The following is a 56,743-nucleotide window of genomic DNA, read 5'->3' as shown; positions in this document are numbered from 1 at the left end:
CCAATGCCAGTCAGGACGCCATCACCCGGGACAACGTGCTGGTACAGATCGATACTTCGGTGTTTTACCGCATTCTGGAACCCGAAAAGACAGTGTACCGGATCCGGGACGTGGACGGGGCCATCGCCACGACGGTGGCCGGCATTGTGCGGGCAGAGATCGGCAAGATGGACCTGGACGAGGTACAATCCAACCGCTCGCAACTGATCGGTCAGATCCAGCACAGCGTTGAAAGCGCCGTGGACGACTGGGGGATCGAAGTCACCCGCGCCGAAATCCTGGATGTGAACCTGGATCAGGCCACCCGCGATGCCATGTTGCAGCAGCTGAATGCGGAGCGCGCCCGTCGCGCACATGTGACGGAAGCCGAAGGCAAGAAACGCGCCGTTGAACTGTCTGCCGATGCAGAACTCTATGCCGCCGAGCAAACCGCCAAAGCGCGCCGCATCCAAGCCGAGGCAGAGGCTTTTGCGACTGAGGTCGTTGCCAAGGCCATCGCAGAAAACGGTCTTGCCGCCGCCCAGTATCAGGTCGCACTGAAACAGGTGGAAGCGCTGAATGCGCTTGGGAATGGCAGTGGCAAGCAGACCATCATCGTGCCGGCCCAGGCGATCGAGGCCTTTGGCGATGCGTTCAAAATGCTGAAAGGCAAACCCTGATGGCGGCGATCTGGACCTTTTGGTGGGCTTGGTTGGCGCTGGCGCTGGTCCTTGCCATGATTGAAATCCTGCTGCCCGGTTTCATCTTTCTCGGTTTCGCGATTGGCGCGGTCGGCGTTGCTGTCATCGTCTGGCTGGCCAGCGGCCTCGGCCTGCCCTTGCTCCTGCTGATCTTTGCCGCTCTGTCACTCGCGGCCTGGCTTGGCCTCAGACGCAAATTTCGCCTCGGCGACGGCCAGGTCAAAACCTTCCAACATGACATAAATGATTGAACGCCCGCGAAAGACGTCCGATCCCGGTCGCAATTGGCCTGTGTCATAGAGGATATGCGCATCGTGGACTGGACCCCGGCGGACAGGTTTCCTATATAAATACTCAGATAACCAGACCGAGAGCCACATGACCAACGCATCCGAACCACTCGAAGGCGCCCCCCTGATCGCGCCCTCCTCTGTGTCCCACCCGCTGTACGAACCGGTGGTCGAGGCCTGCCGGACTGTCTATGACCCGGAAATTCCGGTGAATATCTATGAGCTTGGCCTGATCTACACCGTTGATATCTCGTCCGAAAACGACGTGAAGATCATCATGACCCTGACCGCGCCCGGATGCCCCGTCGCGGGTGAAATGCCGGGCTGGATTGTCGATGCCATTTCCCCCGTCGATGGCGTCAAAAGCGTCGACGTGGAACTGATCTGGGAACCCCCATGGGGCATGGATATGATGTCCGACGAAGCCCGGCTTGAACTTGGCTTCATGTAAGCACAAAACCCTGTGATCGCCCGCCCCCCTTGTGGGGCGCCTTTCCACCCCCTACGTTACGTTTAGAACGAAACGGAGCCTACAATGTTCGGTATTCCCGGCAAACAAGCCGTCACCATGACCCCGCGCGCCGCCACGCAGATTTCCAAGCTGATGGAAAGCGCGGGCCACGCAGGCCTGCGGATCGGCGTCAAGAAAGGCGGCTGTGCGGGCATGGAATACACTATGGACTATGTCGAAGAGGCTGATCCCAACGACGAAGTGGTGGAACAGGGCGGCGCACGGATCCTGATCGCGCCGATGGCGCAGATGTTTCTGTTCGGGACCGAAATCGACTATGAAGTCTCGCTTCTGGAGTCCAGCTTCAAGTTCAACAACCCGAATGTGGCAGAGGCCTGCGGCTGCGGCGAGTCGATCAGCTTCAAGGTGGGCGAGGAATAGACCGCGGGCAGGCCTTTCAGACATCGACCCAAGGGTGGCCCCGCGCCACCCTTTTTTGCATCCGCCAAGGGCTTTGATTGCTCCGCCCTGTCCGCGGTGCTACCAAATCGGTCAACGACACAACCAGATAGATAGGGGGGCGACATGGCGCGCAAACTGGCGGCAGGCAACTGGAAAATGAACGGCACCGGCGGCAATCTGACGGAGCTGCAGGCCCTGGCAGGTCAGGATCTGCCCAACTCCGTCGACATCTTGATCTGCCCACCGGCGACCTTGCTGTCGCGTGCTGCCGCTCTGGCCGGTGGGATCGCCATTGGCGGCCAGGACTGCCATGCCGTGGCCAGCGGCGCCCACACCGGTGATATCAGCGCCGACATGCTGCGCGATGCGGGTGCAACCTATGTGATCCTCGGTCATTCGGAGCGCCGGACCGACCACGGTGAAACCAGCGAGACGGTTCGCGCCAAGGCCGAAGCGGCGATTGCTGCCGGTCTTTGTGCGGTGATCTGCATCGGTGAAACCCTCGAGGAACGTGAAACCGGCCAGACCCTGAGCGTGGTCGAACGCCAGCTTGCAGGCTCGCTTCCGGATGTGACCACAGCCGCCAATACCGTGGTGGCCTATGAACCGGTCTGGGCCATCGGAACCGGCAAGGTCCCGACCCTGGAGCAGATTGGCGAGGTCCACACCGCCCTGCGCCGCGCCGTGGAGCACCGGTTCGGCGCGGCGGGGTCCGACATTCCGCTGCTTTATGGCGGATCCGTCAAACCATCCAACGCCGCCGAAATTTTCGCGGTGCCAAACGTTGATGGTGCGTTGGTCGGCGGTGCCAGCCTCAAGGCGGCGGATTTCGGCGCCATCATTGCGGCCCTTGCGGCCAGCTGAGGCCCTGCCCCGTTTCCGAAAAGCCAAAACGCCCAGAGCTGTCGCTCCGGGCGTTTTGCATTTCAATCAACTCTGGTCCCCGATCAGTTCGTAATGATCTCCGGCCCCATAATCGCATTGGGCAGCACCGTCGACAGCCACGGAATATAGGTGATCAGGATCAGGAACACGAAGAGTACGGCGAGGAAGGGCAATGCGGCCCGCACAACCGCCATCATCGGCATGCCCGCCACACCCGAGGTGACAAACAGGTTCAGACCAACTGGCGGTGTGATCATGCCGATCTCCATGTTTACCACCATGATGATGCCGAGATGGATCGGGTCGATCCCCAGTTCAATCGCAATCGGAAACACCAGCGGCGCCACGATCACCAACAGCCCGGAGGGTTCCATGAATTGCCCGCCGATCAACAGGATCACATTCACCACAATCAAGAACATCACTGGCCCGAAGCCCGCCGACAACATCGCATTGGCGATATGCTGCGGTATTTGTTCGTCGGTCAGCACATGTTTCAGGATCAAAGCATTGGCGATCACAAAGAGCAGCGTGACCGTCAGTTTACCCGCCTCAAACAGTGTTTTCTTGGTATCCGGGTGGAAAAACGCCGTCAGCAAGGCATGAGGTTTCCGCAGCAGCGGCGTCTTGGCCAGTCCTTCGCCGTTCGACAGCGGGCCCATGTCCTTGTACACAAAACAGGCGATGAAAAAGGCGTAGATCGCCGCCACCGCTGCCGCCTCTGTCGGGGTGAAAATGCCGCCATAAATACCGCCGAGAATGATGACGATCAGGAACAAGCCCCACCCGGCGTCCCGCGCGGACTGAAAGACTTCGCCCCAACCATGCCACTCGCCCTTGGGCAGGTTTTTGACCTTGGCCATCACGAAGATGGTCACCATCAGCATGATGCCGGCCATCAGCCCCGGAATCACACCGGCCAGGAACATCCGACCGACCGAAACCTCGACTGCAGCGGCATAGACCACCATCACAATGGAGGGCGGGATCAGGATGCCCAGCGTGCCCGCATTACAGATCACACCGGCCGCGAATTCCTTGGAGTAGCCAACCTGGCGCATCCCGGCGATCACAATCGAACCGATTGCAACCACAGTCGCCGGAGACGACCCTGACAGAGCCGCAAACAGCATACAGGCAAAGACACCGGCAATCGCCAGCCCGCCCGGAAGATGCCCCACACAAGCGATGGAGAACCGGATAATCCGGCGGGCAACGCCGCCCGTGGTCATGAAACTCGACGCGAGGATAAAGAAGGGGATCGCCAGCAGGGTAAAGTGCCCTTCAAAGGCCTGGAACAACGTCCCCGCCACAGAGGCCAACGAACTGTCTGAAAAGAACAACAGAAACAGGGTTGAGCTGAGCCCGAGCGATACCGCGATCGGAACCCCGATCAGCAACAGGCCGATGACAAGCGAAAATAGCAGGACAACTTCCATCAGTTGGAGCCCTCATTCTGTGCGCGAACCGCTTCGAGTTCGTCTTCAACTTCATGACTTGCGACCAGACGGTCCGTGTCACCGCGTAGAATTTGCACAGCAGCCTGAACAAAGCGCCCAACCAACAACAGCATCGACAAGGGCAGCACCACATAAGGCACCACCTTTGGCAGTTTCTCATAGGAATCGCCGTAGTTGATAAGATCCTCGAGGAAGCGCAGCGGCGCGATCATCGGCACGTCCTGAACTTCGTAGAAACTCTGGCTGCGGGCCTTGAGATCAAAACCGGTCGGAAACCATCGCCCTGTTGTCGGGGGCAAATCGGCAAAGACCGACCAATAATCATAGGCACCTTTCAGCATCAGCAAAGAGAAGGCGAGACAGGCAGAGGCGGCAATCAGGCCGACAATACGGCGTGGCCCAGCCGGAAGCAGATTGATGATCGCATCGACGCCAAGGTGGGCGTGCACTTTGACTGCATAGGCTGCACCCAACAACACAAGCCAGGCAAACAGGAACACTGTCAGCTCCAGCGCCCAAAGGATATTGGAATTGAAGATATAGCGCGCGATGACATTGGCGAATGTCAAAATCGTCATGCAGCCGATCAGAAACGCGATCATGGTTTCTTCAAGCGTATGAATAAACCCCGACGGGTTGGCTTTTGCCCCCGACATAGTCGTCTCCCCAGTTTTTAAGGATAGGATGTGGCGACCGCACCATGGGGACGCCGAGGTGTCGGAGCGCACAGCTGTGGCGCGCTCCGCACAAGATTTGGATTACAGACCGGCGTTGATGGCCTGAGCCGCGTCGATCATGTCCTGGCCGACGTCACCGGAGAACTGTTCCCAGACCGGTTTCATCGCATCGACCCATGCTTGACGCTGTTCAGGTGTCAGCTGACGCACGGTGCCACCTGCAGCGATGATGGCCTCTTTGGCTTCGTTGTTGACCTTGGTGGATTCAGAGTTCCGCGCGTCGGTCACTTCGCTCATGATGGTGAGGAACTGATCGCGCACGTCGGCATCCAGGCTGTCGAGCCAATCAACGGAAGCCACGACGAGATAGTCCAGCGCGCCGTGGTTGGTTTCGGTCACGCCATCCTGAACTTCAAAGAACTTGCGGCCGTAGATGTTGGACCAAGTGTTTTCCTGACCGTCCACAACCCCTTGCTGCAGGGCACCGTAAACTTCGGAAAAGGCCATTTTCTGCGGGCTGCCGCCGATTGCTTCCATCTGGGCCACAAGCACGTCAGAGGATTGAACGCGGAACTTCAGACCATTGGCGTCTTCGGGCATCAGCAGCGGCTTATTGGCCGACATCTGCTTCATGCCGTTGTGCCAGTAACCCAGCCCCTGAAGACCACGGCGCTGCATGCTGTCCAGCATGGCCTGACCGTTGTCCGACGCCTGGAACGCATCGACGGCGTCGATGTTCTTGAACATGAACGGCAGATCGAACAGACGGAACTGTTTGGTAAATTTCTCGAACTTCGACAGGGACGGCGCGGCCAGTTGCACGTCGCCCTGCAACATCGCTTCGAGCACTTTGTTGTCATCATACAGCGTCGAGTTCGGATAGACGACCATGCACATCGTGCCGTTCATCTCGTCGTTGACACGCTGCTCAAGCAGGGACGCGGCAATCCCCTTGGGGTGCTTGTCGGTGTTGGTGACATGGCTGAATTTTACAACAATTTCCCCATCGTCGCAGGCATCGGCGGAGGCGGCGCCCGCAGTCACGGTCAGAGCCAGCGCGGTGGCGGCTGCAGTCAAAAATTTCATGTGATCCTCCCAAGAATCTGTTTTCTGCCTAGCCGAGGCAGCACCTCAGGCTAGGGCGCCAGAATTGGTTAAGGCGGCGATCCGCTCAAGACGCGTTTTCCTCCGCCTGAATTTCTCTTGAAAATCGTTTTCTTTCAGATGCCTAGATTAATTTCCAACCTCGAAAATAAGCGGCGGGGCAGTATCCGTGCGGAAACCCGCACAGTCTTCACCCCCGTTTGTGCGGATTTTCGCACATGTCAACGGCGATAGTCCTCGGGACGAATCCCGTATTTCGCCAGCTTGTCATAAAACGTCTTGCGCGGCAGCTTCAGCGCCTGCGCTGCCGCCGAGGCGCGACCGTTCTGTCGGCCCAGGGCCGCGATCAACAAGGAACGTTCGACCTGTGCCATCTGCTCCCCCAGCCCAAGATCGCCTGCTTCCGTGACCTCGTCCGGCATGCCCAGCACAAACCGCATCGCCGCCGACATCAGCGAGCGCGCATTTCCGGGCCAATCCTGCGCCATCAGGCCGGCCAGGAAATCCGGACTGATGTCCGGTGCATCAATCCCGGCCTGTTCTGCCGCCTGGCTGACGTAGTGCTGAAACAGAACCGGAATATCGTCGCGCCGTTCCGCAAGCGAGGGAATGCGGACCCGCATTACATCAAGTCGATAGAACAGCTCTGCATTGAATTTTCCCGACGCAACCGGCGCAGCAAGATCAGTGGACGATCCGCCAATGATCCGGACCGCCCCACCCTGTTCCAGCTGCTCAAGCACCGCGAACTGCGTCTCTTCCGGCATCGCGGACAACTCATCCAGAAACAGGGATCCGCCCTCAGCGCTTTGGCAGAGGGCCTCGAATGCGTCAGGCGTCAAGCCGGCGCAGGGCCGTTTGACAAAGGCACGCTGCCCGCGCCGCGACATCAGATGCACGACTTCAGCCACCTTTGGGATACCGCTGCCGGGCGGCCCGCTGACCAGCACCTCGGCATCCGTGGGCGCAACCGAGCGCACCCGCGCCCGCAGCTCGTGCGCCTGCGGCGAGGTGCCATAAAGCATCCGCGCCGCAGGGTCGCCGCGTTCCAGTTGCGTCTTCAGCTGGCGGTTTTCCAGCACCAGCGCCCGCGTGCGCAGGGCCCGTTCCAGAACCGCCTTCAACGTGACTGTGGCACAAGGCTTTTCCAGAAAATCAAAGGCCCCTTCCGACATCGCTCGGACCGCCATGGGGATGTCACCTTCGCCGGTCAGCAGCACGACCGGCAGTTCCGCATCGACCTGCTGCGCGTAGGCCAGCAGGTGAAACCCATCACGGCCCGGCATCCGCATGTCCGACAGGATCACCCCCCTGAACTCCGGGGTGATCTGATCCTTGGCCGCAACAAAGGACCCCGCAGTGAGGGCCTCCAGATCGTAGAGGTCAAGCGTCTGGCTCAGGGCCTCCCGGACGGCGGCATCGTCATCAACCAACAGGATCTTGCGTATGTCACCGGCGCTCATGCGGCGTTTTCCTCTTTCCAGTAGTCCAGCTCGACCGTGAATTCCGCGCCCGTTTCAGCGTTGGCGCCGCGGATATTGCCGCCGAAACTCTGCACCAGCCCGTAGGAGATCGACAAGCCCAACCCCATGCCCTCGGAGCTGCCGACAGCCTTGGTCGAATAAAAGGGTTCAAACACTTTTTCGGGCTCTTTCAGGCCGGGACCAATGTCGCGCACCGTAACGTTCAACCGCGCGCCAGTGTTGATCGCAATGCAAATGCGTCGCTCGTTTTGCTCCAGCATCGCATCGGCTGCATTGTTGATAAGGTTGACAAAAACCTGTGTCAGCCGTACATCTCCGCCCCGTGCGAAAACCGGCCCCACCGCATCCGGGCGCCAATCCAGGACAACGCCCTGGTCGCGCAACCGGGACTCCGTCAGCTCCACCGCCGCATTGATGACCTGCACCAGGTCCACCCGACCAACCGGTTCGCTTTCGTTGCGGGCAAAGGCGCGCAAGTTCTTGATGATCCGCGCCATCCGGGCGGACATCTGCGCAATGCGGGTCAGGTTTTCGGCCGCCTTGTCCGTCCGGTTGCGGGCCAGAAATGCCTGGCCGTTTTCGGCAAACTGCTGAATCGCCATCAACGGCTGGTTCAGCTCATGGCTGATCCCCGCCGACATCTGACCGAGGGCCGACAGTTTGTCCGCCTGCACCAGGTCCGCCTGCGCCCGTTTCAGCGCCGCCTCGGCGTCTTGGCGTTCCCGGACCTCGCGGCGCAGCTGCTGGTTTGCCTCGGACAGCGCGCGGGTGCGGCCCTCCACCCGCAATTCCAGCGCGGCATTGGCCTCGGCCAGGGTTCGGCGCCGCTCCGCCGCGAGAAAGAGAATGGTTCCGAACGCAAGGCAAACAGCCGCCATCGCCATCGCCTGTAGCGTCGCAATGCGCCGGGCCGGGGCCACATCGACCAGGATCTCGCCCTGCATCTCGATGGCCGGAAGCGCGATGCTCAGATGCAGCGCCTCTCCCGGCAGGTAAGGGCTCCACCCCAATTGCCAGATCTCGTGAACGCCAATCTGGCGCACCTGCAACGGCAACGCATCGCCGCCAACAGGCAACAGGCCCGGCCTGTCGCCGTTGCGCTGCCAGAACAAAAGCTCTGACCGGTTGGACATGAACACACGACCGTCCTCGATGGTGAAATAGACCGCCGGCAAGGATCCGCGCCAGGTCTGTTCGACCTCTTCGATGTTTGCCACCACCACCAGCGTGCCGCTGACCCGACCGTCGGGACCGAAATCCGGGGCGGCAAAGAAATAGGCCCGCTGGTCGCTGCCGCCCGGCAGCACCATCGGCTCTGCCCCCAATGCCCCTTGCATGGCGCGTCTGAAGTATCCCCGCCCCGCCACATTGTCGCCAGCGACCCCCTGCGCGGCGGCAAGCACCTGTCCACTGGCGTCGGCATAGAAAACATCCAACGCCCCGGTCTTGTCAGCCTGCTCCCGCAGCATCTGCGTCGCCAGACGTCGGCCGACCCGGTTGTCCAACGTCTGAAACACCGGATGGTCCACAGTCAGAACCGCCTGCTCGCGGTAGATCTGCAACTGGGTGCTGACGCGATCAGAGGCCAGGGCCAAATCCGATGCGCTGCGGTCCCCCAATGCGGTCAGGGCCTGACGATAGCCGGACCACCAGACCGCAACAGACAGGCCCACGATTGCGAAGGCGACGCCCAAAACCAGGGCCAGACGGGGATAACGTGCGTCAATCATTCGCGCACAATAGCAAAGCCCCCCTTGCCAAGACCAGTGACCTCGGCAAAAAGCTTGTCTTATGAAGACAGTGTTCCAATCCCCGACCGAGCCGGACTTTGTCCAGATGCCCTATCCGTTCTATGACGCCGCGCGCGCTCAGGCAAAGCTGGTCTACTGGCAAGACTACAAGATGATGGCCGCCTTTGGGCATGATACCGTTCACATGCTGCTGCGCGACCGCCGGTTCGGACGTGAAATTCCCCAGGAAATGGTGACAGAAGGCCCCGCCCACCTGGCGCCATTCCTCCACGTCGAAGCCCATTCGCTGCTGGATGCCGAACCGCCGCGCCACACCCGGTTGCGCAAGCTGGTGCTGCGTGCCTTCACCAGCCGTGAAATCAAGGCTCTGTCGCCGGGACTGAAAACGCTCTGCCACGGATTGATCGACGCTTTCCCCGCGTCTGAGCCCTTCGATCTGCTGACCGCCTATTGCACACAGGTGCCGGTGGTTGCGATCTGCCGTCTTCTGGGTGTGCCGGAAACGATGTCAACGCAGCTTCTGGATTGGTCGCACAAGATGGTGGCGATGTATCAGGCCTCCAAAACAACCGAGACCGAGCATGCCGCCGCCAAGGCCAGTCAGGAATTCACCGAGTTCCTCACCAATTATGTCGAAGAACGCCGCAAGACACCGGGCGAAGACCTGATCACCCGCCTGATCCAGGCCGAAGAAGATGGCGAAAGCCTGTCTACGGACGAGCTGATCGGCACCTGCATCCTGCTGCTGAACGCCGGGCACGAGGCCACTGTGCATTCACTGGGGAACGGCGTCAAAACCATGCTGGAACAGGGCTGGGATACGAATTGGCTGACGCCCGACGGCATCTCCGGCCTGGTCGAAGAGATTTTGCGCTTTGATCCGCCGCTGCATATGTTCACCCGCTATGCCTATGAGGAGGTCGAGGTCTTTGGCCATACCTTCCAGCGCGGTGATCAGGTGGCGTTGATGTTGGCGGCGGCGAACCGCGATCCCGACGCCCTGGACACCCCGCATCTGTTTGATCCCTCCCGGCCCGCCAAGGTGAACAAGAGCTTCGGTGGCGGTCTCCATTTCTGTGTCGGCGCCCCCTTGGCCCGGCTCGAGATGGAAATCGCTTTGCCGATCTTGTTTGCCCGCTGTCCGAACCTCGCCTTGGCCGCGGCGCCGGAATTTTCCAACACCTATCATTTTCACGGCCTGACCCAGCTGATGGTCACCCAGTCCTAGAGACCGCGATGGACCACCCTGGGGCGGGGCGCTCAGAGGCGCATGGGCCAGGCGGCCTTGCGAGGGGTCAATCGACCCGGATCTGTTCCAGCGGCAGATGAGTGGTCGATTTGATCTCTTCCATCGACAAAAGCGCGGTGACATTGTGCACCCGCACCTCGGAGATCAAGGCCTGATAGAACTTGTCATAGGCGCGGGCGTTCTTGACCCGCACCTTCAGAATATAGTCGATGTCGCCTGCCAGCCTGTGGGCTTCCTGTACCTCGGGGCGTTCCTGCAACGCCTTGAGAAACTTCGCCTGCCAGTCGGCCTCATGCTCTGAAGTGCGGATCAGCACGAAGAAGCAAGCCTCAAAGCCAAGCGCCTCGGCATCAAGGATCATGGTCTGGGTTCCGACCACGCCCGCCTCGCGCAATTTCCGGATGCGATTCCACACTGGGGTCTTGGAACTGCCAACCTGACGCGCGATTTCGTCCAAAGATTGGCCTGCATCGCGCTGCAGTTCCGCCAGGATTTTCCGATCCGTGCCGTCGATCCGCACTGCCATTCCAAAATTCTCCCAAGCTGAGGACGTCCGGTCTTTTGCATTCGCTACGCCGGGACGCATGTCCTTTTTCACCGACGCATATAGCAGTCACATGGGAATATTTCCTATATCTAGTCACAAGTCAAACACCAGAAACGGATCCGCCAATGCCACGCGACATCAGCCATATCCCTGCTTCCCTGCCGTCCCTCACCGGGGCGACGGCTGTGATGTGCCCGGGCGTCGTCGCATTTGCCGGCTCCGGCCCGGGGGATCCCGATCTCCTGACGCTCAAGGTGGCCAAGGCGCTGCTGGAGGCGGATGTGATCCTCTACGACCGCTTGGTCAGTGACGAGATCATGGCGATGGCAAACGGCGATGCGATCCTTGAGGACGTCGGCAAAGAAGGTTTCGGCCCCTCCATGGCGCAGGACGACATTTGCGACCGTCTGGTGCATCACGCCAAGGCGGGCCGCAAGGTGCTGCGTCTCAAATCGGGCGACCCGACCCTGTTCGGCCGTCTGGACGAGGAACTGAGCGCCTGCGAGGCGGCCGACATCGGCACTCAGATCCTTCCGGGCATCACCGCCGCATCGGCCGCTGTCGCCGCCATCGGTCAGAGCCTGACCCAACGGAGGCGCAATTCCTCGGTGCGGTTCCTTACCGGGCACGACATGAAGGGGTTCGCGGACCACGACTGGGCACAGCTTGCGCGTCCGGGCGAGGTTGCCGCCGTCTACATGGGCAAGAAGTCCGCGCGGTTCGTGCAGGGACGCCTGTTGATGCATGGCGCCGACCGGACCACGCCTGTCACCGTGGTGGAGAATGCCTCCCGCGCCGATCAGCGCATCCTCGCCACCACCCTTGATCGCTTGCCGACCGACCTGGCTGATGCTGCCTTTGCCGGTCCCGCACTGACATTCCTCGGGCTGGCGCCGCGCGCTGCCGCTGCCGCCCCAAAACACATTCAGATGGAGCTTGCCTGATGGCCCGTGCCTTTACCCCCAAAGTGGTGACCGCGAATGACCTTCTTGAAGGGGACGTCATCTATCTCACCGCCGACAACAGCTGGACCCGCAGCCTGAGCGCCGCCGAGTTGATCACCGACGAAGCCGACGCCCAGCTGCGCCTGCTCGAAGCGCAAAGCCAGCCGAAAATCGCGGTTGGCCCCTATCTCGCTGACGCCAAGGCCGGCGCAAACGGTCCAGAACCGACCCATTTCCGCGAGGAGTTCCGTCGCACCGGACCCTCGAACTATGACCATGGCAAACAGGAGGCCACCGCAGATGTATAAGTATAACGACTTCGACGCCGCCTTCCTCGCCGAGCGGAACCGCCAGTTCCGGGCCCAGGTCGAGCGCCGTATCGACGGCGCCCTCACCGAGGACGAGTTCAAGCCGCTGCGCCTGATGAATGGCCTCTATCTCCAGCTGCACGCCTATATGCTGCGGGTCGCGATCCCCTATGGTACGCTGAACCCGGATCAAATGCGCGCGCTGGCGCTGCTGGCCCAGAAATGGGACAAGGGCTATGGCCATTTCACCACCCGCCAGAACATCCAGTACAACTGGCCCAAACTGCGCGACGTGCCGGATATGCTCGACGCGCTGGCAGAGGTGAACCTGCACGCCATCCAGACCTCCGGCAACACCATCCGCAACGTGACCGCCGACCATTTCGCCGGCGCTGCCGCCGATGAGATCGAAGACCCGCGCCCCATTGCGGAGCTGATCCGCCAATGGTCCACCGACCACCCCGAGTTCCAGTTCATGGGCCGCAAGTTCAAGATCGCCGTCTCTGGCGCATCCAACGACCGCGCGGTGCTGAAGGCGCATGACCTCGCCGTGCAGATCGTCAAGAACGAAGAAGGCGAAGTCGGCTATCAGGTGCTGGTCGGCGGTGGCCTGGGCCGGACACCGATGATCGGCAAGGTGCTGAATGACTTTGTCGCCGCAGACGATCTGCTGCCCTATATCGAGAGCGTGATTTCGGTCTGGAACCAGTTGGGCCGACGCGACAACAAATATAAGGCGCGCATCAAGATCACCGTGCACGAGCTGGGTCTGGACAAGATCCGCGAACTGACCGAAGAGCGCTTTGCCCAGGTCCGCCCGACCTTCGGCGGTGCCGATCAGGCACTGTTCGAGGACATCAAGCGCCACTTTGCCGCGCCAGCCTTCCGCGATGGCGGCACCGAGGCCTTTGACGCGGCCTATGATGCTGACCCGGTGTTCCGCGCCTGGGCCGATACCAACCTCGCCGCACACAAGGCGCCGGGTCATGCCATCGCGACCATCTCGATCAAGAAACACGGCGCGACTCCCGGTGACGCGACGGCCGAACAAATGCGCGCCATGGCGGATATCGCCGAAGAATTCGCCTATGGCGAGTTGCGCATCAGCCACGAACAGAACGTCATTCTGCCGCATGTGCACAAGAACGACCTGCCCGCGATCCACGCGCGCCTGAAGGCGGCCGATCTGGCCACCGCCAACATCGGTCTGATCTCGGACATCATCGCCTGCCCCGGCATGGATTACTGCGCGCTGGCCACGGCCCGCTCTATCCCCGTCGCACAGGAGATCGCCACCCGGTTCGAGGATCTGAAGATGGAGCACGACGTGGGCCACCTGCAGATCAAGATCTCTGGCTGCATCAACGCCTGCGGACACCACCATGTTGGCCATATCGGCATCCTTGGTCTGGATCGCGCTGGTGTCGAGAACTACCAGATCACCCTTGGTGGTGATGCGACCGAAACGGCAGCCATCGGCACCCGCACCGGGCCCGGTTTTGCCTATGACGAGATCGTCCCCGCGGTGGAACGCATCGTGGAGACCTACCTTGCACAGCGTGATGGTGCGGAGGAGACCTTCCTTCAGACCTTCCGCCGGGTCGGCATGGAGCCCTTCAAGACGGCGCTCTATCCGGCCTCTGAAAAAAAGGTGGCCTGAGCCATGACCCGTATCGACCAGGACATTCAGGGTCTTCCCGCCGCCACGCGCGGCGGGGATGACCTGGCAGAAAAGGTGGCCGCGCTGAACGCGCGGTTCAAACACCACTCTGCCACCTCCGTGATGGAGGGCGCCCTTCGCGATGCTGGCAACGTCGCCCTGGTCTCCTCCTTCGGGGCGGAATCTATTGTACTGCTGCATATGGCGGCGGTGATCGACCCGATGGTCCCGGTGCTGTTTGTCGACACTGAACTGCTGTTCACCGAAACACTGGTCTATCAGCAGGACGTCAGCGAACGGCTGGGCCTGAAGAACGTGCATGTCATCAAGGCCGATGATATCGCCGAAAAAGATCCCTATGGCGCCTTGCGGTTTTCGGACACCGATGCCTGCTGCGCGCTGCGCAAGACCGTCCCGTTGCAAAAGGCGCTGGCCGGCTACGACGGCTGGATCACCGGTCGCAAGCGGTTCCAGTCCGGCACCCGCGCTGCGCTCGATTTCTTTGAGGTCGAGGACGGGACCGGTCGGATCAAGATCAACCCGCTGGCCCATTGGGCGCCCGAAGACGTGCGCGCCTATATGGATGAAAACCGCCTGCCCCGTCACCCGCTGGTGGCGAAGGGTTATCCCTCGATCGGCTGTGCCCCCTGCACCAGCCCGGTGAAGGAAGGCGAAGACCCCCGCGCCGGCCGCTGGCGCGATCAGAACAAGGAAGAATGCGGCATCCACGTGGTGGATGGCAAATTCGTCCGTACAGGAGCTTGAGTAACATGAGCGTTATCGTAACCGACACGGGCTTTGCCCACGACGACTGGACCGGCGGCTTTGAGGGGGCAAATGTGCTCGACCTGACCTCCGACACCGACCCGGCCAGCCTGAAAACCCAGTTGGATGGCATCCAGATGATCCGCGTGGATTTCCCGTCTTTCGCCGACGGCCGTGGTTTCACCATTGCGCGCATGCTGCGTCTGATGGGATACGATGGGCGGCTGCGGGCCAAGGGGCATGTGATCTCGGATCAATATGCCATGGCGCGCCGGGTGGGCTTTGACGAGGTGGAAATCTCGGACGATCTCGCCACCCGCCAGTCCGAGGACCAGTGGCTGTTCCGCGCCAATTGGCAAAGCCACAACTATCAGGCCCGCCTGCGCGCACAGTCCAACGCCGCGCGTTAAGCCAGCTCAGCCTATCGACGTCAGGTCGCGACCTCTTCGGCCCCGCATCACCCCATGCCGGGCCGAAACTGCGCAAGTTCGCCGCAGTGGGGTTTCCCTGACCCGGATCAACGCTTACTCAGAGGAGCCGGCAGACTGACGCCCGGCAGAGACATGATGAACGAGATTGCCCCCGTGACCGACCAAGCGCCCCAAGCCGCCGCACCTGAAAAAGCCAAACCCGCCCTGCCCGATGCCCAGACGGTGACCGAAGTCAAACACTGGACCGACCGGTTGTTCTCTTTCCGGGTCACACGGCCTGCCTCGCTGCGGTTCCGTTCGGGCGAATTCGTGATGATCGGCCTGATGAACGACCCCGATCCCAAAACCGGCAAGGTGAAGCCGCTGCTGCGCGCCTATTCCATCGCGTCGCCGAGCTGGGACGAGGAAATGGAGTTCTACTCGATCAAGGTCCAGGACGGCCCGCTGACCTCGCGCCTGCAGCACATCAAGGTCGGCGACGAGATCATCCTGCGCCCGAAACCTGTCGGCACGCTGGTGCATGACGCACTGTTGCCTGGCAAAAGGATCTGGTTCTTTGCCACCGGCACCGGCTTTGCGCCTTTTGCGTCCCTGCTGCGCGAGCCGCAGACCTACGAGGACTACGACGAGGTCATCATCACCCATACCTGCCGTGAAGCCGGCGAGTTGACCTATGGCCGCGACCTGATCGAAAGCCTGAAAACGGACGAGCTTCTGAACGAAGTGATCGGCGAAGGCTTCTGGAAAAAGATCAAATACTATCCGACGACCACCCGCGAAGAGAGCGCCAAGATGGGCCGCATCACCGATCTGATGCGCTCGGGAGAGGCCTTTGCCGACCTCGGCGTTCCGCCCCTGAACCCACAAAGCGACCGGGCGATGATTTGCGGAAACCTGGCCTTCAACCTCGAACTCAAGGATTTGTTTGAAAACACCTATGGGCTGGAGGAGGGGGCAAACTCCAAACCGGCACATTTTGTGGTGGAAAAGGCCTTTCTGGACTGATCCGTTCGTAAAAAGATGTGGATATCGCCACAGGCGCCTTCCCAGCGCGGGCGCCTGTGTTTACATTGCATAGACCAGTCGGATAGCAATGTTCTGCTTACGTCCAGAAATCAGTTGGAAACGCCACTGTTTCTGGCTTGCAAGACAGCTGGACACCCATTAAATTCCCGGCTCAAAATTCTGCAATTATCAAAGGATAGAACCCATAGCTCGCAGACCTCATAACGCGCCGCCAACCCGTGACACCGGCCCGCGCGTCAACGACAAAATTCGCTCTCCTGAAATTCGCCTGATCGGTGCTGACGGCGAAAACGTCGGTGTCGTGCATCCTGCCAAAGCCATGCAGATGGCCGAAGAGGCCGGCCTGGATCTGGTCGAGATTTCGCCCAACGCCGCCCCCCCGGTCTGCAAGATCATGGACTACGGCAAGTTCAAATATGAACAGCAGAAACGCGAGAGTGAAGCGCGCAAGAAGCAAAAGATCATCGAGGTCAAAGAGGTCAAGTTCCGTCCCAACACGGACACCAATGACTATGACGTGAAGATGCGGAACGTATTCAAGTTTCTGGAAAACGGCGACAAGGTAAAGATCACCCTGCGTTTCCGAGGCCGCGAGATGGCGCACCAGAATCTTGGCCGTGAGCTTCTGGAGCGGGTCGCCGTGGACGTCAAGGAAATCGGCAAGATCGAAAACATGCCGAAGATGGAAGGCCGTCAGATGATCATGATGATTGGCCCGCTTCCCGCCAAGTAAGGCACCCCGCCTGCTCGTCTCTGGCATCCAAAGACAACGATCGAACCCCGCAGGACCCTGCGGGGTTTTTTCATGCGGATCGCGGTTTGGTTCAATAGGCTTCTGTGCGGGCCCGAAAGGCGCACCCTCATTATCAGAGCCTTAAGGTTAAGCAGGCTAATATCACTGCAACAATCGCAAGGACGGAGCCCGCATGAGCCTCACCGATATCCAAAGCACCGCCGTCATGGCCATCGGCCCGTGCCGGATCGCGTCTTTGTCGCTGGTGGCGCTCCTGCACCAGGATGGCGAAGTCTCAGGCAATGACCGAAGCGAACGCGCGCTGAAACTCTCCACCAACCGGATTGAAAACGCCTATCAGATGCTGTCCAAGGATCTGGTCGATCAACTGCAGGCCCGGGATTATCACCTGCCCTCGGACCTGGACGCACAGCGGCTTGCCTGTGCGCGCGCGCTGCAGCCGCTGCACGCCGCATTAGCCGGGACCGACGGCTCTGTCATGTCCCGCGTCAGCGCCATCCCTAAGGTGGCCGAGCTCTGCCTCTACGATCTGGAGCCAACAGTCTCTCGCTTTCTGGAGGACCTCGTGGCGCAACTCTCCGCGGCCCAGCGGGACCGCGATGCAAAACGCTCTGGCGACATGCTCGAAGCGGTCAAAAACGCCGAAGCCGTCGGGCGCAACATTCGGCTCATCGCCTTCAACGCCTCGATCGAGGCCGCCCGGATCGGCGACCAGGGCAAGGGCTTTGCTGTCATCGCGACCGAAATCCGCACGCTCGCCGACCGCACCCAGTCCCTGCTCAACAACATCGCCACATTCCTGCGCGCCTGACCGCGGTCGGGACCAATCGCCAGGCTCATTCGCCGCGGTCGCTCATCAGAGGCACCCCACCAGAGCCACTCGGTTCCCCTGCTCCCTTCGGCACATGGGATGAAACGAAAAAAGCGCCACAGGCTCCCCTGCGGCGCTTTTGCGTCTCTAACGATCGCTTGCGACCTCAGGCCGCCGCAGCTACCGCCCGTTTCGTCATCACGCCAACCAGATGCGCACGATAGGCCCTGGTCCCGTGAATATCGCCGATCATTCCGTCAGGCGCGACCGTCAGACCGTCAATTGCATCGGGCGAAAAAGACGACGCCAGCGCCGCTTCGGCCTCGCTCCAACGAAACACCCCTTCCTCCGAGGCCCCGGTGACCGCCACCCGCACCCCTTCAGCAAATTTGGCAACAAACACACCAACCATCGCAAAACGCGAGGCCGGCTGGAGGAACTTCTGGTAATTCGCAGCCTGCGGCACCGGGAACCTCACAGACGTGATGATCTCTCCTTCGTCCAGCGCAGTTGTGAACATCCCCTGAAAATAGTCATCCGCTGCGATCTCGCGCACATTGGTGACGATGGTCGCCCCAGAGGCCAGCGCCGCCGCCGGATAACACGCCGCCGGGTCGTTGTTGGCCAGCGATCCGCCAATCGTCCCCCGATTCCTCACCGCCGGGTCGCCGATCTGCCCAGCCAATGCGGCCAGCGCAGGATAGGCCGCAGCCGCACCTTTAGCCACATCCGCATGGCAGGTCGCGCCGCCAATCTCGACAGCCCCGTCCCCCGTCGTGGTGATCCCCGTCATTTCGGCAATCCCGGTCAGACTCACCAAAACCGACGGCATCGCCAGACGCTGCTTCAATGTCGGGATCAGGGTCTGCCCCCCGCCCAGCGCCTGTGCCTCCTCTGCTCCCAACGCCTGCACCGCCTCCGCGACACTCGTGGGTCGTGCGAACTCAAATTCATACATCGCGTATCCTTTCCAAAAACCGAGTGATCGGCCTTCATCTTTTCACAAATACCTCGGGGAGCGCGAGGGGCTGGCCCCTCGCACCTGTCCCTTCACCCCTGCATCGCCGCCCAGACCCGGGCGGGCGACAGCGGCATGTCGATATGGGTCACGGGTTTGCCTGCAGATTGCAGCGCGTCCACCACCGCATTCACCACCGCCGGTGGCGAACCGATGGCCCCGGCCTCACCGCAGCCCTTCACCCCCAGCGGGTTGTGCGTACAGGGTGTCTGGCAGGAATGATCCACCTGATAGAAGGGAACATCATCGGCCCGCGGCATCGCGTAGTCCATGAAGCTCGCTGACAGCAGCTGCCCATTCTCGTCGTAAACGCAGCCTTCCAGCAACGCCTGGCCGATCCCCTGACCGATGCCGCCATGGACCTGACCGTCCACAATCATCGGATTGACGATATTGCCGAAATCATCCGCGGCCGCGAATCTTTCGATGGTGACCTTGCCGGTGTCCGGGTCGACCTCAACTTCGCAGGCATAGGCGCCCGATGGGTAGGTAAAATTCGCCGGATCGTAAAAGGCAGTCTCCTCCAGACCCGGCTCGATCTCTTCCAGCGGGTAGTTATGCGGCACATAGGCAGCGAGGGTCACATCCCCCCAGGCCACGGATTTATCCGTACCTGCCACCGAGAACTTGCCGTCCTTCAACTCGATATCGGCATCAGCGGCCTCCATCAGATGGGCGGCGATCTTCTTGGCCTTGGCGATAATCTTCTCGGTTGCGCGGACCATGGCAGAGCCCCCGACCGCCAGCGACCGCGACCCGTAGGTCCCCATCCCCATCGGCGCATTGTTGGTATCGCCATGCTCGATCTCCACCATATCCTCGGGAATCCCGATCATTGAGGAAATCACCTGCGGAAACGATGTCTCATGCCCCTGCCCGTGACTGTGGCTGCCGGTCATCACCACGATGCCACCGGTGGCATTCACCCGGACCGTGGCGCTTTCATAAAGCCCAGCGCGCGCTCCGAGTTGCCCCACCAGGTTCGATGGCGCGATCCCGCAGGCCTCAATATAGCAGTTGACGCCGAGCCCCCGCAGCTTGCCGGCCTTTTCGCTCTCGGCACGGCGCGCGGCAAAACCCGCCAGATCGGCGATTTCTTCCAGCTTGTCCATGGTCGCGACGTAGTCACCGGTGTCATATTCCACCGCTACAGGCGTGGCATAGGGAAACTCGGTGATGAAATTCTGCCGTCGCAGTGCAATCGGATCAACCCCCAGCTCGCGGGCCGCCTTGTCGATCACCCGCTCCAACTGATAGGTCGCCTCCGGTCGGCCAGCACCGCGATAGGCGTCAACCGGCACCGTATTGGTAAAGACCGCTTTGACGTTCACATAGATCAGCGGCGTTTTGTAATTGCCCGCCATCAGCGTGCCATGCAGCCAGGTCGGCACCGAGGGTGCAAAGGTAGACAGATAGGCCCCCATATTGGCCAGCGTGTCGGTGCGCAGCGCGGTAAAATTGTTGTCCGCATCCAGCGCCAGTTCGATCTTGGTCACGTGATCGCGCCCATGGGCATCCGACATAAAGGCCTCAGACCGCGACGAGGTCCATTTCACCGCCCGATTGAGCGCTTTGGCCGCGAAGGTACAGAACGCCTCTTCCGCGTAGTGAAAGATCTTGGAGCCGAAACCGCCCCCGACATCAGGTGCGACAACACGCAGCTTGTGTTCCGGGATCCCGAGCACGAAGGCGCCCATCAACAGGCGGATCACATGCGGGTTCTGCGAGGTGGTGTAGAGCGTCGAATCGCCGGTCGCCCGGTTGAAATCCCCGACTGCGACGCGCGGCTCCATCGGGTTGGCGATCAGACGGTTGTTGACCAGTTCCAGCGTGGTGACATGGGCGGCGGCATCAAAGGCCTTGTTCACCGCGTCCTTGTTTTCCTCTACAAACCCCCAGTCGTAGCAGAGGTTGGAGGTCAGATCGTCATGCACCTTCGGCGCGCCGTCTTGCAGGGCGGCCTTCATGTCGATCACGGCCGGCAGCTCTTCGATCTCCAGCTCGATGGCCTCGGCGGCATCGCGGGCTTGTTCTGGCGTCTCCGCGACGACAGCGGCAATCGGATCGCCCACATGGCGGACCTTGCCCTGGGCCAGCACCGGATGCGCCGGTTCCTGCATCACCTCGCCAAACCGGTCGGTGACCTGCCAGCCACAGGGCAGCCCGCCGACCCCTTCGAAATCCGCTCCGGTAAAGATCCGCAGCACGCCCGGCATCGCTGCGGCAGCTGTGGTCTCCAGGCTCGAAATGCGGCCATGGGCCACGTCCGAGCGCAGGAAATGCACATAGGCCTGGCCGTTCACATTGATGTCGTCGGTGTAATTTCCGGTTCCGCTCAGGAACCTGATGTCCTCGCGCCGTTTGGTGGCGGCACCAATGCCGCTTTCCTTGGCGTCAATATCCTTAGGCATCTTCCATTCTCCTCCCTGGAGTCACAGACCCCGGTATCGGGCCACACGCACGCCGGGGCTCCTCCCTCAGATGCAAGGCCTGACCGTTTTGGTCTTTCGGAAATTCAAAGGTCAACGCGGGCCCCTCTGGTCAAGCGGCCCGTTTCTCATCTTGGCGGGACTATTCCGCAGCGATGGCAGAGACATCCTGACCGGAGGCCGCCATGATCGCTTTGACAATGTTATGGTATCCAGTGCACCGGCACAGGTTCCCCTCCAGATAGTGACGGACCTCCTGTTCCGTCGGTTTGGGGTTGTCCTTCAACAGGGCCGCGGCCGACATGACCATGCCCGGCGTGCAGAACCCACACTGAAGCCCGTGATGCTCCTGAAAAGCGGCCTGGATGGCATTCAACGTTCCATCGGCCTCGGCTTGCCCCTCAATTGTGGCAACCTCTGCCCCTTCGGCTTCGAGGGCGAGCATGGTGCAGGCTTTGACCGCGGCGCCATCAACATGCACGACACAGGCGCCACATTGGCTGGTGTCACAACCAACATGGGTGCCGGTCAGCCCCAATGTCTCGCGCAGAAATGAAACTAAAAGTGTGCGACCCTCGACCTCACCCGTCATGGGTTTGCCGTTTACGGTCATCGTGACCTTCGTCATAAATTCCTCCCTAGCTGAATAATTTGATCTGGCTGCACTTAGTTAATCATGCGTCTGCAGATGGTGCGAGAATTTTCTACTGCAAGATGCGACATGAAAACGTCACACGCCCCATAGGGCGTTACTCTGCCTCCGGTCGACGCGGGCGCGGACGGGTCGGGATCTCTTTCAGCAGGCCTCCGACCCCCATGGCCGCGATGTCGGCCGAGGTCAGCGCCACCCCGCAAAGCACCCTCTCCAGCACCCAATCCGCCCCATTGAGCGCGGGCGAACGTGCACAGCCCGGCAGGCCAATGACCGGCTTTTCCCCCAGCCTGCCAAGGAACAGCAGGTTGCCGGGGTCCACCGGCATGCCAAAGCGCGTCACTTTGCCGCCCGCCTGTCGCACCGCCTCGGGTGCCACGTCCATCGGGTCGGAGGTGGCCGACCCGGTCAGAACCAGCAGCACCTCTCCCGGCGCGGAGCGGAGCGCTTCCGCTATGGCGGATGTGCGATGCGGCACCAGAACCCGGTCCCCCAGATCAACCTTCATCCGGTCCAGCCGCCCGGCCATGGCCGCGCGCCCCTTGTCCGACGGCACCTCTTCGCTGACCTGAGTCTCGATCAACGTTGCCGTCGCATACACGGGCGGCAGCAGGCGCAGCGCCCCGGCCACATCGCGCAATGCGGCCGCAAGCGCCCGCTGCGGCACCGCATAGGAGATGATCTTGATTGTCGCGACCATGCCGTCCTCATCGACCCGGTGGGCGTCGGGCACCGTCGCGATAGAGATCATGGGATCCACCGCGTTCAGCGCCGCAATGCGCGCAGAATCGACGCAGGTGATCCCACAGCCCGTCGTATAAAGGTTGACCCGGCCGGCGCCCGCCCCGGAAATGCGCAGCCCCTGGCGCTGCGGGTCCGGCACGATCGCCGCGGCCACCTGCAAGGCGGCGGCATCTTCGTGCACGTCCTCCGCGTCGAGCCTTGCGACCGTAATCTGCGCGTGGCCCGCAGCCATGAGATCGTCAATATGCGCAGCCGACAGCAGGGTCCCCTTGGCGATCTTGTAGGTCTTCCACCCTTCCGCCTTGTCCCGCTTTCGGGCCTGGACAGAATGGGCGACAAGCGCACCCATGGCGTCTTGAACCCGGATCGGTCCAAATTTCATTCTGTGCCGCCTCCGGCCCGACCGCGCAGCACCGCCGTCATTTCCGCCAGGATTGACACCGCAATTTCCGCCGGGCTGGCAGCGCCGATATCCAGACCGACCGGACCATGTATGCGCGCCAGATCGTCCTGATTGAAACCGGCAGCGATCATCCGCTGGCAACGCTGCGCGTGGGTCCGTCTGGAGCCCAGCGCACCGATATAGAAACAGCCCCCCCCGAGCCCCGCCAAAAGCGCCGGATCATCCAGCTTCGGATCATGGGTCAGCAGCACAAGAGCCGTCCGGCGATCAAGGCCAAGGCGCTCGATCGCCTCATCGGGCCAGTCCTGCAGGATCGTCTCGCCCGGGAACCGTGCGGCGGACCCAAAGGCCGCGCGCGGATCGATCAGCACCGGATCGTAGCCCGCAAGTCGCGCCATCGGCACCAGCGCCTGCGCGATATGAACCGCGCCAACCAGAATAAGCCGCAGCAGCGGGTTGTGGACCGCCACAAAGGTCTCGCCGTCCTCCTCGACCCCGGAGCGGTCCATTTTCATGCGATCCGGGTAGGAGGCCGGATTGACCAGATGCCCCTTGCCGGACCCGAGGTTGACCTCATAGGCCAGCGCCCGCCGCTCCGCGCGGGCCAGGACAAGCGCCTCCAGAACCTCTTCGTCCAATGTCTTGCCCACAGGTTCCAACAGCACCCGGATGGTGCCACCACAGGCCAGCCCGACCGCAAAGGCATCTTCGTCGCTGACGCCGAACTCCAGCACCTTGTGGAGGCCACTCTCCAGCGTGTCCTGCGCCTCCAGGATCACCGCGCCTTCGACGCAGCCCCCCGAAACCGACCCTTCCATGCGCCCGTCGCCCCCGACCACCAGCTGCGCCCCGGTCCGGCGCGGCGCCGAGCCCCAGGTCTCCACCACGGTGGCCAAAACCGCGCCGATCCCCGCGCGATGCCAGGTCAGGGCCAGTTCAGGTGCGCTGTCAAAGCGAGAAAGATCAGCCTGTTCAGTGCCAGAAGTCATGTCGTTCACCCCGATCCGATGCGTTTCCTACTGCGGTCTGCACAGCTTGGCCTCAGAGGGCCAGAATTCAAGTCCAATTCGTGCCAAACGCCCGGCTCGAACTGGCACTCCGGCCTAGAGCAGCGCCATCATCCTGGCCTTTTCACCGGCGTCCTGCGGGCGCGAGATCGCCTCTGCCAGCTCGGCCAGTGAGGCGATGTTATGCCCGGCGCGAAAGCTGTCCACATGTGGCAGCATCCGGCGAATGCCCTGGGCACGGGGTGCGAACCCGTCCCATCGCATCAATGGATTGAGCCAGATCAGACGGCGCGCCGACAAATGCAGACGCTGCATTTCGCGCTCCAAATCCTCTGGCGCCTCGCGGTCAAGGCCATCGGTAACAAGAAGCACAACCGCGCCCTGCCCCATCACCCTGCGCGACCAATCGCGGTTGAAGTTATGCAGACAGGCGCCGATCCGCGTGCCGCCCTGCCAGTCCTGCGCCTGCGCGCCCGCCGCCGCCAGCGCCGCGTCCACGTCGCGCTGTTTCAGGTGCCGGGTGATGTTTGTCAGCCGGGTGCCGAAGGTAAAGCCATGCACCTTTGCCCAGCCCTGCCCCCTGGCATTGCTGACCGCGTGCAGGAAATGCAGCACCATCCGGCTGTACTGGCTCATGGAGCCGGAAATGTCGCACAGGACCACAAGGTTGGGCCAGCGCTCCCCCTTGTCGACCCGGGCGATCCGCTGGATGTCTCCGCCGGTGCGGCAGGCGCTGCGCAGCGTGCGCCGCCAATCCGCCCGCGCGCCTTGCGGTGACGGGCGAAGGCGGCGCGTTTTCAACGGTTTCACGGGTAAGGTCAACTGCGTCAGCAACCGCTTGGCCGCGGCGATCTCGGCCGTGCTCATCTGTTCGAAGTCCAGCGTTTTCAACCGTTCCTGCGCCGACAAAGTCAGCGTCGCGTCGATTTCGATTTCACTGTCCTCCGGGGCGTTGTTTTCCGGCAGATCGTCTGGCAATTGCCCGTCCAGAAGGGCCTCCGCGGCACGTTTTTCTGCCGGTTTTGGCGCACGATTTTCCTGCACGCCCCGAATGGCCGGCAACATCGCGGCCATCATGTGTTCGAGATACCGCGGGTCACGCCAGAACAGGCGGAACACCTGAGTGAAGACCGCCCGGTCCTCGGGGCGCGAGACGAAACAGGCGTGCAGCGTCCAGTAGAAATCACGTCGCGAGGTGAACCCCGTTGCGGCCACCGCTTCCACCGCGTCCATCACCCGCCCCGTGCCCACTTTCAGTCCTGCCTTGCGCAGGGCGTGGGCAAAGTAAGTGAGGTTGGCGACCAGTTTCGGATCCTCCGGCAGCGGCAGCGGCGCGTATTGTGGCATCAGCTGCGGTGGGGGCTTTGCCCCCACACCCCCAAGGTATTTTCCAAAAGATGAAGATGCATATCACATATCCTCTAACGTAGTGCGGGCGGCATCGAGGATACGCTTGGCCTCGGAGCCATGCAGTTTGGCAATATCATCCTGGTATTTGAGGATTGCGCCGAGCGTGTCTGCGATGACTTCCGGGCTCAGGCTGACCACGTCAAGCGCCAGCAGGCAATGCGCCCAGTCGATGGTTTCCGCCACGCCCGGTTTCTTGAACAGATCCTCGCTGCGCAGCGCCTGAACGAAGGCCACCACTTCACGGCTGAGCCGCTGGGCCGCGTCGGGAACCCGGGCCTGCAGGATTTCCAGCTCCCGGTCAAATTCCGGGTAGTCGACCCAATGATAGAGGCAGCGCCGCTTCAGCGCATCATGGACCTCTCGGGTGCGGTTGGAGGTAAGGATCACTGTCGGCGGCTCCGGTGCCTTGATCGGGCCCAGTTCCGGAATGGTGACCTGGAACTCGGACAGCGCTTCGAGCAGGAACGCCTCGAAGGGTTCGTCGGTGCGGTCCACCTCGTCGATCAGCAGGATCGGCGCGCCGGCATCATCCGGGCGCATGGCCTGCAGCAGCGGCCGCTCGATCAGATACTCCGTGGAAAAAAGCTCCGCTTGCAAGCTGCGCCGATCGGCCTGGCCTGAGGCCTCGGCCGTGCGGATTGCCACCATCTGGGCGGCGAAATTCCATTCATAGACAGCGCTGGCGGCATCCAGGCCTTCGTAACATTGCAACCGGATCAGACGGCGGCCGGTCACAGCCGACAGTGCTTTGGCGATTTCAGTCTTGCCGACCCCGGCCTCGCCTTCGAGGAACAGGGGGCGGCCAATACGTCCGGCAAGGAAGACCACCGTCGCCAGCGCCCGGCCACAGACATAACCGGTTTCGGAGAGGATCGACTGCACCTCATCAATGGACGAGAACCCGGACCGGCTGCTCATGTCGTCAAACCTCCTGCTGTTGCCGTCACAACAGGCCACGCCCGGAGACCGCCGTCAAGCGGAGCGCGTGCAACAGATTGTCAGATCCGCGCTGCCAAAGATTGACGGCGGGTGGCGTGGAGTGCGACTAAATGGGGGCGTGAAGAGGCCCGGCAGAAGACCGGACAACGCGGGGCGCTCGTGCCCCGGGGTGAGAGGCACGCGGACCCTACTGGTCTGCGGACGAGCGGAAGGACACGAAAATGCGCATCACTGCGGTGACCTGCGTCAAGAACGAAGGGCCGTTCCTGTTGGAATGGATCGCCTATAACCGCCTGCTCGGCGTGACCGATTTCCTGTTCTACTCCAACGATTGCACCGATGGGACGGACGAGTTGCTGGATGCGCTGAGCGCGCGCGGCGCAGTCACCCATCTGGCGAACCCGGCCGAGGGGCGCGCCTATCAGATGGAGGCGCTGAAGGATTGCGCCCATCAGCCGGTTGTGCAACAGGCCGACTGGCTCTGGATCGCGGATGTTGATGAGTTCCTGAACATTCATGTCGGCGATCATACGATCCCGGCGCTGATCTCGGCCTCACGGGACCCGCATGCAATTTCGCTGTCGTTTCAGTTTTTCGCGGCCGGCGATGTTCACCGGTTCGAAGACCGTCCCGTCATTGAACAATTCACCCGAACCCATAACCCGGACATCTGGTGCGGCGAGACCGCGATCGAGGTCAAGACCCTCGTCCGGCGCGATTTTCCACTGGGCTACTATGGCGCCCACCGCCCGTTTCTGCGCAAGAACACCAGATCAGAGGACCGCCCGGTCTGGTGTGACGGCAGCGGGCGGCAGGTTCAGCACCGTTTCATGGTGGCCGGCTCGCCGCGCCGCATTCGCAAGTTCCCGGCCAAGGACGCGCGCCGGTTTGCGACACTCAACCACTATGCGCTGCGCTCGCTCGACAGCTATCTGGTCAAGAACGACCGCGGCGACGTGAATCGGGAAAACCGGGCATTTGACGATACCTATTGGCGCGAGAGAAACGATCAATCCTGGCAGGATCGCTCTATCCATCGAATGTTACCGGCGCTGACTGCGGCACTTGCAGACTTGAAATCCGATCCCGAAATCGCCCGATTGCATGCCGAATGTGTACACCGCCACCGTGCACATCGCGACGCCCTGTTGACGCAGCCGGCCTATCAGGAGATGCGCGCGGCGTTGCGATCCGCCTCCTCACTTCCGCCGCAAGAAGACGCCATGTTGCGGCGTCTGGGGCTGTTCACATGAGCCTGGAGATTGTCAATCTCGGCCTGCCCAAATCGGGCACCACCACCCTGCGCCGCGCCCTGACTGAGGCCGGCTACAAGGTCGCCGACCACCGGATCAAGGCGCGCGAGAACAAGAACGATCCCAATGACCGCTGTTTTGTCGGCGCCCTGATGTATGAGGGGCTGTTCAAGTTCGGCGACCCGACCGCCCGACTAAAGGACATTCAGGCGCTGACGGAGGTCAGTTATATTTTCGGGCGCAACTCGGTCTGGCCGCAATGTGACCAGGCGATGCTGCTTGCCCTGCGCAAACTGCATCCAAAGGTTCGTTTTGTGGCCACCCGTCGTGACACCGAGGAAATGGCCCATTCCATCATGCGCTGGAACAACCTGGGCCGCGAACGCCTGCCGACCTCGACCGTGCCAGGGTTGCCGGCGGGTTTTGGCCATGAGATCGACGAGCAGATGATCTGGATCGACGGCCATTACGAAGCGCTGGCGCATTGGTTTCGGGATGATCCCCTTTATCTGGAACTGGATGTGTCGGCCCCCGGTGCGCAGTCCGAACTGGAACGTTTTCTTGGTCGACCGCTTCCCTGGTGGGGGCAGGCGAATGTCAATTTTCGCGCGGCCATGGCGACCGCGCCGCCGCCGCACCCGGAGACTGAGACTGAGACTGAGACTGAGACTGAGACGCCTGTCTGGTCAGGGGCAGAAATCACCCATACCACCACACAGGTTGCACTGCAGAAAGAGCCGGACTGATGCGGATTTACCTTCATATCGGGCTGCAGCATGTGGGGGCCGAGCGGCTGCAATCGGTGCTGCGCGACAAGCGCGAGCAATTGCTGACCAAGGGCGTGCTGGTGCCACATGTCGCCGGAACGCAAAACCATACCCGCCTTTTCATGGCGGTGACCGACCCGGATCACGTTGACACGCTGCGCTATAACCGAGGCTACATCAGCGCCGAAAAACAGGCGCAATTGCAGGCGGTTCTGCTGGATGGCCTGCGTCGAGATATTGCGCTGCACGCGCCCTCGACGCTGATCCTGACCGCACATCAGCTTGGCACGCAATTGTCGCGGCGCAGCGAGCTGGAACGGCTGCGGGCATTGTTGGTCACACTGTCCGACGACATTCGCATTGTCGCCCATGTTGACGCGCAGGCCCGGATATTGCCGCAGCTTTTTGCCGAACAGATCCTTGAGGGGCGCACCGCCAGCCTCGCCCGGGAGCTGGAAATGGCCCGCGACGGCAATTGGTGGCAATCGTCCCTCGACACCCACCCCGTTGTCGATCCTCAGGCCGGTCAGTTCGAAGAAACCCAAGGCGCGCCCTTCTGGCTTGATTTTGTCGCGCTGCAGACGTTCTGGGAGGATGTCTTTGGCGCCGGCAGCGTCTGCTATCGCGCCTATCGCCCCGAGCTGTTTCACAGCGCCGAGGTCACCGAAGAACTCCGCGCGGCCTTTGGTATATCAGACCAGATCGGCAAGGTCGCCCCTGTCGCACCGCCGCCGCCCGCGGCGGCGGCCTGGCTGACTCGTGGGCGGCAGTTCAACGTGCTGTTGCTGAAACTGCTGGCGCGTGGCGAGCATATCCTGCCGCGCAAGCTCTGGCGTCAGATGATCCAGGATCTGCACATCGACGGCGCCCCAATCGACCCCAGCCAACTGGGTGCCCTCACCCATCATTTCGCCGCCGACAACGCCGCACTCTGCGAAGGTCACCCGGATCTGACGCCGGATCTTTTTGACGTGCCCATCGCGCAGGACAGCTGGACAGAAGCGGACCCGACGCTTGGGTTTCGGGCCTCGCAGTATCTTCTGGCTTTTCTCCACCGGATCGACAAAGCCACGACAGAGGCCCGCGCCGCCCGCGAGGGTGATTTGCAGCAACTGCAGGAAGACCGCGCGGCCCAGGCGCCACCTGCCGCCACGGCGCAGCTCTCGGCGCCTGCAAACCGGCTGATGCCCCCCTTGGCGGTGAAGAACTTCGAAATGTTGCAGACCTCGTCGTTCAAACCGCACAACCGGCTTGGCCAACTGGACGAACAGGTCGAACGCCCGCCCTACTCCGAGGTGCCGCCCCGACCGCGCGCAGACGACAACAGCGGCAATGTCATTGTCGGCTGCATGAAGAACGAAGCCCCCTATATACTGGAATGGGTCGCCTATCACCGCATGATCGGTGTAGACAATTTCCTGATTTACACCAATGGCTGCAGCGACGGCACATCAGAAATTCTGGATCGGTTGCAAGCACTTGGCATCCTGCAACATCGCAACAACGACAATTGGAAAGGCAACTCGCCCCAGCAATATGCGCTGAACCAGGCCCTGAAGGAGCCGGTGATCCGTCAGGCCGAATGGGTGATCCACATCGACGTGGACGAGTTCATGAACGTGCGCTGCGGCAACGGCACCCTGGCGGATTTCTTCGCCCATGCCCCCGAGGCCACCAATGTGGCAATGACCTGGCGGCTCTTTGGTCACAACGGGGTAACGGCCCTGGCAGAGGCGCCGGTGATTGCCCAGTTCGACCACTGTGCGCCGCGCTTCTGCCCCAAGCCGCACACGGTCTGGGGGTTCAAGACGATGTTCAAGAACATCGGCGCCTATCAGAAAATCTCTTGTCACCGGCCCAACAAGCTGGCCGACGACAAACGCCAAGAGGTCAAATGGGTGAATGGGTCGGCGCAGGACATGACGGTCGAAGCAATCGACAACGGCTGGCGCAACTCCAAGAAATCCATCGGCTATGACCTCTTGCAACTCAACCACTACGCGCTGCGATCGGCCGAGAGTTTTCTGGTGAAACGCCAGCGCGGACGCGCCCTTCATGTGGACCGCTCCATCGGGCTGAACTATTGGATCCGGATGGACTGGAACGATCACAAGGATGTCACGATCCAGCGCAACCTGCCGCGTCTGCAGGCCGAATTGGCGCGGTTGATGGCCGATGACACCCTGCGGCTCCTGCATCAGGCGGGCGTCGCCTGGCACCGTGCCAAGGCCGCCGAGCTGCATCAGACGGCGGAATTCGAAGAGCTGTACCGTCGCGCGCTGGAGATCGACCTCACCGCCACCGAACGGGTGGCCTGGGCGCTCTCGCTGGATATGGAGAGTTGAACATGCGCACATTGGCTGTCCTGACCGTGCGCAACGAGGCCGCATATCTGCTGGAATGGCTGGCCCATCACAAGGCGGTGGGTTTTACCGATTTCCTCGTGTTTTCAAACGACTGCGACGACCAGACTGTCGCGATGCTGAACCGGCTGGACGAACTGGGCCATCTTGCCCATGTCGAAAACGATGGGCCCTACGACAAAGGCGGCATCCAGTTCACTGCCATGAAACGCGCTGACAAGCACCGTTTGGCCAAACGCGCGGACTGGATTCTGGCGCTGGATGTGGATGAATTCGTCAATATCCACTGTGGCAAGGGGCAGCTGTCGGATCTGCTGGAGGCATTGCCCGAGGCGGATGCGATCACCCTCACCTGGCGGCTGTTCGGCAATGCCGATCAGGTCCGCTATCTGGGCGAGCGTGTCACCGACCGGTTCACCCGCGCCGCCCCCGCGATCATGCATTGGCCGTGGCGGGCCTCGATGTTCAAAACGCTTTATCGCAACTCCGGGACCTACCGCAAAATTGGCATCCATCGCCCGCGCAGCGTGCGCGACACCAGCATGCTGGACGGCTATCGCTGGTTTGACTGTGTCGGCCGCGAGCTCACGGGCGATTTCAAGACCAAACGGGTGTTCTCCAACTACGGTCAGGACAACTACAAATTGGCACAGCTCAACCACTATCCGCTTGGCGCCATGGAAAGCTATATCCTCAAGGCCGACCGCGGGCGGGCCGTGCATTCCGACCAGATGCTGGACCTCGACTATTGGGTCGAGCGCAATTTCAACTCCGAAGAAGACACCTCGATTGCCCGCTACCGCCCCGCGCGCGATGCCATCATGGATATGTTTCTCGCGGACGCCCTGCTGACCCGTCTTCAGGATCAGGCCGTGCAATGGCGCAAGGACCGTTTCATGGCCCTGATGCGCGACGAACCCTTTCGCGCGCTCTTTGGCCGCCTGATGATGACGCCACCCTCACGCCCGATCAGCGAGGTCACGGGGCGCACGCTTGCGGGCTTTGCCACATTGGGCAGACGCGACATCCAGCAGTTCCAGAACCGCCGCAGCACCGCCACCGATCCCGACAGTTAAGCCACCGGCATCCCCGATCCGGAAACAATAGCCTGCAATTGGGCCCAGCTTCTTCAAATTTTAGCCTTATTCCTGGCCTATCTCTGCGGGTGATAACAGCCGAACAACGGGTGGCGAGTGGCGCGCATGCAGGACGACACAGAAATTCACGAACAGGATCTTTCCGGCCTGTCGCCAGCCGACTGGCAGGCCCGCTTGGCTGAAACGGCGGAAAATCATGGCATGTACCAGCCCCTGGGGGATCGTCATTTTGCGACGTTCATCGACCAGGGCAACACCCTGCTTGTGACCTTCGAAAGCCGCCAGGGCATCCAGAGCCTGTCGGAAACCGCGCAGCCGCTTGGATTTGACCTGGTGCAGAATCTCGGCTGGTCGCATCTCTGTTTGATTTCCGATGGCGACACCTGGTTTCGCGACCATCGCATTTATGGTTTTTTCGATCAGCTGATCGACGATGGATTCTTTGAAGAATTCGACAACGTCGTCTTTTACGGCGCTGGTCCCTGCGGCTATGCGGCGGCGGCCTTTTCCGTGGCCGCCCCCGGCGCAACGGTGGTCGCGATCCAGCCGCAGGCCACGCTGGATCCACGGATGACCGAATGGGACGACCGGTTTACCGAGATGCGGCGCGTCTCCTTTACCGACCGGTACGGGTTTGCGCCTGACATGATTGATGCCGCCGACCACGCCTATGTGCTCTACGATCCCTATCAGACGCTGGATGCGATGCATGCGGCGCTGTTTGCACGGTCGAATGTCACCCGGCTGCGCCTGCCCTGCATGGGCGAGGCAATCCAGACACGACTGATCGAAATGGAGCTGCTCTATCGGATCATGTCGCTTGCCGGCAGCGGACGGCTGACACCGATGGCCTTTCACAAATTGGCCCGCGCCCGGCGCGACAACAATGTCTACCTGCGCAACCTGCTGAACCGGCTCGACTATCTGGAACGTCCCTACCTCACCATGTTGCTGTGCCGCAATGTGCATGACCGGCGCCGGTTGCCGCGCTTTGGGCGTCGGATGCAGGTCTTGCAGGAGCGCGCCGCCAAGGGCGAATTTCGCGTCCCGCCGATGCGCGACTGATCTGAGACGGCCGTTTCGGCCTCTTTGCCCCGCTGTCCGCAGCCGGCACCACCGGCGAGCGGCACGCGCGCTGCACCTCTGCGACTTCCCAAGTCAAATGTGGTGTGCTAACGGCTGCGCATGACCGACAGCATCACCATCACCCGCCCCGACGACTGGCACCTACATCTGCGCGATGGCGACATGCTGCGCGCGGTGCTGCCGGAAACTGCCCGCCATTTTGGCCGCGCCATCATCATGCCCAACCTGGTGCCGCCCGTGGTGACGGGCGATCAGGCTGCGGCCTACCGCGACCGTATTCTCGCCGCCCTGCCCGATGGCATGACCTTCGAGCCGCTGATGACGCTCTATCTGACCGAGGATACCGATCCGGCCGATGTGGCTGCGGCGCATGCTTCCGGTCTGGTCAAAGCGGTGAAGCTCTATCCCGCCGGGGCAACCACCAATTCGGCCTCAGGCGTGACTGATTTCGACAAGGTTCGTCCGGTGCTGGAAAAGATGGCCGATATCGGTCTGCCCCTTTGCACCCATGGCGAGGTGACAGACCACGACATCGACATCTTTGACCGCGAAGCCGTGTTCATCGACCGTGTGCTGGACCCGATCCGTCGCGCCACCCCCGGCCTTCGGGTCGTGATGGAGCATATCACGACGAAAAACGCCGCCGACTATGTCCGGTCACAGGACAGCGATCTGGGCGCGACCATCACCACGCACCATCTGATCATCAACCGCAACCACATCCTCGTGGGCGGCATCAAACCACATTATTACTGCTTGCCCGTCGCCAAACGCGAAGAACACAGGCTGGCCCTGCGCGCCGCTGCCACCTCCGGCGATCAGCGGTTTTTTCTGGGCACCGATTCCGCGCCCCATACGGACCCGAACAAACTCAGTGCCTGCGGCTGCGCAGGCTGCTTCACCGCGACAAACACGATGGCGCTTCTGGCCCATGTGTTCGAGGCGGACAATGCCCTGGACAAGCTCGAAGGCTTTGCCTCCCGGCATGGCCCCGCGTTTTACGGACTGGCGGAGAACGATGCCCGGATCACCCTGACGAAACACGCGTCACCGGTTGCGTTCCCCGACAAGATCGACACGCCGGACGGTCCTGTGACTGTTTTCGACCCAGGGTTTGACGTCTATTGGACAGTCGCCTGATACGGGAAATCGCGACCACCCCTTCCCCGCATGCGGTTGTTTTTCACAAATTTTCGGCCGCAAGCATCACCTTTTCACATTGGCCGACCTTCCATTTTCGATGAGCGTCTGCTTAATTATTAACTTGTGCAGCGGTGTTTGCTGCCCCTAATTGACTGTTGAGGTAAACAGAATGACCACATTTAACGTACCAGGAGTCCGTCTCTATTTTGACGACGAAGGCGAGAGCGTAAATCTTGCGTCAGCTTCCGCACGGATCATCACCCCATCAGAAACCTCAACCTTCTCATACACTGTGACGGGGTTTGACGACGGCGTGCCGCAGATCACGCTTGATGGGGATTTCTTCGAAATTCATCTCGATGGCAGCCCCACGACCACGCTCGAGGACTTCTCCGAGCTGCAACCGTTTATTGTCGAGATCGACTGGAGCCGCGGCACCAGCGTCGTGTTTGGCATCAATATCGAACCTTTCGGGCAGAATGATTCCGAACTGTATTTCATTCTCGACGGACCCGCCCCCGAAGTGGACGACGTGGACGATTGGGAAGACTTCGACAACTCCATCACCGCCATTCGGACCCCGACAGGGGATTTCGCGCCCGGCGTCGACATCGCGTGGAACTCCTTTATCGAGCAGACCAACACCGAAGAAGACGACTTCTCCGGGACGGACGGCGATGATCTCCTGATCGGCGGTCGCGGCGACGATTATTTCCGCACCTCCGAAGGGGATGACACCTTTTCCGGTGGCAACGGATTCGACCAGGTCACCTATGGCAACGCCAGCAGCGGCGTCGTCGTCGACCTTGGCGCCCAGACCGCAACCGATGACTTTGGCGACACCGATACGTTGCGGAGCATCGAAATGGTGCGCGGCTCGGCGTATGACGATGACCTGACCGGCGACCGCAAGGCCAACCACATTCGCGGGCTGGCCGGGGACGACACGCTTGATGGCGGCCGGGGCACCGATCTGGTGCGCTATGACCGCGACGCCCGTTACGGCGGCGAGGACGGCGTGACCGTGAACCTCAAGAAAGGCTTTGCCATCGACGGGTTCGGGGATCGCGATACGCTCTCCCGTTTTGAGCGCGTGATGGGGTCCGATTCAAAGGACAAATTCATCGGTTCGCGCAAAGGCGAGGAATTCCAGGGCCTCAACGGCCATGACGTCATCGACGGCGGTGGCGGCGATGACGAGATCTATGGCGGCTACGGCAACGACAAGATCACCGGCGGCAGCGGTGACGACATGCTGTCCGGCGGCAGCGGGGCGGATCGGTTCATCTTCAAAGGCAACTTTGGCGACGATGAGATCACCGATTTCTCCACCGGCGGTCGCAAGGAAAAGATCGACCTCAGCAGCATCCGCGAGATCAAGTCGTTCCGCGATCTGAAGCGCAACCACGTGGAAGAAAACGACGACGGCGACGTGGTGATCCACGACAACGATGGCAACTCGATCACGCTGCTGGATGTTTCGATCTCGGATCTGTCCGGCAACGATTTCATCTTCTGATCGGATCTTGGACAGCGCGCACCCGCGCGTTCGCATTATCCGAAACCGGGCCGGGGATCCTCCCCTGGCCCGGTTTTCTGTTGCAGCGGGGGCTTCTCTCTGCGGGCCAATCGGTTTATGGACAAGCAAACTCCCGAACCATAAGGACGCGGCTGCTCATGATCCCCTCCTCCTATCCCACCGCCGAAGAAATCGCCCGCCTCTCTGCCCGTATGTTGCTGGAAATCGGGGCCGTGAACTTCAACACCGACACGCCCTTCACACTGGCGTCGGGCCTGCCCTCGCCCAGCTACATCGACTGCCGCAAACTGATTTCCTATCCGCGCATCCGCTCCACGCTGATGGATTTCATGGCCGTCACCGTGATGCGCAACGCCGGTCTTGAGGCCTTTGACAACATCGCCGGGGGTGAGACGGCTGGTATTCCGTTCGCCGCATTGGTCGCCGAACGTCTGGCGCTGCCAATGACCTATGTGCGCAAAAAACCCAAAGGTTACGGCAAGAACGCCCGCATCGAAGGTGTCATGCGCGACGGGGACCGGGTGCTGCTGGTCGAAGACCTGACCACCGATGGCGGCTCCAAGCTGTCCTTTGTTGATGCGATCCGCGAAACCGGCGCCACCTGCGGCCATACGGCGGTGATTTTCTACTACGACATCTTCCCGGACACGCTCAAGACGCTGGCCGACCACGGGGTGGAATTGCATCACCTCTGCACCTGGTGGGATGTTCTGGCCGAGGCCCGCGCCCAGCAGGCCTTTAGCGCCGAAACCCTTGATGAGGTAGAGAATTTTCTGCGTGATCCGCGCGCATGGCAAGCCGCCAACGCCAAGAGCTGAGGGTAAATTCCTCCCCAGGCAGACCGTCACCTGTGGAAAAGCCAGGACCGAATCGGACCTGACCGCCCCAGATGGAGTAGGTGGCGCCAAAGCGATCCACAGGATCTAGCGACACCTCACGCCCGCCTCGGGACGAGCCCGAATTGCCCACACCCGGGTCAGCAGTTATCCTCGATCCATCCACAGGGATTTCCAGATGGCATTCAGGGTGCGACTTGGCGTAGGTATCAGGCCTAACGAAAGAGAGCAGAGATGAACGAGATCACCCCTTTTGACGGCGATCCAAACCCGCCTGCCCAGACCGCGACCGGTGGGCAGCCCGGGGATTTGCAGGCCTCCGAATTGCCCCACTCGGTGGAGGCAGAACAGCAGCTTCTGGGGGCAATTCTCACCAACAACGATGTCTATGACAAAGTTGCCTCGATCATCAACGTGTCGCATTTCTATGACCCGGTGCACGCCCGCATCTACGAAGTGGCAGCGGCGCGGATCTCGAAAAATGCGCTGGCCTCGCCGGTGACGCTCAAGGCCTTCATGGAAGATGACCTGGGCCTGCGAGAGCTGGGCGGCCCCGCCTATCTGGCAAAACTCGCCTCGGCGTCGATCTCTGCCTTTGCTGTGCGCGACTACGCCCAGATGATCTATGACCTGGCGATCCGGCGCGAGCTGATCGCCCTTGGCCATACGATTGCCGACAAGGCCCGCCGGGTCGATGTGGCGTCCGAACCCAAGGAACAGATCGTCGAGGCGGAACAGCAGCTTTATTCGCTGGCCGAACAGGGGCAGACCGAACAGGGGTTCAAATCCTTCCTGCGCGCCGTCACCGAGGCGGTCAATGTCACCAACGAAGCCTATCAGCGCGGCGGCGGCATGGCCGGGATTTCCACCGGTCTGGATGATCTCGACAAACAGCTCGGCGGGCTGCACCCCTCCGACCTGCTGATCCTCGCCGGACGCCCGTCGATGGGTAAGACCTCGCTGGCCACCAACATCGCCTTCAACGTTGCCAAGGCCTATAAACGCGGGCTGAAACCCGATGGTACCGAAGGGGCCATTGACGGCGGCGTCGTCGGGTTCTTCTCGCTGGAGATGTCGGCCGAACAGCTGGCCGGACGTATTCTGGCCGAGGCGTCGGAAATCTCCAGCCACAAGATCCGCCAGGGCGACATGACCGAAGAAGAGTTCCGCCGCTTTGTACAGGCCGCCAAGGATCTGGAAAGCTGCCCGCTGTTCATCGACGACACCCCTGCCATCCCGATCTCGCAGCTGGCCGCCCGCGCCCGCCGCCTGAAACGGACCCATGGGCTTGACCTTCTGGTGATCGACTACCTGCAGCTCTGCCGCGGCATGGCCGAAAACCGGGTCAACGAAATTGCCGAAATCTCGATGGGGATGAAAGCGATTGCCAAGGAGTTGAACATCCCCGTTGTCGCCCTGTCGCAGCTGTCGCGTCAGGTGGAAAGCCGCGAAGACAAACGCCCGCAGCTCTCGGATCTCCGGGAATCCGGCTCCATCGAACAGGACGCCGACGTTGTGATGTTCGTGTTCCGCGAGGAATACTACAAGGAACGGGAAAAACCCGGCGATCACGAGCTGGACAAGATGGAAGAGTGGAAACAGGCGATGGAGCGCCTGCATGCCAAGGCCGAGGTCATCGTCGGCAAACAGCGTCACGGCCCGATTGGCACGATCGAGCTGTCGTTCGAGGCCCAGTTCACCCGCTTTGGAAATCTGGCAAAGTCCTGGCAGCAACAGCCCGACGGCTACTAGGCCCGGCGCCTCGTCCTGCCCCTGCAAACCGCCCGACGCCCAGGGGTGGGGGCCGGCCGGGGCGGGCTCCCGCCCATGGAATTTGCATTAAAATGCAATCTCCACAGTTGGGCCGGGCGCCGCTGGCGCGGCGGGCGCGTCCCCTCTGGCCTGCGCGGCTAGAAGAGCGCGCGGCAAGGGCGATGCCCCGGCGCGCCGACGCAGCAATGGCGACAGCCCGCGCGCATTTATGACGCCGCCCGCCCGCCTACGGCGTCAAAGATCCGCAGCCCATCGCTCAAACCGAAACCGACAGCGGTTTCCCACTTGACCCTCGCGCCTTCCATGTCATGAACAACCCATGAGTACGGCACGTTTGAAAATCAACCTGGATGCGCTTGCGATCAACTGGCGCAATCTGGATGCCAAGACCGGCTGCGAGACCGCTGCCGTGGTCAAGGCCAATGGCTATGGGCTTGATGCCGGCCGCGTCGGCAAGGCGCTGGCCCAGGCAGGCGCACGCAATTTCTTTGTCGCGATAGCCGAAGAAGGCATCGCTCTGCGACGCAGCATCGGCCCTGGACCCGGCATTTCGGTGTTCTCCGGTCATATGGAGGGCGACGCGAAACTGCTGCGCGACTTTCAACTGACCCCGATGCTCAATTCGCTCGACCAGATGCTGCGCCACTTCGAGAGCTTACCGGGCCACCCCTTTGGCGTTCAGCTCGACAGCGGCATGAACCGGCTTGGCATGGAGGCGGCGGAATGGATGGCGGTGCGCGACATCGCCCTGGACCAGAACCCTGTCCTGCTGATGTCGCATCTCGCCTGCGCCGACGAGCCGAGCCACGGCATGAACCCCTATCAGCTCCGGAATTTCATCGAGATGACCGAGGGGTTGAACCTGCCCCGCTCTCTCGCGGCGACCGGTGGATTGCTCCTCGGGCGCGACTATCATTTCGACCTCTGCCGCCCTGGGATCGGCCTCTATGGCGGCGCGCCTTTTGATGGCGCCCTGCCGGTGGTCGAACTGGAAGTGCCGGTGATCCAGACCCGCGACCTCTCGCCCGGTGAAAGCGTCGGCTACGGCAATACCTGGATCGCCCAGCGCGACACCCGCATCGCCACCCTCGCAGCCGGATATGCCGACGGTCTCCACCGCGCCTTTCAGCGTCAGGGCATCATGGCCTATGCCGAAGGCACCCCCTGCCCGGTGGTCGGCCGGATCTCCATGGATCTGATCACCGTCGATGTGACCGACCTGCCAGAGGTTCCGGCCATGCTCTCCCTGATGAACGAGGCGCAGACGGTCGACATGCTGGCCAACGCTGCAGGCACCATCGGCTACGAGGTGCTGACCTCGCTTGGAAACCGCTACGCACGGACCTATAGCGCATGACCCCGGTTTCTGTTCTTGGCGCCATCGGCCAGGCCGCTCTCGGGCGGCTCGCCGCCCTCGGGCGGATCACACGTTTTGCCGCCTCGACCTTCAGCCATATGGCCCGGCCGCCCTTCTACCCGCGTGAATTCGCCGTAGCCCTGCTGCAGATCGGCTGGCTCTCCTTGCCGGTGGTGGCGCTGACGGCGATTTTTACCGGCGGCGCGCTGGCGTTGCAGATCTATGCGGGCGGTGCGCGTTTCAATGCCGAGGCCGTGGTGCCCCAGATCGTCGCCATCGGCATGGTGCGTGAACTTGGCCCCGTATTGGTTGGGCTGATGATCGCAGCCCGCGTCACCTCTTCGATTGCCGCCGAAATCGCAACGATGAAAGTGACAGAGCAGATCGACGCGCTGGTCACGCTCTCCACCAACCCGATGAAATACCTCGTCGCGCCCCGCGTGCTGGCCGCCCTGCTGACGGTGCCGGTGCTGGTCGGCGTCGGCGACATCATCGGAATTCTTGGTGGCTATGTGGTCGCGACCGAGACGTTGGATTTCAACGCCGCCGCCTATCTCAAGAACACCGTCAACTTTCTCGAACCACGCGATATCATCTCCAGCCTCGTCAAGGGCGCCGCCTTCGGCACCATCGCCGCCCTGATGGGCTGCTACTTCGGTATGCAATCAGGCCGGGGCGCCCAGGGCGTGGGACAGGCCACCAAAAGCTCGGTCGAGGCCGCCGCCATTCTGATCCTCGCGGCAAACTTCGCGCTCACAGGGGTGTTTTTCTCGCTATGACCCACCCGATGATCGAGATGTCCGACGTCCACAAGACCTTTGGCAGCAATGCCGTTCTGCGCGGGATCGACCTGACCATCGCCCGTGGCACCTCCATGGTGATCATCGGCGGCTCCGGCACCGGTAAATCCGTGATGCTGAAATCCGTCCTCGGACTGATCCCGCAGGACAGCGGCCGCATCGCCGTTGACGGCAAAAGCGTTGGCAGCGGGACCGGCAGCGCGGAACGCGACGCCTTTCTGGCGCGGTTCGGCATGCTGTTTCAGGGCGGCGCGCTGTTTGACTCCCTGCCGGTCTGGCAGAACGTCGCCTTCCGTCTGCTGCGCGGCAGCCTCGCCCGCCCCCGCGATGAGGCCCGCGACATCGCGATTGAGAAACTGCGCCGCGTCGGGCTCAAGCCGGACGTCGCTGACCGCCTTCCCGCCGAGTTGTCCGGCGGCATGCAAAAACGCGTCGGCCTGGCCCGCGCCATCGCGGCCGAACCGGAAATCATCTTTTTTGACGAGCCCACAACCGGGCTGGACCCGATCATGGCCGGGGTCATCAACGACCTGATCCGTGAAATCGTGGTTGAAATGGGCGCCACCGCCATGACCATCACCCACGACATGACCTCGGTGCGCGCCATTGCCGACAATGTCGCCATGCTCCACGGCGGCAAGATCCGCTGGACGGGTCCCGTGGCCGAGATGGACCACTCGGGCGACCCTTATGTGGAGCAATTCATCTCCGGCAGCGCAGAGGGGCCGATCGAGGCGGTCCGGTGAGTAGCATCGTCAATTATGATCTGCTCGTCACGCTCGTAACCTCTGCGCTCCTCCTACTTCCAGTTACAGCGTGCATCGCCCTCATCCATAAATGGCGATCCGGCCTTAGAGACCACAAGCTTGCCGCTGGCATCATCCTCTCTGTCACGTGGTTTCTCCTGAGCAGTGCAACATATGCTTTTCCCGGTGGTTTGGGGCTTTCTCAATTCGCTTTGCCCGCACAAATAATGCTGTACATAGGGATCGCTGGAGATTGGATCTTCTATGTATTCAAGACGCGATTTTCATTTTGGCGCACGGACGCCGTCGTCTTGCTGAACGTGCTCGTATTGATCGCTTCTGCGAGTGCCGTAGCGAGTTATGGCGAATAAGCATGACCGTGCTGCCCCTCCTCCGCCTCGCCACCCTCTCACTCCTGATCCTCTACCCCGTCGCCTGGTCCGCACCGCTGATGCGCGCCGGATTGTTGCCGATCTTCGGCTTGTCGGAAATTTCCGTCGTCACCGGCCTCAGCAGCCTTTGGCAAAGCGACATCGCACTGGCGCTGATCGTCACCATATTTGCCATCGTTGCGCCTTATCTCAAAACCATTGCCCTGCTGCTGGTGCAGTTTCACCAGCTCGGCGCCCACGCCCTGCCCGCGCTCAATGTCCTGAGTAAACTCGCCATGGCCGATGTCTTCCTGATTGCGCTCTATATCACACTGGCCAAGGGCATCGGCTACGCCACGATCCAGACCGCCTGGGGGCTCTATCTGTTCACCGCCTGCATCCTCGCCTCTGGCCTTCTGTCCCATCTGACCGAACGCCAGATCCACCGCGAGTCGACGGCGGGTCAATGACGGCCCAGCGGGCCGCCGCGCCCCGCGCGGTCGCAGATCATTGACGCGACGGCGACTCGCACCCAGACTGGCTCTGGCGCGTTCAGGGCAGACCTGCCCCTGAACCGCTTCTCAGCACGTCTTCTTACTGCGCCGCGCCAGCGGCGCCCGGCCCAAACGGGTGGCGATCCTTTTCAAAGGATCGGCCGACCGGCGGGAGCGTGCGCCGCGCGCATAAATGCGGCGCCAACGGACTTGAACAAACCGGAAACATCTGCCACAGATCCAGGATGGCAAAATCACCGGCAAAAACCTCCTTCTCCTGTTCCGCCTGCGGCGCCTCCTTTACAAAGTGGTCCGGCCGCTGCGACGGATGCGGCGACTGGAACACCATTTCCGAGGACAAGGGCCTGACCTCCGCCGGTCCGGCCAAGAAATCCCTGGGGGCAATGCGCGGCAAACGCGTGCCCCTGACCGACCTCGCCACCCAGGAAACCCCGCCTCCCCGCACGCTTTGTGGTGTCGCCGAACTCGACCGGGTACTTGGCGGCGGTCTGGTCGAGGCCTCGGCCATTCTGGTCGGCGGCGATCCGGGCATCGGCAAATCAACCCTTCTGTTGCAGGCCGCCGCGCAATTCGCCAATGCGGGGCTGAAAACAATCTATGTCTCCGGCGAGGAAGCCTCGGCCCAGGTCCGCATGCGGGCGCAGCGGCTGGGGCTGGAACAGGCGCCGGTGAAACTCGCTGCCGAAACCAACCTGCGGGATATCCTGACCACGCTGGAGGCGGAAAAACCACAGCTTGCCATCATCGACTCGATCCAGACCATGTGGGCCGACAATGTCGACAGCGCGCCGGGCTCCGTCAGCCAGGTGCGCGCCGCCGCGCATGAGCTGACCACCTTTGCCAAGACCAATGGCGTTTCCATCATCATGGTCGGCCATGTCACCAAGGACGGCCAGATCGCCGGCCCCCGCGTGGTCGAACATATGGTCGACACCGTGCTCTATTTCGAGGGAGAGCGCGGCCATCAGTTCCGCATTCTGCGCGCGGTCAAGAACCGCTTTGGCCCGGCGGACGAGATCGGCGTTTTTGAAATGACCGGCGCTGGCCTGGCCCAGGTGCTCAACCCCTCGGCGCTGTTCCTGTCCGAACGCGGCCAGCCCTCCCCCGGCTCTGTCGTTTTTGCCGGCATCGAAGGCACCCGCCCGGTGCTGGTAGAGATGCAGGCGCTGGTTGCCCCCTCGCCGCATTCTCAGCCGCGCCGCGCCGTCGTTGGCTGGGACAGCTCGCGTCTGGCGATGATCCTCGCCGTGCTTGAGGCGCGCTGCGGCATCCCCTTTGCCGGGCTGGACGTCTATCTCAATGTGGCGGGCGGCATGAAAATCTCGGAACCCGCCGCCGACCTCGCAGTGGCCGCCGCCCTGCTCAGCGCCCGCGAAGACACCTGCCTGCCGCCAGACACGGTGATTTTTGGCGAAATATCTCTGTCCAGCGCCCTTCGGCCCGCCCCGCAGACCGAAAACCGGTTGAAAGAAGCGCAAAAACTTGGTTTCACGTCAGCGATCGCTCCGAGTGGCGGCAAATCCGTTTCCGTCTCCGGCCTGACCCTGCGCCCGGCCTCCGACCTCACAGGATTTGTTGGCGAATATTTCGGAGCCGGCTAAAAGGCCACTAACGGATATTTTGCGGGCAACAGGCGAGGCACATGGAAGGTTTCACCATTATCGACGGCGCGGTTGCGCTTGTCATCGTAGTTTCGGCACTTCTCGCCTATGCACGCGGCTTTGTGCGCGAGATCATGGCCATCATTGGCTGGATCGCGGCCGGCATTCTGTCCTATATGTTCGCGCCAAAGGCCGAACCGCTGATGGCAGAGATCCCGGTGATCGGCGATTTCATCGCGGACAGCTGCGAACTCTCGCTGATCGCGGCCTTCTTCGCCGTCTTTGCGGTGGCGCTGATTGTCGTGTCCTTTTTCACCCCGCTGCTGGCCGGGCTGGTGCAACGCTCCGCACTTGGCGGGATCGACCAGGGCGCGGGCTTTTTCTTCGGCGTGCTGCGCGGGATCCTGCTCGTGGTGATCGGGTTCTTTGTCTACAATGTCGTCATGACCGGCCAAAGTTTCACGATGGTGGACGAAAGCCGCTCTGCCGCGGTGTTCAACCGGGTGATCGGCAAGGTCGAAGAACGCAACCCGGAGCAGGCTCTGGGCTGGGTCACGCAGAAGTACGAAGATCTGATTTCCTCCTGCGAAGGTTGACCCCTTCTCAGCCTGAGGCCTCAAAGGCGCCCGGTCTCGGGCGCCTTTTGTTTTGGCACCATGTCGAAACTTGGCGCCTTTGAACAACACACAGAGTTATCCACAGAGGCTTCTTTCGTGTTAACAGGCGCGGCGCTTCATTAACCATTTGTTAATAATAAAGAATCGATTCTAAACACCGTAAACCTACCGCAAGCACCTTTCGATTTCCTTAAGAAAGGGTTAATTACCCCCAGCCAGGCCGTTAACCTTTGGATAGATAAGTGTTTTTCCAGCCTCAAACCCGCGAAGGTGCGGAAAGCGTCCCAAGCTTGCCCCATTTTCGGCCCAATTCGAGGGCCAATTGGGATCAACGAAGGCAAAAGCCTCGGTGCTCTCAGAAGGGACAAGATAACATGCTGCTGGATCACACCACCGCGTTTACAGATTATCAGCCGGTTGACCTGCTTCTGGACCTGCGTTCGGACAGCGCTCAGACATCAACCGCGTCCCGCGCCCGCCCCCAACAGGGCGGTGTGCTGCCCGGCACCCTCATCGAGACACCACAGGGGTTCAAACAGGCCCGCGCCCTGCGCCCCGGCGATCAGGTTCAGACCTTTGATGGCGGCCTGCGCGAGGTCTTCAACATCCGTCACTGCGTGCCGCGCCTCACGGCGATGGTGCATGTTCCGGCCGGCGCACTCGGCAATGATGCGGCGCTGGACCTGCCCTCCGACGCGGTTGTCGCGCTTGAGGGTGGCATCGCCCTCGACCTCTTTGACCTGCCGGTGGTGTCCGTCAAACTGGTGGCGCTTGTCGGCTACCACGGGATCACCACCGCCCTGCCCCAGCGGCTCGCCCGGATCTACATCGAATGCGAAGAGGAAGAACTGCTCTGGGCCGAAGGCGGTCTGCTGCTCAAGGCCAGCGAAACCGGCGCGGATGATTTCTATGATGTTCTGTCGCTGACAGACACCCGTCAGATCGTCGCGGCCGCCCGTCAGGACCAGATCGAAAAAGACGCCGATCTTGGCACCGATCTGGCGCCCACCGGCGAAGGGGACGAAGACATCTTTGATTTCTCCCTGTGCCCGGCGCCGAAATTTGACCCCCTCGACCTGCTGTTCGGCCGCTACGCCGCCTGATCCCCGATCTGATCACGGATCGCAGGGACCTGCCCGGCGCCGCTGATCGCCAGCCGATCGCCGCCGATTGCGACATGGGGGACCCCGCGCTCCCGTGCCAGCATCCGCCGCCCCGTCTGTCCGCACGGGGTCGCCGACCACGCTCTTTTATGCAGCCCCAAGACAATTGACGCTCCTTTTCGTGGCGTGGCCCATGGCGCGCATGAAAATCCGCGCGATATCCGGGCCAGCATTGTGATCCTTTGATGACATTGCCGGCCAGAGCGCCTATGTGAGGGCCGTCCCTGTTCGACCGGATTCGGAGCTGACGCCCCTGTGTTGACCCAACACCACGCCGACCTGAGCCGCCCGTCCCTGGCTGCTGGATCTGCCCCTGCGGCAAGTCTCGCTCGCCCTGCACCCGTCGGCGGCGCATCTGGGGCCGCGACCGGCACTCTCCGCCCCGCCGCTGCCCCCTCTTGCAGACCACGCCTGACCCTGCGCCACCTGACTCTGCGCCATGTGGCGCGGCCTCCGGGTCATGGCCCGGCTTCGCCGCTTTCGAACACACAGCTCTTCATGGATCCTGCCTTCGGCCCTCATCGCCGGGGGACGGGTCCTGCCTCTCTCGCTGCAGCCTCGCCGCTGTAAGCCAACACGACAGAAATATTGGAGCCACGCCATGTGCGGTATCTTGGGCATCGCAAGCAGAACCGAACAAGTGTTTGCGGAACTCTATGACGGCCTGTTGATGCTACAGCATCGCGGCCAGGACGCGTCAGGCATCGTCACCTATGGCGATGGCTTCTTCCACGAACGCAAGGCCAACGGTCTGGTCAAGGACGTCTTCAACGCCCGGGATGCCGATACGTTGATCGGCCGCATCGGCATGGGCCATGTGCGCTATCCCACCGCCGGATCGCTGGCCGCCTCCGAGGCGCAGCCGTTCTTTGTCAACGCGCCCTACGGTATCTATCTGGTACACAACGGCAATATCACCAATACCGCTGAACAGCGCGCCAAGGTCACCGGGAAATACAGCCGCCACCTGCGGACAAATTCCGATTCCGAAATCCTGCTGAACGTGCTTGCGGACAAGGTCGCCGACGCGATCAAGGTCAATGGCAATACCGATCCGATCCGCAACATCTTGGCCGGCGTCAAGATGACGATGGAGCGGGTGCAGGGCGCCTATTCCGTGATCTGCCTGATTGCCGGCGTCGGCATGCTGGCCTTCCGCGACCCCCACGGCATTCGGCCCCTCTCTGTGGCACAGCGCAAGGCCGAGGGCGACGGGAACGACTACGCCTTTGCCTCCGAAGATGTGGCTTTTGGCATCAACGGGTTTGAAAAGCTGCGTGATTTGAAACCGGGCGAGGCCATCCTTGTCGATCTTGAGGGCAACCTGCACGAGTTTCAGGCGGTCGAAGGCAAGCTGACCCCCTGCATTTTTGAATATGTCTATCTGGCGCGGCCGGATTCCATGCTCGACGGGATATCTGTCTATAAGACGCAATTGCGCATGGGCGAGGCCCTGGCGAAACAGATTGCCGCCTCCGGGCTGGACATCGACGCGGTCATTCCGGTGCCCGACAGCGCCCGTCCGGTGGCACTCGAGGTTTCCAACGCCACCGGCATCCGCTACCGCGAGGCGCTGGTCAAAAACCGTTATGTCGGTCGCACCTTTATCATGCCTGGTCAGGCGGAGCGTCAGAAATCTGTCCGCCGCAAACTGAACGCCATTCCGCTGGAGATGAAGGACCGCAATATCCTGCTGATCGACGACAGCATCGTGCGCGGCAATACGATCAAGAAAATCGTGCAGATGTGCCGCGAGGCCGGCGCCAAGAAGGTCTATATCGCCTCCGCCTCACCGCCGGTGAAATACCCCAATGTCTATGGCATCGACATGCCCACCAAACACGAGCTGATCGCCAATGGCCTCAGCCTCGAAGAGATTCGCCAGGAACTGGGGGCCGACGCCCTGTTCTATCAGAAACTCGAAGACCTGGTCTGGGCCGCCAAGGAAGGCAATGCCGAGATCGAGAGCTTTGACTGTTCCTGTTTTGACGGCAAATACATCACCGGCAGCGTCAGCGCCGACTACCTCAACTCCCTGGAAAACAGCAGCCGCGTCAGCAAGAAAATCAAGGACATGCCAAATGCCGGCGGGTCGTGGAACGGGGCGACGCTGGCCTCCTGATCGCGCCCGGCATCGGGCGACGGCACGTCCGGCATCGCACGATGGCAGCTCTGTGCCGGTCCTGCTGTCACCATCTTGCCCGGTGATTGCACTTCTCCGCCAACAGGCGTAAGGGAGCGCGGACGCATACCAAATGGCGCTGACCCCGACCGGTCAGCGCCTTTCTCTATTTTGATTTCGAAAGGGGCGCCTTCTTGGACGCGCATCTTGCCCGCATGCTGAGTTCATCGCGTCAGTGCCGCTGTTGCGGTGCGACCTTCTCTCAGCTCCTGAGCCTCTCCTGCGACCGGCCCGACATCTGTCCGCCGGACCTGCCGGTGCAGGACAACACGGCGGTTTTTGCCACCGACGGCGATGTGCTGACCGAGGATTTCTGCCGCTTTGGCACCCTGCGGTTCCTGCGCGCCGTGCTGGCGGTGCCGCTGGCCGACACCGGCGGCGAGGAATTCATCCTCGGCACCTGGGCCGGGGTCAGCGAAGAGGTCTTCGACGAATATCTTGACCTCTTTGACATGCGCGAAATCGAAACCATGGGCAGCCGCCCTGCCTGGCTGTCCAACCAGATCCCGCCCGACAGCGGAGGCCCCTTGGCCTGTATGTTGCATATGCGTCCCGAGGGCGAATATCCGGAACTGCAGATCTCCGAAGTGAACCACGAACTGGCCCGGATGCAGGAACTCGGCGTCGATCTCGAACAGCTCCTGGCGATGTTGCATGCCTATGGCCACGACCTCGCCTCGCTGGTCTACGACGCCTGACCCGACCACAGCAAAAGAGACCGCCACCCGCATGGCCAATCCGCAAACCACCACCGGCCGCATCGCCACGCAAAAGAACGCCCTGCCCGGCCGGGGCCTGGCCCTGATCGGCCTCTTCGGCCCCCAGGACGCGCTGCAGGGCCTGGTGCGCTTCCCCTCCGGCCAGATCCGCACCGTCCGCGCCGGAGAACGCCTGTCGATCGGCCGCATCGTCGGCATTGATGCCAAGGGGCTGCTGGTCGATCAGCGCGGCACCCTCGCGCGCCTGCCCATCCTCGCCAACTGAGCCGCCCCGCCCCGGGGCGACCGATTGCCCCATCTCGCTCACCGCTGCGGCCAGGGCTTGACCCCGGCGCAGCCGCACCGCATGTAGACGCCCATGACCGACAGACTCGCCCTTATCACCGGGGCCTCGCGGGGCCTTGGCGCCGCCTTGGCCGAGGCGCTTGCGCCAACCCACCATATCGTAGCCGTCGCCCGCACCACCGGTGCGCTCGAAGAGCTCGACGATCGCATCCGCGCCCTCGGCGGTGCCGCGACGCTGGCCCCGATGGACATCACAGTCCCCGAGGCCATGGCAACCCTGTGTCGCGGCCTGTTTGACCGCTGGGGCAAATTGGACCTCTGGATCCACACCGCCATCCACGCCGCTCCGCTCAGCCCGGCCCATCATGTGGCGGCCAAGGACTGGACAAAATCGGTCGCGATCAATGCCACGGCACCGTCGCTGTTGATCCCCTATGTCGCCCCCCTGCTCGGCCAGACCGGCACCGCCGTCTTTTTTGATGACCCGCGCGGTGGCGACAAATTCTTCGGCGCTTACGGCGCCACCAAGGCCGCCCAGCTGGCCCTGGTGCGCAGCTGGCAACAAGAAACCCTGCGCACCGGTCCCCAGGTGCGTCTGCTCTCGCCACCACCGATGCCAACCGCCCTGCGCGCCCGGTTTTTTCCGGGCGAGGATCGCGCGGCTCTGACCTCATCGGCCGAGGCCGCTGCGGCCCTACTGCCGCAGATCCTCGCCAGCTAGCGCCCCACCCACGCGGGGCCTTCCCCTGGCCTGCGGCTTCATCTTTTTGAAAATACCTCGGGGTTCGGGGCAGCGCCCCGACCAGCCCCGGATCCATAGGACAGCTTGGGGTTTGATCGCCCGGCCCCGCCGTCCACCGCGACCGGTCGGGCGATTTGGTCACACCCACCGGGGGCCGCCCGCACGGTTGCGGGCAAAATCCTTGCCCTGTCGCCCGCCGCCCCCTAGACAGGACCAAAACCGGCAGGCTGTTGAAAACGACACCAAACAGCCAAGGTCTGCAGCACAGCAAGGGATCCGTATGCGCATTCTGGTCACCAACGACGATGGCATAAGCGCTCCCGGCCTGACCGTGCTCGAAGAGATCGCCGCCACCCTTGCCGGCCCGGATGGGGAGGTCTGGACCGTGGCGCCCGCTTTTGAACAATCCGGCGTCGGCCATTGCATCAGCTATACCCACCCTTCGATGATCACCGAACTCGGCCCGCGCCGCTTTGCCACCGAAGGCTCGCCAGCCGACTGCGTGCTGGCCGGGCTGCATGTGGTGTTGCAGGACCGCCGCCCGGATCTGGTCCTCTCCGGCGTCAACCGAGGCAACAATTCCGCCGAGAACGCGCTCTATTCCGGCACCCTGGGGGGCGCCATGGAGGGCGCACTGCAGGGGCTGCCAGCCATGGCCCTGTCGCAATACTACGGCCCCGGCAACCGCGCGATCGACGATCCTTTCGCCGCCGCCCGCGTCCATGGTGCGGCAGTTGTGCAAAAACTGCTGGCAGCCAAACCGGAGAACCGGCAGGACTACGGGCTGTTTTACAACATCAACTTCCCGCCGGTCGCCGATACAGAGGTCAAAGGGATCCGGGTGACCCGACAGGGCTACCGGCAGGGCACGCGGTTTTCGGCCCAGCAACAGCTGTCCCCGAACGGACGCCGCTACGTCTGGATCCAGGGCGGTGATCAACAGGTGGCGACGGCCGACGAGACCGATGCAAAGGCCAATCTCGATGGCTATATCTCAGTCACGCCCATGCGCGCGGATCTGACCGCCTATGATGCGCTGGAGGCCCTCAAGGCAATCGAATGACCACGCCTGATGCGGAAACCAAGATGCAATTTCTCTTTGCCCTGCGGTCGCGGGGGGTGACCGACACTGCTGTGCTCGAAGCGATGGAATCCGTGGATCGCGGCCTGTTCCTGCGCGGCATTTTCGCTGACCGCGCCTATGAGGACGTGCCGCTGCCGATTGCCTGCGGTCAGACCATTTCGCAACCTTCGGTGGTGGGGCTGATGACCCAGGCGCTGCAGGTCTCCCCGCGTGACACGGTGCTCGAAATCGGCACCGGCTCGGGCTATCAGGCTGCTATTCTGGCGAAACTGGCCCGCCGGGTCTATACGATCGAACGCTACAACAGGCTGGTGCATGAGGCGCGCAAGGTGTTTCAGACCCTGCGCCTGCCCAATATCACCTCGCTGGTCGGCGACGGCAGCCACGGGCTGCCCGACCAGGCGCCGTTTGATCGAATCATCGTGACAGCCGCCGCCGAGGACCCCCCCGGCCCGCTCCTGGCACAGCTCAAGGTTGGCGGCATCATGGTGGTGCCCGTCGGTCAGTCCGATGCCGTGCAAACCCTCATTCGCGTGCGCAAGACAGAATTCGGCCTCGAATATGACGAATTGCGCCCCGTGCGCTTTGTTCCGCTGCTGGAAGGGCTTGGAAAAGACACCTGAGCTGTCCTATGCCAAAGGGAGCTGCCATTCGCCGGTCCGGTTGTCTGTCACCGCGCCCCGTTGCCGGCCGCTGCCGTCCAAGTCTCCGTCTGACAGGAGACACCATTCGAGGAGAGCAAAGACATGACCCGCCCCCGCAAGGTCCTTCGCCCCGCCGGTTTCCGGCCCACTCGCCCCCTTGGCCTCGCCCTCCGCCGCAAAGGGACCTGTCTGGTTCCCCTTGTGCTGCTGGCGGCGGCCTGTACTGCGCCGCTGGACTATGACCTGCGGGGCCAGATCGGCGCCTTCAACACCACCACTGCCGCCCAGGATGCAACCGAGATCCGACCAACGCCGGATAGCCGCGGATTGATCACCTATCCGTCGTATCAGGTCGCCGTCGCCCAGCGCGGTGACACGGTCGCGGATCTGGCAACCCGGATCGGCCTGCCCTCGGTCGAGGTGGCCAAGTTCAACGGGGTGCAGACCGACGATGTCCTGCGCAAGGGCGAGGTGCTGGTCCTGCCACGCCGTGCGCCAGAAGCATCAGTGCGCGGCGGCAGCACAAATCCCGGCGGTGTCGATATCGCCTCGCTGGCCGGCAGCGCCATCGACAGCGCCCCCGCCACCTCGCCCAACCCCGGCTCCGTGACCACCACCACCTTGCAGAAAACCCCGGCCAAGCCGGTGCCGACGCAGGTCCAGCCCGGCCCGGAACCGGTCCGCCACAAGGTCACCCGCGGCGAGACCGCCTATACGATTGCCCGCCTCTATCAGATCTCGGTCAAATCCCTCTCCGACTGGAACGGCCTCGACAGCGATTTCTCGGTGCGCGAAGGGCAGTACCTGCTGATCCCGCTCAAGGATCAGAACGCGCCAGCCGCCCCCGTAGAGACAGAGGTCGCCGTCGCCCCGCCCGGAGCCGGCAGCAGCACTCCAACGCCCCCCAGCGCCGCCCGGCCGCTGCCGGACGAGGACGTGACACCGGCCGCCGAATCCCAGGCCGAGCCCGCGCCAACGGTCGAGGTCCAGGCCCCGTCGCGCGCCTCGCAAAGCGCGATGGCCTATCCGGTGAATGGCAAGATCATCCGCACCTACTCCAAGGGCAAGAACGACGGCATCGACATCTCCGCCGCGCCGGGCAGCGCGGTCAAGGCCGCCGAGGCGGGCACGATTGCCGCAATCACGGCGGATTCCAACAAGATCCCGATCATCGTCGTGCGCCATGACCGCAACCTGCTGTCGGTCTACGCCAATGTCGATGCCATCAAGGTTTCCAAAGGCGACCGCGTCAATCGCGGCCAATCCATCGCACAGCTGCGCGCCTCCCCGGAAGAGGCCTATGTCCATTTCGAGGTGCGCGACGGTTTTGACAGCGTCGACCCGCTGCCCTACCTGCAATAACCCCTCAGGCGGAATGCAACCCGCGCCGGACCGACAGGTCCGGCGCCCGGCCCAACGGGTGCGGCCCGCCCGCCGGAGGGGCGCACCGGGCGGGAGCACCCCGCCGATTGTCGCGACAGACCAGCCTCCGAAGGCCGTTGCGCCGCAGGGCGGAAAACCCAGATCTATGCGTTCGCCGATCCGGCAACGGGCAGAAAAAGTATCAGCCTTTCTGTCCCAATGTTTCGCGTGCGAAACAATAGGTCAGCAGGGTTGACCTAGCTGCGACCCTTCCCGCAGTCGCGCTCGCTTCTCCGTCGCAGCGCGCCGCAAAGGGGGAGGCTCCCGCCCGTCTGCGCCGCCGCTGGCGCGACGTCCCATCCCGTTGGGCCGGGCGCCGGACGCCCCTGCGGGGCCTCCGGCGCGGGACCGGGGGCCGTTCAGCGCAGAACAACCCCGTGCCGGCCTGCCAGGTCGGTAAAGAACTGCCAGGCCACCCGACCGGAGCGCGCGCCCCGTGTGGCCTGCCATTCGATCGCCTCGGCGCGCAACGTTTCGGGGTCCACCACGACCCCATGCGCCGCACAATACCCCTCGATCATCGCCAGATAGGCGTCCTGATCGCAAGGATGAAACCCGAGCCAGAGGCCAAAGCGGTCGGACAGGGAGACCTTTTCCTCGACTGCTTCGGACGGGTTGATCGCCGAGGACCGCTCGTTCTCGATCATGTCCCGCGGCATCAGGTGGCGGCGATTGGAGGTGGCGTAGAAGACCACGTTTTCAGGCCGCCCCTCGATGCCGCCATCCAGCACCGCCTTGAGGCTCTTGTAATGCTGGTCATCATGACTGAACGACAGATCGTCGCAGAACAGGATGAACCGGTACGGCGCGCCGCGCAGGTGCTGCAGCAGCCGCGCCACGGAGGGCAGGTCCTCGCGTTGCAGTTCCACCAGCTTCAGATCCGGATAGGACGGCGTCAGCGCCCCGTGGATCGCCTTGACCAGCGAGGATTTACCCATGCCCCGCGCGCCCCAGAGCAGCGCATTGTTGGCCGCCTGTCCGGCGGCAAAACGGCGGGTGTTCTCCAGCAATGTGTCGCGCGACCGGTTGATGCCGACCAGCAGATCCAGCGCCACCCGATTGATCTCCGGCACCGGTTCCAGCCGATCCGGGGACACATGCCAGACAAACCCCGAAGCGGCAGCAAATTCCGGCGTCGACAGCGGTGCGGGCGCGATCCGCTCCAACGCTTCGGCGATCCGTTTGAGCATGTCCTGATCCATCCAGCTATCCTCCGTCTGTGTTTGCGCGACGACAAACCATGTTCGCAAAGCCACGGCAACCCCGTGTTGTCGCGCAGGTGGCGTCCATGGCGCCGGTTGGCGCGTGGCAGGGCCAGCGCCGAATGTCGGCAGCCCAAACGCAGGAAGGCGCCCCCGCAGGCGCGCCTTCCGATCTCGTGTCACGCCTGGGGGACGCGGGGCCTATTCGCCGTCGACCTCATCGTCGTAGTAGCCATCGGCCCGCAGCTGCGCCTCGCGTTTCTTTTCGACCCGTGCGACCAGGAAGATCGAAATCTCATATAGCCCGTAGACCACCGTGAACAGGATCAGCTGGGTGACCACATCCGGCGGGGTCACAACCGCCGCCAGCATCAGGATCGCCACCACCGCGTATTTGCGCATCCCCGCCAGACCCGCAGCACTGACCAGACCGGCCTTGCCCATCAGGGTCAGCAGCACCGGCAGCTGGAAGCACAGGCCAAAGGCCATGATGAACTTCAGCGTGATATCGAGGCTCTCGTTGACCTTGCCAAAGAAGGTGATTTTCACCCCTTCGCTGGTTTCCGGCACCAAGGCCACTTCGGCGGGGATCTCTGCGTTGGTGCGCGACAGCAGATCGGCAAAGATCGAGCTGACATCGGCAAAGCCCAGGAAGAACTTCATCGCCAGCGGTGTCACCACAAATTGCGCAAAGGAGGCGCCCAGCAGGAACATGAAGGGCGAGGCAATCAGGAAGGGGAGAAAAGCACCCTTTTCGCTCTTGTAGAGCCCCGGTGCCACAAACCGCCATAGCTGCAAGCCAATCACCGGAAAGGACAGCGCAAAGCCAAACACCATGGAAATGCGGAACAGCGTGAACAGATACTCCTGCGGCGAGGTATATTGCAGCGTCGGCGACGGGTCGCCCAGATCGCGCAGGGTCGCCTCGATCGGGCTGACCAGAAACTGCAGGATCGGCTCCGCCACCGTAAAGGCCAGGATGATGCCCACGGCAAAGGCTGCCACCGCGCGGATCAGACGGGTGCGCAGCTCTGCCAGATGCTCGATCAGCGGGGCCGTGGAATCGTCGATGTCTTCGGTCTGGCTCATGCCTTGGTCTCACTGTCAGAAGCGGGCGCGTCCTTTGGGGCAGACAGCGCCGCTTCGGCCTCTTCCGCCTTGGCCATGGCCTCGGCAGCTTCCTTGGCCTTGCGTTCCGCAGCCGCCCGTGCGGTGGCGGCCTGAATTTTCTTGGCGCTTTCCGCACGATCCGCGGCCAGTTTCCCGGTTTCGCTGTCAGCGTCGAATTTCGTCGGGTCGATGGAGCTTGTCAGGTCTCGGGTCGCATCCTTCAGACCGTCCATCGCCGATCCCAGGGGATTCGTCGCGGTCTTGAAGCTTTTCTTGATGTCGCTGACGCCCGCGTCCTCGGCCGCGTCATTCATCGCGCGACTGAATTCACGCGCCATCCCGCGCGCCTTGCCCACGAACCGGCCCACGTTGCGAAACAACACAGGCAGATCCTTGGGGCCGACGACGATCAGGGCGACAACGCCGATGACCAGAAGCTCGGTCCAGCCAAGATCCAGCATCTAAATCTTACGCCTTGTCTTTTTCAGCGTCAGCCGGGGTCACGTCGCGGGCATCGGCTGCGGCATCTTCTTCCAGTTCCTTGCTGCCTTCGCTGATGCCTTTTTTGAAGGAGGTGATGCCTTTGCCGACTTCACCCATCAGCGACGAAATCTTGCCGCGACCAAAGAGAACAAGAACCACGACGGCGATCAGGAGAATGCCGGGAAGGCCGATATTGTTGAGCATGGGTAGCTGCCTTTCTGTTCGCCCGCCAGCGCCGGAGGCTGCGGGCCGATCTGTGTGTTTTCCTGCATCGAGTGTTACGGGCTGACGCGCCGGGCGCAAAGTCTCCGCGGTCGGTTCCGGGGGGCTTGATCCTGGGAAAAGAGGGAAATTTCGAAGGCGCCGCATTCAACTGACAGGTTTGTGTCAGTTGCACTCGGGTAGAACAGCGTCAGTGCAACCCTCATTGAACAGGATCAACAGAAATGACGAACAGAGTGGTTGTAGCGTGACAGACTTTCTTACAGTGATTTACAGACTTTTTTACAGCAACGCGGTTTTAGGATGATGCGGGATTTAAAGGGGCGTTTCAGTCGCCTTTGATCCTGTGCAGATTGGCCTGCGCGATCAGGGCATCAAACTGCCCACGCGCCTCCGGGCTGTCAGCGGGACGCGACACGGCCGACAGATGATCGGCAACCGCCTGCCAGTCGCCCACGACCAGCCCCTCCGGCCAATCCACCCCCGCCGGGAGCGCGGGCGCGGACGCAACGGCAGCGACAAACAGGGCGGTTTCCACCGTCGAGCCGCCCAGGTGCGTGGCAGGCTCTTCACCGGTAGACGACAGCCGCGTCCTGAAGTTGTCGCCGTCGCGCCCCAGTGCATTTGCAGCGCGGTTGCAGGCGGCAGCATGTTCAGCCGCAACGTAGAAGTCGAACCTGTAGACATGTTTCGTGGTCATAGCGCCCGCCCCTGTTTTACTCCAAACCAAGTGGTCACATCGGCCAGCGCCGCGCCCGTCAACGCCGCGTCAAAGATCGCGAAGGCGTGCATGCGCATGCCGCAGGGATTGGTCGCGGCGCGGTTGGCGGCGACGCGCAGGGTCTGGTCCGGGTGCAGGGCGGTTGTGTATTCTGCGAGCTGATCGACCACGGTGCCGTCGATGATCATCGCAGCGGTACCGGCATCGAGATCGAGCCGGATCGCCTCGACAAAATCAACGCCAAGCCGGTCCACGACATCATTCAGGAAGCCCGACAGCCCCATGCCGGAGGAATTCGCCCGGCCATAGAACTTGCCCGCGCCCCCGGCCTCCACCTGATAGTCCCGCGACACCGCGTCAAAGGACCAGAGGCTTTCGTTGACACCGGTGGCTTCCAACGGGCGCGCGGCCATGACAGCCGTGTGATTGGGCGTCCCGGTGATTGCCACTTCCAGATAGTCGTCGACCCGGTCAAACTCCAGCCAGCGCAGCCCGCCGGAGGCGCGATAGACCGGCCTTGCGGCATCGGATTGCGCCACCAGGTGGTTGCCGTTGCCG

The 56,743-nt window shown here is 62.2% G+C and carries 57 protein-coding genes (1 of these 57 cut by a window edge); 38 read left to right on the top strand and 19 right to left on the bottom strand.

The genetic code is table 11. The features are described from left to right. The 5 genes from TRIHO_RS14440 to tpiA form a co-directional block, all read left to right on the top strand. On the top strand, positions 1-659 hold the 3' portion of the coding sequence (locus tag TRIHO_RS14440; RefSeq protein WP_068245086.1) for an SPFH domain-containing protein. Its footprint begins 232 nt before the window's first position; the window shows 659 of its 891 coding nt (coding positions 233-891); its start codon lies off the left edge, out of view; it ends in the stop codon at positions 657-659. Then, the gene (locus tag TRIHO_RS14435; protein ID WP_068245084.1) at positions 659-931 is read left to right on the top strand and encodes an NfeD family protein; all 273 of its coding nucleotides are present in this window, start codon (positions 659-661) and stop codon (positions 929-931) included. The genes TRIHO_RS14440 and TRIHO_RS14435 overlap by 1 nt, the downstream gene beginning before the upstream one ends. Before the next feature lie 127 nt (positions 932-1,058). Then, entirely contained in the window at positions 1,059-1,421 is a 363-nt protein-coding gene (locus TRIHO_RS14430; RefSeq protein ID WP_068245081.1) for an SUF system Fe-S cluster assembly protein, read from the top strand. Positions 1,422-1,505: 84 nt separating this feature from the next. Further along, on the top strand, positions 1,506-1,862 hold the full coding sequence (locus tag TRIHO_RS14425) for a HesB/IscA family protein (protein ID WP_068245078.1): 357 nt from the start codon (positions 1,506-1,508) through the stop codon (positions 1,860-1,862). Between the two features lie 144 nt (positions 1,863-2,006). Beyond that, positions 2,007-2,747 carry a triose-phosphate isomerase gene (tpiA, locus tag TRIHO_RS14420; RefSeq protein WP_068245075.1) on the top strand — a complete coding sequence of 247 codons (741 nt, stop codon included), beginning with the start codon at positions 2,007-2,009 and terminating at the stop codon, positions 2,745-2,747. Between the two features lie 83 nt (positions 2,748-2,830). Here the strand turns inward: tpiA and TRIHO_RS14415 are convergent, their stop codons facing one another. The 5 genes from TRIHO_RS14415 to TRIHO_RS14395 form a co-directional block, all read right to left on the bottom strand. Then, entirely contained in the window at positions 2,831-4,207 is a 1,377-nt protein-coding gene (locus TRIHO_RS14415; protein WP_068245072.1) for a TRAP transporter large permease, read from the bottom strand. Next, positions 4,207-4,884, bottom strand: a complete 678-nt coding sequence (locus TRIHO_RS14410) for a TRAP transporter small permease (protein WP_068245070.1) — start codon at positions 4,882-4,884, stop codon at positions 4,207-4,209. Before TRIHO_RS14410 ends, TRIHO_RS14415 begins: the two co-directional genes overlap by 1 nt. 102 nt (positions 4,885-4,986) lie before the next feature. After that, complete coding sequence (locus tag TRIHO_RS14405) at positions 4,987-5,991, bottom strand: DctP family TRAP transporter solute-binding subunit (protein ID WP_068245067.1); 1,005 nt, start codon at positions 5,989-5,991, stop codon at positions 4,987-4,989. 239 nt (positions 5,992-6,230) lie between these two features. After that, a complete protein-coding gene (locus TRIHO_RS14400) occupies positions 6,231-7,472 on the bottom strand; it encodes a sigma-54-dependent transcriptional regulator (RefSeq protein ID WP_068245065.1) in 1,242 nt (413 codons plus the stop codon). Beyond that, positions 7,469-9,223 (bottom strand): sensor histidine kinase, encoded by a 1,755-nt coding sequence (locus tag TRIHO_RS14395; protein ID WP_068245062.1) that lies wholly within the window; start codon positions 9,221-9,223, stop codon positions 7,469-7,471. The genes TRIHO_RS14400 and TRIHO_RS14395 overlap by 4 nt, the downstream gene beginning before the upstream one ends. Before the next feature lie 61 nt (positions 9,224-9,284). On the opposite strand from TRIHO_RS14395, the gene TRIHO_RS14390 reads away from it, so the two are divergent. Beyond that, positions 9,285-10,472 carry a cytochrome P450 gene (locus TRIHO_RS14390; RefSeq protein ID WP_068245060.1) on the top strand — a complete coding sequence of 396 codons (1,188 nt, stop codon included), beginning with the start codon at positions 9,285-9,287 and terminating at the stop codon, positions 10,470-10,472. A gap of 67 nt (positions 10,473-10,539) precedes the next feature. On the opposite strand, the gene TRIHO_RS14385 is transcribed toward TRIHO_RS14390, so the two are convergent. Continuing rightward, on the bottom strand, positions 10,540-11,019 hold the full coding sequence (locus tag TRIHO_RS14385; RefSeq protein WP_068245057.1) for an Lrp/AsnC family transcriptional regulator: 480 nt from the start codon (positions 11,017-11,019) through the stop codon (positions 10,540-10,542). Between the two features lie 146 nt (positions 11,020-11,165). On the opposite strand from TRIHO_RS14385, the gene cobA reads away from it, so the two are divergent. The 8 genes from cobA (at position 11,166) to TRIHO_RS24310 (ending at position 17,739) form a co-directional block, all read left to right on the top strand. Continuing rightward, on the top strand, positions 11,166-11,984 hold the full coding sequence (cobA, locus tag TRIHO_RS14380; RefSeq protein WP_082705148.1) for a uroporphyrinogen-III C-methyltransferase: 819 nt from the start codon (positions 11,166-11,168) through the stop codon (positions 11,982-11,984). After that, complete coding sequence (locus TRIHO_RS14375; protein ID WP_068245054.1) at positions 11,984-12,292, top strand: DUF2849 domain-containing protein; 309 nt, start codon at positions 11,984-11,986, stop codon at positions 12,290-12,292. The genes cobA and TRIHO_RS14375 overlap by 1 nt, the downstream gene beginning before the upstream one ends. Next, on the top strand, positions 12,285-13,952 hold the full coding sequence (locus tag TRIHO_RS14370; protein WP_068245051.1) for a nitrite/sulfite reductase: 1,668 nt from the start codon (positions 12,285-12,287) through the stop codon (positions 13,950-13,952). The genes TRIHO_RS14375 and TRIHO_RS14370 overlap by 8 nt, the downstream gene beginning before the upstream one ends. Positions 13,953-13,955: 3 nt before the next feature. Continuing rightward, positions 13,956-14,717: a phosphoadenylyl-sulfate reductase gene (locus tag TRIHO_RS14365; RefSeq protein ID WP_068245048.1), complete on the top strand. Its 762-nt coding sequence runs from the start codon at positions 13,956-13,958 to the stop codon at positions 14,715-14,717. A 5-nt stretch (positions 14,718-14,722) separates the two neighbouring features. Further along, the gene (locus TRIHO_RS14360; RefSeq protein ID WP_068245045.1) at positions 14,723-15,127 is read left to right on the top strand and encodes a DUF934 domain-containing protein; all 405 of its coding nucleotides are present in this window, start codon (positions 14,723-14,725) and stop codon (positions 15,125-15,127) included. 156 nt (positions 15,128-15,283) lie between these two features. After that, entirely contained in the window at positions 15,284-16,153 is an 870-nt protein-coding gene (locus TRIHO_RS14355; RefSeq protein ID WP_068245208.1) for a ferredoxin--NADP reductase, read from the top strand. 163 nt (positions 16,154-16,316) lie between these two features. Beyond that, positions 16,317-16,907 carry a translation initiation factor IF-3 gene (gene infC / locus TRIHO_RS14350; RefSeq protein WP_456300660.1) on the top strand — a complete coding sequence of 197 codons (591 nt, stop codon included), beginning with the start codon at positions 16,317-16,319 and terminating at the stop codon, positions 16,905-16,907. Between the two features lie 193 nt (positions 16,908-17,100). Continuing rightward, the gene (locus TRIHO_RS24310) at positions 17,101-17,739 is read left to right on the top strand and encodes a methyl-accepting chemotaxis protein (protein WP_068245042.1); all 639 of its coding nucleotides are present in this window, start codon (positions 17,101-17,103) and stop codon (positions 17,737-17,739) included. Positions 17,740-17,905: 166 nt separating this feature from the next. Here TRIHO_RS24310 and TRIHO_RS14340 read toward each other — a convergent pair whose 3' ends face one another. From TRIHO_RS14340 to TRIHO_RS14310, 7 genes are all read right to left on the bottom strand, one after another. Beyond that, a complete protein-coding gene (locus TRIHO_RS14340; RefSeq protein WP_068245041.1) occupies positions 17,906-18,697 on the bottom strand; it encodes an FAD binding domain-containing protein in 792 nt (263 codons plus the stop codon). Between the two features lie 92 nt (positions 18,698-18,789). After that, positions 18,790-21,168, bottom strand: coding sequence for a xanthine dehydrogenase family protein molybdopterin-binding subunit (locus tag TRIHO_RS14335; RefSeq protein ID WP_068245038.1), 2,379 nt, complete (start codon positions 21,166-21,168; stop codon positions 18,790-18,792). Positions 21,169-21,328: 160 nt separating this feature from the next. Then, a complete protein-coding gene (locus TRIHO_RS14330) occupies positions 21,329-21,814 on the bottom strand; it encodes a (2Fe-2S)-binding protein (RefSeq protein ID WP_068245035.1) in 486 nt (161 codons plus the stop codon). A gap of 121 nt (positions 21,815-21,935) precedes the next feature. Further along, positions 21,936-22,964 (bottom strand): molybdopterin-binding protein, encoded by a 1,029-nt coding sequence (locus tag TRIHO_RS14325; protein ID WP_068245033.1) that lies wholly within the window; start codon positions 22,962-22,964, stop codon positions 21,936-21,938. After that, positions 22,961-23,974 (bottom strand): XdhC family protein, encoded by a 1,014-nt coding sequence (locus tag TRIHO_RS14320; RefSeq protein WP_068245030.1) that lies wholly within the window; start codon positions 23,972-23,974, stop codon positions 22,961-22,963. Before TRIHO_RS14320 ends, TRIHO_RS14325 begins: the two co-directional genes overlap by 4 nt. Positions 23,975-24,088: 114 nt before the next feature. Next, positions 24,089-25,339 carry a vWA domain-containing protein gene (locus TRIHO_RS14315; RefSeq protein ID WP_068245206.1) on the bottom strand — a complete coding sequence of 417 codons (1,251 nt, stop codon included), beginning with the start codon at positions 25,337-25,339 and terminating at the stop codon, positions 24,089-24,091. Positions 25,340-25,402: 63 nt separating this feature from the next. Further along, positions 25,403-26,320, bottom strand: coding sequence for an AAA family ATPase (locus tag TRIHO_RS14310; protein ID WP_068245027.1), 918 nt, complete (start codon positions 26,318-26,320; stop codon positions 25,403-25,405). 242 nt (positions 26,321-26,562) lie between these two features. Here TRIHO_RS14310 and TRIHO_RS14305 point away from each other — a divergent pair, with 242 nt between their 5' ends. The 24 genes from TRIHO_RS14305 (at position 26,563) to TRIHO_RS14190 (ending at position 52,387) form a co-directional block, all read left to right on the top strand. Then, complete coding sequence (locus TRIHO_RS14305; RefSeq protein WP_068245025.1) at positions 26,563-27,594, top strand: glycosyltransferase family 2 protein; 1,032 nt, start codon at positions 26,563-26,565, stop codon at positions 27,592-27,594. Next, positions 27,591-28,340, top strand: a complete 750-nt coding sequence (locus TRIHO_RS14300) for a sulfotransferase (RefSeq protein WP_165595919.1) — start codon at positions 27,591-27,593, stop codon at positions 28,338-28,340. Before TRIHO_RS14305 ends, TRIHO_RS14300 begins: the two co-directional genes overlap by 4 nt. Next, a complete protein-coding gene (locus TRIHO_RS14295) occupies positions 28,340-30,706 on the top strand; it encodes a glycosyltransferase family 2 protein (RefSeq protein WP_068245023.1) in 2,367 nt (788 codons plus the stop codon). The genes TRIHO_RS14300 and TRIHO_RS14295 overlap by 1 nt, the downstream gene beginning before the upstream one ends. Positions 30,707-30,708: 2 nt before the next feature. Continuing rightward, positions 30,709-31,800 (top strand): glycosyltransferase family 2 protein, encoded by a 1,092-nt coding sequence (locus tag TRIHO_RS14290; protein ID WP_068245018.1) that lies wholly within the window; start codon positions 30,709-30,711, stop codon positions 31,798-31,800. A gap of 126 nt (positions 31,801-31,926) precedes the next feature. Further along, complete coding sequence (locus tag TRIHO_RS14285) at positions 31,927-32,886, top strand: phosphoadenosine phosphosulfate reductase (protein WP_068245016.1); 960 nt, start codon at positions 31,927-31,929, stop codon at positions 32,884-32,886. A gap of 120 nt (positions 32,887-33,006) precedes the next feature. Continuing rightward, complete coding sequence (gene pyrC / locus TRIHO_RS14280; protein WP_068245014.1) at positions 33,007-34,047, top strand: dihydroorotase; 1,041 nt, start codon at positions 33,007-33,009, stop codon at positions 34,045-34,047. 172 nt (positions 34,048-34,219) lie between these two features. Next, positions 34,220-35,569, top strand: a complete 1,350-nt coding sequence (locus TRIHO_RS14275; RefSeq protein WP_131811208.1) for a calcium-binding protein — start codon at positions 34,220-34,222, stop codon at positions 35,567-35,569. A 158-nt stretch (positions 35,570-35,727) separates the two neighbouring features. Then, a complete protein-coding gene (locus TRIHO_RS14270) occupies positions 35,728-36,408 on the top strand; it encodes an orotate phosphoribosyltransferase (RefSeq protein WP_068245011.1) in 681 nt (226 codons plus the stop codon). A gap of 252 nt (positions 36,409-36,660) precedes the next feature. Beyond that, positions 36,661-38,178 (top strand): replicative DNA helicase, encoded by a 1,518-nt coding sequence (locus tag TRIHO_RS14265; protein ID WP_068245010.1) that lies wholly within the window; start codon positions 36,661-36,663, stop codon positions 38,176-38,178. 340 nt (positions 38,179-38,518) lie between these two features. Further along, positions 38,519-39,556: an alanine racemase gene (alr, locus tag TRIHO_RS14260; RefSeq protein WP_068245008.1), complete on the top strand. Its 1,038-nt coding sequence runs from the start codon at positions 38,519-38,521 to the stop codon at positions 39,554-39,556. Continuing rightward, positions 39,553-40,335 carry an MlaE family ABC transporter permease gene (locus TRIHO_RS14255; protein ID WP_068245005.1) on the top strand — a complete coding sequence of 261 codons (783 nt, stop codon included), beginning with the start codon at positions 39,553-39,555 and terminating at the stop codon, positions 40,333-40,335. The genes alr and TRIHO_RS14255 overlap by 4 nt, the downstream gene beginning before the upstream one ends. Before the next feature lie 8 nt (positions 40,336-40,343). Beyond that, entirely contained in the window at positions 40,344-41,102 is a 759-nt protein-coding gene (locus TRIHO_RS14250) for an ABC transporter ATP-binding protein (protein ID WP_068245002.1), read from the top strand. Continuing rightward, positions 41,099-41,473, top strand: coding sequence for a hypothetical protein (locus tag TRIHO_RS14245; RefSeq protein WP_068244999.1), 375 nt, complete (start codon positions 41,099-41,101; stop codon positions 41,471-41,473). The genes TRIHO_RS14250 and TRIHO_RS14245 overlap by 4 nt, the downstream gene beginning before the upstream one ends. A 2-nt stretch (positions 41,474-41,475) precedes the next feature. After that, on the top strand, positions 41,476-41,943 hold the full coding sequence (locus TRIHO_RS14240; RefSeq protein ID WP_068244995.1) for a paraquat-inducible protein A: 468 nt from the start codon (positions 41,476-41,478) through the stop codon (positions 41,941-41,943). Positions 41,944-42,212: 269 nt separating this feature from the next. After that, positions 42,213-43,589, top strand: coding sequence for a DNA repair protein RadA (radA, locus tag TRIHO_RS14235; RefSeq protein ID WP_068244992.1), 1,377 nt, complete (start codon positions 42,213-42,215; stop codon positions 43,587-43,589). A gap of 41 nt (positions 43,590-43,630) precedes the next feature. Further along, positions 43,631-44,185: a CvpA family protein gene (locus TRIHO_RS14230; RefSeq protein WP_068244989.1), complete on the top strand. Its 555-nt coding sequence runs from the start codon at positions 43,631-43,633 to the stop codon at positions 44,183-44,185. Positions 44,186-44,580: 395 nt separating this feature from the next. After that, entirely contained in the window at positions 44,581-45,309 is a 729-nt protein-coding gene (locus TRIHO_RS14225; RefSeq protein ID WP_068244987.1) for a Hint domain-containing protein, read from the top strand. 661 nt (positions 45,310-45,970) lie between these two features. After that, on the top strand, positions 45,971-47,491 hold the full coding sequence (gene purF, locus TRIHO_RS14220) for an amidophosphoribosyltransferase (protein WP_068244986.1): 1,521 nt from the start codon (positions 45,971-45,973) through the stop codon (positions 47,489-47,491). Positions 47,492-47,685: 194 nt separating this feature from the next. After that, positions 47,686-48,249, top strand: a complete 564-nt coding sequence (locus TRIHO_RS14215) for a DUF2199 domain-containing protein (RefSeq protein WP_082705147.1) — start codon at positions 47,686-47,688, stop codon at positions 48,247-48,249. Positions 48,250-48,280: 31 nt separating this feature from the next. Continuing rightward, positions 48,281-48,535, top strand: a complete 255-nt coding sequence (locus TRIHO_RS14210; protein WP_068244983.1) for a hypothetical protein — start codon at positions 48,281-48,283, stop codon at positions 48,533-48,535. A 93-nt stretch (positions 48,536-48,628) separates the two neighbouring features. Then, on the top strand, positions 48,629-49,276 hold the full coding sequence (locus TRIHO_RS14205) for an SDR family NAD(P)-dependent oxidoreductase (RefSeq protein WP_068244978.1): 648 nt from the start codon (positions 48,629-48,631) through the stop codon (positions 49,274-49,276). Positions 49,277-49,577: 301 nt separating this feature from the next. Then, positions 49,578-50,360 carry a 5'/3'-nucleotidase SurE gene (surE, locus tag TRIHO_RS14200; protein WP_068244976.1) on the top strand — a complete coding sequence of 261 codons (783 nt, stop codon included), beginning with the start codon at positions 49,578-49,580 and terminating at the stop codon, positions 50,358-50,360. Continuing rightward, positions 50,357-51,004 (top strand): protein-L-isoaspartate(D-aspartate) O-methyltransferase, encoded by a 648-nt coding sequence (locus TRIHO_RS14195; RefSeq protein WP_068244974.1) that lies wholly within the window; start codon positions 50,357-50,359, stop codon positions 51,002-51,004. The genes surE and TRIHO_RS14195 overlap by 4 nt, the downstream gene beginning before the upstream one ends. A gap of 123 nt (positions 51,005-51,127) precedes the next feature. Beyond that, positions 51,128-52,387 carry a peptidoglycan DD-metalloendopeptidase family protein gene (locus TRIHO_RS14190; RefSeq protein ID WP_082705146.1) on the top strand — a complete coding sequence of 420 codons (1,260 nt, stop codon included), beginning with the start codon at positions 51,128-51,130 and terminating at the stop codon, positions 52,385-52,387. 419 nt (positions 52,388-52,806) lie between these two features. Here TRIHO_RS14190 and TRIHO_RS14185 read toward each other — a convergent pair whose 3' ends face one another. From TRIHO_RS14185 to TRIHO_RS23930, 6 genes are all read right to left on the bottom strand, one after another. Then, on the bottom strand, positions 52,807-53,649 hold the full coding sequence (locus TRIHO_RS14185) for an ATP-binding protein (protein WP_068244972.1): 843 nt from the start codon (positions 53,647-53,649) through the stop codon (positions 52,807-52,809). A gap of 201 nt (positions 53,650-53,850) precedes the next feature. Continuing rightward, a complete protein-coding gene (tatC, locus tag TRIHO_RS14180) occupies positions 53,851-54,738 on the bottom strand; it encodes a twin-arginine translocase subunit TatC (protein ID WP_068244970.1) in 888 nt (295 codons plus the stop codon). Then, complete coding sequence (gene tatB / locus TRIHO_RS14175; RefSeq protein WP_068244969.1) at positions 54,735-55,220, bottom strand: Sec-independent protein translocase protein TatB; 486 nt, start codon at positions 55,218-55,220, stop codon at positions 54,735-54,737. The genes tatC and tatB overlap by 4 nt, the downstream gene beginning before the upstream one ends. 7 nt (positions 55,221-55,227) lie before the next feature. Continuing rightward, entirely contained in the window at positions 55,228-55,446 is a 219-nt protein-coding gene (locus tag TRIHO_RS14170) for a twin-arginine translocase TatA/TatE family subunit (RefSeq protein WP_068244968.1), read from the bottom strand. 346 nt (positions 55,447-55,792) lie between these two features. Then, positions 55,793-56,164, bottom strand: coding sequence for a hypothetical protein (locus tag TRIHO_RS14165; RefSeq protein ID WP_068244966.1), 372 nt, complete (start codon positions 56,162-56,164; stop codon positions 55,793-55,795). Further along, on the bottom strand, positions 56,161-56,743 hold a 583-nt coding region (locus tag TRIHO_RS23930; RefSeq protein ID WP_165595918.1), incomplete at its 5' end, for a hypothetical protein. The genes TRIHO_RS14165 and TRIHO_RS23930, both read right to left, overlap by 4 nt.

The sequence above is a fragment of the Tritonibacter horizontis genome (assembly GCF_001518015.1).
Taxonomy (GTDB): Bacteria; Pseudomonadota; Alphaproteobacteria; order Rhodobacterales; family Rhodobacteraceae; genus Epibacterium; species Epibacterium horizontis.
The sequence above is the reverse complement of the archived record's forward strand: the minus strand, read 5'-3'. Positions and strand labels throughout refer to the sequence as shown.

Bases quoted from the DNA above. Each gene is read 5' to 3' on its own strand.
- TRIHO_RS14400 (WP_068245065.1), bottom strand. From the start codon at position 7,472: ATGAGCGCCGGTGACATACGCAAGATCCTGTTGGTTGATGACGATGCC.
- tatC (WP_068244970.1), bottom strand. From the start codon at position 54,738: ATGAGCCAGACCGAAGACATCGACGATTCCACGGCCCCGCTGATCGAG.
- TRIHO_RS14285 (WP_068245016.1), top strand. From the start codon at position 31,927: ATGCAGGACGACACAGAAATTCACGAACAGGATCTTTCCGGCCTGTCG.
- TRIHO_RS14335 (WP_068245038.1), bottom strand. From the start codon at position 21,168: ATGCCTAAGGATATTGACGCCAAGGAAAGCGGCATTGGTGCCGCCACC.
- TRIHO_RS14330 (WP_068245035.1), bottom strand. From the start codon at position 21,814: ATGACGAAGGTCACGATGACCGTAAACGGCAAACCCATGACGGGTGAG.
- alr (WP_068245008.1), top strand. From the start codon at position 38,519: ATGAGTACGGCACGTTTGAAAATCAACCTGGATGCGCTTGCGATCAAC.
- TRIHO_RS14405 (WP_068245067.1), bottom strand. From the start codon at position 5,991: ATGAAATTTTTGACTGCAGCCGCCACCGCGCTGGCTCTGACCGTGACT.
- TRIHO_RS14360 (WP_068245045.1), top strand. From the start codon at position 14,723: ATGAGCGTTATCGTAACCGACACGGGCTTTGCCCACGACGACTGGACC.
- TRIHO_RS14385 (WP_068245057.1), bottom strand. From the start codon at position 11,019: ATGGCAGTGCGGATCGACGGCACGGATCGGAAAATCCTGGCGGAACTG.
- TRIHO_RS14275 (WP_131811208.1), top strand. From the start codon at position 34,220: ATGACCACATTTAACGTACCAGGAGTCCGTCTCTATTTTGACGACGAA.
- TRIHO_RS14210 (WP_068244983.1), top strand. From the start codon at position 48,281: ATGGCCAATCCGCAAACCACCACCGGCCGCATCGCCACGCAAAAGAAC.
- TRIHO_RS14250 (WP_068245002.1), top strand. From the start codon at position 40,344: ATGATCGAGATGTCCGACGTCCACAAGACCTTTGGCAGCAATGCCGTT.
- TRIHO_RS14265 (WP_068245010.1), top strand. From the start codon at position 36,661: ATGAACGAGATCACCCCTTTTGACGGCGATCCAAACCCGCCTGCCCAG.
- TRIHO_RS14205 (WP_068244978.1), top strand. From the start codon at position 48,629: ATGACCGACAGACTCGCCCTTATCACCGGGGCCTCGCGGGGCCTTGGC.
- radA (WP_068244992.1), top strand. From the start codon at position 42,213: ATGGCAAAATCACCGGCAAAAACCTCCTTCTCCTGTTCCGCCTGCGGC.
- TRIHO_RS14365 (WP_068245048.1), top strand. From the start codon at position 13,956: ATGACCCGTATCGACCAGGACATTCAGGGTCTTCCCGCCGCCACGCGC.
- TRIHO_RS24310 (WP_068245042.1), top strand. From the start codon at position 17,101: ATGAGCCTCACCGATATCCAAAGCACCGCCGTCATGGCCATCGGCCCG.
- TRIHO_RS14395 (WP_068245062.1), bottom strand. From the start codon at position 9,223: ATGATTGACGCACGTTATCCCCGTCTGGCCCTGGTTTTGGGCGTCGCC.
- TRIHO_RS14170 (WP_068244968.1), bottom strand. From the start codon at position 55,446: ATGCTCAACAATATCGGCCTTCCCGGCATTCTCCTGATCGCCGTCGTG.
- TRIHO_RS14305 (WP_068245025.1), top strand. From the start codon at position 26,563: ATGCGCATCACTGCGGTGACCTGCGTCAAGAACGAAGGGCCGTTCCTG.
- cobA (WP_082705148.1), top strand. From the start codon at position 11,166: ATGCCACGCGACATCAGCCATATCCCTGCTTCCCTGCCGTCCCTCACC.
- TRIHO_RS14410 (WP_068245070.1), bottom strand. From the start codon at position 4,884: ATGTCGGGGGCAAAAGCCAACCCGTCGGGGTTTATTCATACGCTTGAA.
- TRIHO_RS14415 (WP_068245072.1), bottom strand. From the start codon at position 4,207: ATGGAAGTTGTCCTGCTATTTTCGCTTGTCATCGGCCTGTTGCTGATC.
- tatB (WP_068244969.1), bottom strand. From the start codon at position 55,220: ATGCTGGATCTTGGCTGGACCGAGCTTCTGGTCATCGGCGTTGTCGCC.
- TRIHO_RS14295 (WP_068245023.1), top strand. From the start codon at position 28,340: ATGCGGATTTACCTTCATATCGGGCTGCAGCATGTGGGGGCCGAGCGG.
- TRIHO_RS14435 (WP_068245084.1), top strand. From the start codon at position 659: ATGGCGGCGATCTGGACCTTTTGGTGGGCTTGGTTGGCGCTGGCGCTG.
- TRIHO_RS14325 (WP_068245033.1), bottom strand. From the start codon at position 22,964: ATGAAATTTGGACCGATCCGGGTTCAAGACGCCATGGGTGCGCTTGTC.
- TRIHO_RS14320 (WP_068245030.1), bottom strand. From the start codon at position 23,974: ATGACTTCTGGCACTGAACAGGCTGATCTTTCTCGCTTTGACAGCGCA.
- TRIHO_RS14270 (WP_068245011.1), top strand. From the start codon at position 35,728: ATGATCCCCTCCTCCTATCCCACCGCCGAAGAAATCGCCCGCCTCTCT.
- TRIHO_RS14185 (WP_068244972.1), bottom strand. From the start codon at position 53,649: ATGGATCAGGACATGCTCAAACGGATCGCCGAAGCGTTGGAGCGGATC.
- TRIHO_RS14310 (WP_068245027.1), bottom strand. From the start codon at position 26,320: ATGAGCAGCCGGTCCGGGTTCTCGTCCATTGATGAGGTGCAGTCGATC.
- purF (WP_068244986.1), top strand. From the start codon at position 45,971: ATGTGCGGTATCTTGGGCATCGCAAGCAGAACCGAACAAGTGTTTGCG.
- TRIHO_RS14355 (WP_068245208.1), top strand. From the start codon at position 15,284: ATGAACGAGATTGCCCCCGTGACCGACCAAGCGCCCCAAGCCGCCGCA.
- TRIHO_RS14240 (WP_068244995.1), top strand. From the start codon at position 41,476: ATGACCGTGCTGCCCCTCCTCCGCCTCGCCACCCTCTCACTCCTGATC.
- TRIHO_RS14290 (WP_068245018.1), top strand. From the start codon at position 30,709: ATGCGCACATTGGCTGTCCTGACCGTGCGCAACGAGGCCGCATATCTG.
- TRIHO_RS14230 (WP_068244989.1), top strand. From the start codon at position 43,631: ATGGAAGGTTTCACCATTATCGACGGCGCGGTTGCGCTTGTCATCGTA.
- TRIHO_RS14225 (WP_068244987.1), top strand. From the start codon at position 44,581: ATGCTGCTGGATCACACCACCGCGTTTACAGATTATCAGCCGGTTGAC.
- pyrC (WP_068245014.1), top strand. From the start codon at position 33,007: ATGACCGACAGCATCACCATCACCCGCCCCGACGACTGGCACCTACAT.
- TRIHO_RS14255 (WP_068245005.1), top strand. From the start codon at position 39,553: ATGACCCCGGTTTCTGTTCTTGGCGCCATCGGCCAGGCCGCTCTCGGG.
- TRIHO_RS14425 (WP_068245078.1), top strand. From the start codon at position 1,506: ATGTTCGGTATTCCCGGCAAACAAGCCGTCACCATGACCCCGCGCGCC.
- TRIHO_RS14370 (WP_068245051.1), top strand. From the start codon at position 12,285: ATGTATAAGTATAACGACTTCGACGCCGCCTTCCTCGCCGAGCGGAAC.
- TRIHO_RS14340 (WP_068245041.1), bottom strand. From the start codon at position 18,697: ATGTATGAATTTGAGTTCGCACGACCCACGAGTGTCGCGGAGGCGGTG.
- TRIHO_RS14390 (WP_068245060.1), top strand. From the start codon at position 9,285: ATGAAGACAGTGTTCCAATCCCCGACCGAGCCGGACTTTGTCCAGATG.
- tpiA (WP_068245075.1), top strand. From the start codon at position 2,007: ATGGCGCGCAAACTGGCGGCAGGCAACTGGAAAATGAACGGCACCGGC.
- TRIHO_RS14165 (WP_068244966.1), bottom strand. From the start codon at position 56,164: ATGACCACGAAACATGTCTACAGGTTCGACTTCTACGTTGCGGCTGAA.
- TRIHO_RS14300 (WP_165595919.1), top strand. From the start codon at position 27,591: ATGAGCCTGGAGATTGTCAATCTCGGCCTGCCCAAATCGGGCACCACC.
- TRIHO_RS14190 (WP_082705146.1), top strand. From the start codon at position 51,128: ATGACCCGCCCCCGCAAGGTCCTTCGCCCCGCCGGTTTCCGGCCCACT.
- surE (WP_068244976.1), top strand. From the start codon at position 49,578: ATGCGCATTCTGGTCACCAACGACGATGGCATAAGCGCTCCCGGCCTG.
- TRIHO_RS14195 (WP_068244974.1), top strand. From the start codon at position 50,357: ATGACCACGCCTGATGCGGAAACCAAGATGCAATTTCTCTTTGCCCTG.
- TRIHO_RS14375 (WP_068245054.1), top strand. From the start codon at position 11,984: ATGGCCCGTGCCTTTACCCCCAAAGTGGTGACCGCGAATGACCTTCTT.
- TRIHO_RS14315 (WP_068245206.1), bottom strand. From the start codon at position 25,339: ATGCCACAATACGCGCCGCTGCCGCTGCCGGAGGATCCGAAACTGGTC.
- TRIHO_RS14430 (WP_068245081.1), top strand. From the start codon at position 1,059: ATGACCAACGCATCCGAACCACTCGAAGGCGCCCCCCTGATCGCGCCC.